The organism is Gordonia sihwensis NBRC 108236 (genome assembly GCF_000333035.1).
Classification (GTDB): Bacteria; Actinomycetota; Actinomycetes; order Mycobacteriales; family Mycobacteriaceae; genus Gordonia; species Gordonia sihwensis.
This window is the reverse complement of the sequence record NZ_BANU01000002.1, coordinates 57,164-113,083: the sequence shown is the minus strand read 5'-3', so window position 1 is coordinate 113,083 and position 55,920 is coordinate 57,164. Positions and strand designations below refer to the sequence as shown.

Sequence of the window (55,920 nt, the reverse complement as noted above, 5' to 3'; positions counted from 1 at the left end):
TGAGACCGTCGGCACGGGCGACGAGCTGGGTGTCGACGTCGTTGTACATCGCGCGCGACACCACGAAGTACGCGGCTCCGGCCATCAGCACCGCCGACAGCAGGACCACCGCGGCGGCCAGGAGCGCGACGCGGCGTCGCAGTGAGACCGCGCGCGTCAGGCGGAACGGACCACGCATCGGCTACGGTGTGCCCTCGCGCAGAACGTATCCGACGCCGCGCACGGTGTGGATCAGACGCGGCTCGCCGTCGGCCTCGGTCTTGCGGCGCAGGTAGCCGATGTAGACCTCCAGCGCGTTGCCGGAGGTCGGGAAGTCGTAGCCCCACACCTCCTCGAGGATGCGGCTGCGGGTCAGCACCCGCTTCGGGTTGCTCATCAGCATCTCCAACAGCGCGAACTCCGTGCGGGTGAGGCTGATCTGGCGCTCGCCGCGGGTCACCTCGCGGGTCACGGGGTCGAGGGTGAGGTCGGCGAAGGAGACCGCCTCGCTCTCCTCCTCGTCCCGGGTGGTGCGGCGCAGCAGCGACCGCAACCGGGCCAGCAGTTCCTCGAGTGCGAAGGGCTTGGGCAGGTAGTCGTCGGCGCCCGCGTCCAACCCGCTGACCCGCTCCGAGACCGAATCGCGGGCCGTGAGCACGAGGATCGGCAGGTCGTCGCCCGCCGACCGGAGTCGCCGGCACACCTCGAGACCGTCCAGACGCGGCATCATCACGTCCAGAATCATCAGGTCCGGGCGATCGGCGATCACCTTCTCCAGCGCCTCCAGCCCGTCGCCCGCGGTCTCGACCGAGTATCCGTTGAAGCTGAGCGACCGTCGGAGCGATTCGCGGACCGCACGATCGTCGTCCACCACCAGGATGCGCATGGTTACAGTCTTATATCCACAACTGAGATTCGACTGAGCGAACACGCCGTTCGGCGCGATTCGGTCGCGCTCAGCGACGCCGCCGTCCCGCCGCCGCCAGCATGTCGGCCACCTCGGTGAACTTCACCCGGGGACGCCCCTGACGGGCGCCCAGCTCGCGCTCGCGCCGGTCGATCGCCGCGATCCCCCGGTAGCCGATCGCCTGACGTCGCCTGCGCCGCAACAGTGCACTGAACTCCTCGGCGGTACCGCCTGCGCGACGCAGACCGGATGCGGCGTCCTCGATGAACGCCTCGACCGTGTCGATGGCGTGCAACTTGTTGGAGCCGATACCGCCGGTGGATCCGCGGGCGGCCCAGCCGACGGCGTACGCACCGGGAATCGGCATGCCCTCGGCGTCGACGATTCGGCCCTCGCGCACCGGGAACCGGCCCGCTTCGGTGTCGAACGGAAGCCCGCCGACCGGTACGGACCGGTAACCGATCGATCGGACCAGCAGATCTGCGGCGATGCGGTACGAGCGTCCGCCGGTGTTCACCGAGACCGACTGCAGCGCGCCGTCTCCGTGTGCGGCCTCGGGGACCGTGTTGAAGAGGAACACGATCCGGCGGCGGTCGGAGGACGCGGGTCCCGAGAGGTCGGGCAGCAGGTCGGGCAGCAGGTCGAGCGAGGCCGTGCCGTCGTGCACCACCACCTCCACGCCGGGAAGCACCGACAGCGCGCGGTGCTCGGCCGCGGTGTACGCCGCGGCGTCCTGACCTCGCCGGCCGAGCAGAACCACCTCATGGATGTCCTGCCTGCGCAGGAGGTCGAGCGCACGGTCGGCGATGTCGGTGACCGCCAGTGCCTCCGGCGGCGATACGAGGATGCGGGCGATGTCGAGCGCGACGTTGCCCGTCCCGACGATCACGGCCCGGCCGCTGCCGTCGACCGGGATGTTCGGACCCGAGGCGCCGGGCACGGCGTTGTACCAGGCCACCAGTTCGGTGGCCGACGTACTGCCCGGCAGATCCTCGCCGGCGATCCCGAGGCGGCGGGCCTGCGATGCACCGGTCGCGTAGAAGACGGCGTCGAAGTGGTGCGCCAGTTCGCCCGGCGTGATCTGACCGGCCCGTACATCGGGGCCGATCTCGACATTGGTGGCCATCGTGACCCGCGGGTCCCGGTACAGGATGTCGAAGGTCTTCATGACGTCCTTGGTGCTCGGATGGTCGGGCGCGACGCCCGCGCGGACCAATCCGCCCGGTGTGGGCAGCTTGTCGAACACCGTCACCTGCGCGTCCGTCCGGTTCAGCACCGTCCGCAGGGCGTATCCGCCCGACGGACCCGTGCCGACGATCGCGACCCGCAGATCGCGCGGCAAACGCGGGATCTCCGGGTACACCACATCGGTCCAGCCGGACGAGACATCGGGGTGGTCGCGATAGTAGGCGGCGTTGATGTCGGCGAAGATCTCGTCGCGCTCACCGAGCCGGTCGGCCGGGAAGATCGCATTGACCGGGCACGCGTCGGCGCATGCTCCGCAGTCGATGCACGCGTCGGGGTCGATGTGCAGGATGTCGGAGGTGCCGAAACCCCGTTCCTCCGGCGTCGGGTGGATGCAGTTCACCGGGCACACCGACACGCACGCGGCGTCGCTGCAGCAGGACTGGGTGATGACGAACGACAACGAGTGCCCCTTTACTTCGAGCGCGTCCGGGCTGGTCGGGAAGCGGGTCCGGCGATCGATCCGCCGCTAGATCATGTGCGCCTTGCGGTAGTAGTGCATGGCCGGCTTGGTCAGCAGGCCCACCTCGTCGAGGAACTCCATGAGGTGACCGCAGCTGCTGCGGATCATCGAGTGGAAGTGGCCGTTGTCGCGGCGCTCGGCCAGCGCACGCTTCACGTCGAGTCCCGCATCGGCGTAGGCCTTCGGCTGGATCAGACTGCTCACGATGAGGTACGCGCCCGCCGCCACCGACAGCGCGCTGAACTGCCTGCGGGCCCAGCCGATCCCGTCGACCGACTCACGCACCTGTTCGCGCGCGAACTTCATGTGCCGGGATTCCTCGAGAACGTGGATCTCGTTGACGGTCCGGATGAAGGGGAGCACCCGCTCGTCGCGCATGCATCCGCGCTGGAACACGTCGAGAACCTCCTCGGCGACGAGAATGCCCGCATAGGCGACCTCGTTGCGCGCAAGGAGCTTGAAAGACTTGCCCAACTGGGCGATCTTCGGGTGCGGATGATACGAAGTGCCGACCATCTTCTCCGACGCCTTGGCGAACATCAGCGAATGCCGGCACTCATCGGCGATCTCCACCAGCGCGAACTGGAACTCGGAGGAGTGGTAGTCGCCGACGTACTGATCGCGCAGAACCATCTCCTGCAGAATCATCTCGAACCAGATGCCGATGTTCATGATCGACGCGAACTCGTGACGCGTCAGATCGACTCGCTGCTCGTGGGTGAGCTCGTCCCAGTAGTCGGTGCCGTACAGCGACGACCACTCCGGGCTGCATCCGTACTTGTCGGGATCCATCGGCAACGACCAGTCGATCTCGGTCATCGCATTGCGCGAGAGCCGGGCGGCCGATCGCAGCAACCGTTCGGACACCTGCTCGGCACCCGAGTCCTGCAGGCTGATCAGGTTGTCGCCCGCGTTCTCCCGTTCGATCGCTGCCGTCATGTTGACCTCCGGTACATTATTCCATCGCATCTTGTAACAACAATCATTGTCACGGTAACACTCGCGTCCTGAGACGTAAACGGTCTAGAGTTCCTACCGGAGAGTAATATCAATGCGAGGGGCGTCCTCGCAGGTCACAGTGGGGAGAATCCAGAGTCATGCCTTCGATCTTCATTTCCGGCGGTGCCGCGGGCATCGGCCTCGCGACCGCCGAGCGATTCGCCCTCGAAGGCTGGACGGTCGGCGTCTACGACGTCAGCGACGAGGCGCTGGCCGCCGTCCGCGAGGAGCACCCCGACTTCATCACCGGTCACCTCGACGTCCGCGACCCGCAGCAGTGGTCGACGGCACTGGCCGAGTTCACCTCGCACACCGACGGCCGCCTCGACGTGCTCGACAACAACGCCGGGATCCTGGTGGCGGGCCCCCTCACCGAGATCTCGACCGACGCGATCAAGGCGCAGATCGACATCGACGCACTGGGAGTGACCCTGGGCGCCCAGGCGGCCCACCGGTATCTCAAGGCGACTCCGGGATCGCATCTGGTGAACATCGCCTCCGCATCCGCGATCTACGGCCAGCCGGGAATCGCCACCTACAGCGCGACCAAGTTCTACGTCGCAGGCCTCACCGAGGCGCTGGAGTTGGAGTGGGCGGCCGACGACATCCGCGTCGTGAGCATCTGGCCGCTGTGGGCCAAGACCGCGCTCGCCGACAACGATGCGAAATCAACCAGGACGCTCGGTGTCCGCATCACCCCCGAACAGGTCGCCGACAAGGTCTGGGAATCGGTTCATCCGACCATCGCGGACCGCGTGCTGAGCCGCACGAGCTACTCGGTGGGGCTGCAGACCACGGTTCTGGGCAACGCGGCCAAGTTCATTCCCAACGTCCTCAACCGCGGCGTGAACAAGATCCTCTCGCAGTAGCCTCCGACGAGACGGAGCCTCCGCAGGCCCCACGACGAAACGGCTGGGGCCGGCGATCTCTCGCCGGCCCCAGCCGTTGAAGTCTGTGTGTCAGCCGCGCTCAGCGACGGTCGAGATCGACCAGACCGAGCTTCGCTGCCTTGACCAGGCGGCGCGGGATGCGCTGCGAAACACCGTTGATCTTCTCTTCCTGCAGTGCGACGTTGTCCGCCTTCCACTGCGAACGACGGCTACGGGTGTTGGCCCGCGACATCCGGCGCTTGGGTACTGCCATGGTTCCAGCCCTTCTCTTACCTGGCGCGGGTGGGCTCGGGCTGTCTCCCGACCCGCCAGACCCGCTGAAGTCTTCTCACCACGGCACAGCGGCCGCGGCACACAACCAGACCAGGTTAGCCGCCGCGGGCTCCCGGATGCAAAACGCGGCGGCCCGGACGAGGTCGTGACCGGAGGGTTCGGGCGCCGCGGGCATAATGCGTCGGGTGTCTGGCGTCATCTCGGGGTTCACCGTCATCTTCATCGTCGTCGCCCTGGGTTACGTTCTCGGCCGGACGGGCAGTCTCGGCGAACACGCGGCGGCGGTGCTGGCGCGCACCGTCTTCTTCGTCTGCACACCCGCACTGCTCATCCACTCTCTGGCCACCAGCGATCTGTCGGCGATCTTCTCGTCCACGCTCGTGGTCGCCTCGGCATCGGCCGTCGCCGTGGGCGCGGTCTACGCGCTGATCGCGTGGTTCTGGCTGCGCCGCGCCGTACCGGAGATCGTGATCGGCGCGTTGTCCTCCTCGTACGTCAACAGCGTGAACCTGGGTCTGCCGATCGCGATCTTCGTGCTCGACGACGCGTCGTTCATCGCTCCCCTGCTGCTGTTCCAGATCGTCTTCTATTCCCCGGTCGCCCTCGCGACCCTCGATCTGACCGCGCTGTCGGCCGAGCGACGGACCTCGACGCTGCGCACGGTGACCACGCCGTTGAAGAACCCGATCCTGGTCGGCGGCGTGATCGGCCTGATCGTCTCGGTGGCCGGATGGCATCCGCCGCAGGCCGTGATGGAACCACTGGACATGCTGGGGCAGGCCTCAGTCCCGCTGGCGCTGCTCACCTTCGGTCTCACGCTCACCGGCGTCACCGTCTTCAAGAAGGGCCAGAGTCCGCGGCGAGACGTCGCGCTGGCCGCCGCGATGAAGGTGGTCGCGATGCCGCTCGTCGCCTACGCGCTCGCACGCTGGGGATTCGGGATGACCGGGCATCGGTTGTTCGCGCAGGTCGTGATCGCCGCCCTGCCGACCGCGCAGAACGTCCTGGTCTACGCGACCAGATACCGGCGCGGTGAGGTCCTCGCCCGCGACTCGGCCCTGATCACCACGCTCCTGTCGATCCCCGTCATCGCGCTGATCGCCGCCACGCTGGCCTGACCGGCCCGCCGTCAGCGGGCACGACGGGGGCCGAGCCGGTCGGCCCGGCCGCGCCGCTGCACACGGACCCCGCCCATCAACGAGAACCCGGTGATCACCACCCGCGGGGCGCCCTCGCCGCCGGGACCGGCGGCGCTGCCGTCGAAGCCGCCCATGACAGCCCTCCCGTGCACCTCCACGGTGACGTCCGGCGGGACCACGATGTCGACGCCGCCCATGATCGCCTTGCACTTCACCGTGAGCACAGGCGCCGTGTACTCGACGTTCCGCAGGTCGAGCACCACGCCGCCCATCACTGCGGTGGCCTTCAGTCGATCACCCACGACCGCGCCCCCGCCGACTTCGGTTCCGCCGAAGAAGCCGGACGCGGACGTGACGGGATCGGCACCGGAGGCACTGACGCGGGTCTGGCCGAATGCGGCGTCGGCGGCCACCGAGCGGAGCTGATCGAGGGGCAGGTCCCGAGTCAATGCGTCCAGATCGGCCCGCGTCCGCGCGACCGAGGCATCGCCGGCGCGCCGGCTGTACTCCTCCGGAGTGAGCACGCCCATCGTCATCGCGGCCGATAGATAGGAATGAGTGCGTTCGCGGTCGGCGTCGCTGACCAGCATCGCGGCGGCATCACCGGCGGATGGCTGCGGAGCACGGGAGGTGCGGGGCTCGATGTCGCTCATCTGCCCAAGCCTAGACAAGAATCGCCCGGCTCACCGGCGACGCAGATCGCGTACCCCGGCCGCGTCCGCCGCCCGCCGGTACGCAGCCGCCAGGGTCTCGACGGTCTCGTGCGCATTCAACCCGCTCGGGTTCGGCAGTACCCAGAGCTCGGCGCCGCCGATCGACTCCGGCTGCCGGCCCACCACGGCCGTGCGGCGCCCGAACGCCGCGCGATAGGCGGTGACCCCCAGGATCGCGAGGACGCGCGGCCGCACCCGGAGCACCGTCGCCTCCAGTTCCCGACCGCCGCGCAGCAGCTCGTCCCGAGTCAGGTCGGAGGCTTTCGCGGTGGCCCGCGCGACGACATTGGTGATGCCGATCCCGGCATCGGTGAGCGCCGCGGCGTCGTCGTCGGACATCCCCGCCGATGCGTCGATCACGTGATCGGTGATGCCCGCGGCGTGCAGTGCCGGATAGAAGCGATTGCCGGGCCGGGCGAAGTGGGCCCCGGTCGCCGCGGTCCACAGCCCGGGATTGATGCCCGCGATCAGCAGCCGGCAGTCGGAGCCGATCAGATCCGGAACGGTCGCACCGATCCGGTCGAGCAGTTCCTCTCGGGTGAACCCCACCGCCGGCTACCGGGCCCGTCGCGACCGGAGGTAATCCCCGACCACGGCCGCACCGAGACCGTCGAGGTCCGGCGCCACGACGCGGCCGCCGATCCGGCGCGCGATGCGGTCGATGAACCGCGCCAGGCCGGGATCCTCGCCCAGCCGGAAGAACGTGATCTGGGTGCCCATGCGCGAGAGATGATCCAACTCCGACACCGTAAGCCCGATAGTGCGCGGATGCGGCGGGTAGAAGAAGAAGTCCTCTCCGTCCGGCTCCAGATGCGCGGTCGGCTCACCGTCGGTGACGATCAGCACCACCGGCTGGGCATTCGGGAACCGCCGGAGGTGCCGCTGCGCCAGCAACAGCGCGTGGTGCAGGTTGGTGCCCTGCTCCATCCGCGGCTCGAGCGCGGTCAATACGTCGACGGTGGTGTCGCGGGCCACGCGGCCGAACTCGATCAAGTGCAGTTCGTCGGTGCGGAACCGGGTGCTGATGAGCTGATTGAGGGCCAATGCCGTCCGCTTCATCGGAGTCCAACGGCCCTCCATCACCATGGAGAACGAGGTGTCGACGAGGAGGACGACGGCGGCCTGGGTCCGCGCCTCGGTCTCGATCACTTCGATGTCACCGACGTCGAGGCGCACGCCGTCGCCCGATGCGAGACGAGCGGCCGCGGACGGGTCCTCGGCGACGGTGCGCAACACCGCGTTGGTGACGGTGCGGGTGACGTTCCACGGCTGGGTGTCGCCGAACTGCCACTCACGGCTGCTTCCGGTGGGCTCCCCGAGCCGGCCGGCGAGGTCGGACTGCCGGTCGCCGCCGCGTGCGGACAACTGCTGGGCGATGTCACGCAGGATCGCCTGCCCGAGTCGGCGCATCGCCTTCGGACTCAACCTCGTCTGACCGTCCGGGGCGCGGTCGAAGAAGCCCTCCTCGCGCATCGCCCGGTCGAGTTCGGCGAGCGTCCGCGCATCCGCCGCGGCTTCGTCGCCGAGTTGCCGCGCGAGGGCGTCGAGGTCCACGTCCTCGAGCTGCGCCCCCGCGTATCCCTGCGACAGCTGCTCTGCCAGGTTCTCGAGCTCGGCGATATCGCGCAGCGCCGCCGCGCCCTCGCCGAGTCCCATCGGCTGATCGCCGGAGAACTCCTGACCGCCGTTCCAGTCGAGGTCAGGCCGCGCCTGACGCAGCGCGTCGTCCATCTGCGCGAGCTGCGACATCAGCGCAGGCGAACCGAAGGCCTGCTGCGACAGTTCGGCGAGCTCCGCCTGCTGTTCGGGGGTCAGCGAGTTGAAGAACTGCTGCGCTGCGGCGGACCGGCGCGCCAGGGAGTCGATCAGCTCCTCGGTGCTGCGCGGATCCTCCGGGAAGAACTCGCCGTGCTTGTCCATGAACTCGGCGAACTGCTCGCTCGTGTCCTCGCCGCGATTGTGCGCGGCGAGCAGGTCGTTGAGATCGTCGAGCATCTCCGAGATGCGCCGACGATCGTCGTCGGTGGCGCCCTCCAGAGCCTGCTTCATTCCGGCGAACCGCTGGTCGAGCACTTCGCGCCCGAGCAGGTCGGAGATCTTCTCGTAGTCGGCGCGCGCCTGGGGACTGCGCCAGTCGTAGTCGGCGAGTTCGCGGACCGCCTGCGCCGTCGACGCCGGAAGGCTCTCGATCTGCATCTCGGCGAGCCGCGCGTCGTCGTCGAGGTCGCGCGCGAGTTGCTTGCGTTCGCTGAGCACCGCCGAATCGAGCAGTTCGCGGATCTCGTCGAACGTCCCGTCGAGGTTCCGGTTCCGTAGCAGTTCGCGCCGTCTGCGGTTCGCCATCTCCGCCAGCCGGTCCAGCCCGCGCATGTTCTCGCTCCCGCGACGGAGGAACTCGCGAAGCGCACGGTCGGGCGAGGATCCCGCCATCACGTCGTCACCGATCGCCTCCAGGGCGTCGCGGAGGTCGACGGGCGGCGCCAGCGGGTCGGGCCCGCCGGTGTAGCGCCGGTAGGACGAGCGGTGGAAGCGCCTTCTGCTCATGAGCTACGCCGTGTCGTCCTCGTCGACCTGTTCCACCAGGTAGGCGGTGCGGCCGTACTCGTCGGTGTCCTTGCCGATCCGGCGCGCGAGATACAACCCCTCCAGGGCCAGTTCGGCGGCGCTGGCGCGCTCGGCGGCGTCGGTGGAGTCCAGGCGCCGGCTGATCTCGTCGATCACCTCGGCCACCGCGCCGGTGTCGCCGAGCGCTGTCAGCACGTCGCCCGCGGGAACGCGGTCGCCGGTGAGCACCTCCTCGCCCGCCTCCAACGCCGCGACGAGCGGCGCCATGTCGACGCCGCCGAGGTGGGCCCGGACGGTGTCGGCGACGGATTTGCGGAGCAGGTAGTCAAGGATCTCGAGCTCACGCCCCTCCTCGCCGGACTCGAATTCCACTTTGCCGCGCAGCACCTCGATCACCGCGTGCAGGTCGACCGGTCGCGCGACCGGGAACTCCTCGCCGGCCACCACGGAACGATGCAGCGCGGCCGCGGCCACCGTCTCCGCACCGGCGATCGAGAACCGCGCGGACACACCCGAGCGCTGGTCGATCGACGGATGCTCGCGGGCGTAGCGGGTGAATCGCGCCAGCACCTCGATCAGATAGGACGGCACCGAGGCGACGAGGTCGGCCTCCTGCTCGATGACGTCCACCTCGTCCTGCAGGTCGAGCGGGTAGTGCGTGCGGATCTCGGCACCGAACCGGTCTTTGAGCGGAGTGATGATCCGCCCTCGATTGGTGTAGTCCTCGGGATTCGCGCTGGCCGTCACGAGGACGTCGAGGGGCAGTCGCAGGCTGTAGCCGCGGACCTGGATGTCTCGCTCCTCCATCACATTGAGCATCGACACCTGGATCCGTTCGGCGAGGTCGGGCAGCTCATTGATCGCGATGATGCCGCGATGAGCCCGCGGGATGAGACCGAATGCGATGGTCTCCGGATCGCCCAGACTCCGCCCCTGGGCCACCTTCATCGGGTCGATGTCGCCGACCAGGTCGGCCACCGAGGTGTCCGGGGTCGCGAGCTTCTCGCTGTACCGTTCGCTGCGGTGCCGCCATGCCACCGGCAGCGCGTCACCGAGCTCCGCGGCCCGCCGGATCGAGGCGGGCAGGATCGGGTTGTACGGATGCTCGTCGAGTTCGGAGCCGTCGATGACCGGCGTCCATTCGTCGAGCAGCCCGGCCAGCGTGCGCAGCAGCCTGGTCTTGCCCTGTCCGCGCTCACCGAGCATCACCACGTCGTGCCCCGCGATCAACGCGCGTTCGAGCTGCGGGATCACGGTGTCGTCGAATCCGACGATGCCGTCCCACGGGTCGTCGCCCGCGCGCAGCGCCGTCAGCAGATTGTTGCGGATCTCGTCCCGGACGTCACGTTCCACGTGCCCGGAGGCACGCAGTTCGCCGACGGTGGTGAGAGCCGGTGCAGGAGTGTCGATATCGGTGACAGCCACGTCATCCACGCTACCTCCCGATCCGGCCCGCCCGCTGAAGGCGGCGAATTCGTCCGTGGTCTGTCAGTGCTCGTCGATACGCTCTACTCACCTCTTCGGAAGGATTCGCATCATGTCCTCGAACACCGCTCCCTGGGATTCCCTCGACACCTACGACAACGGGCTGACCTTCTTCACCGGCGTGGTGGAGACCGTGCCCGCCGACTGCTGGACCGCTCCGTCTCCCTGCGACGGATGGACGGCACTGGACGTCCTCGGGCACGTGGGCGAGGCGGCACTGGTCGGCGCGCGCATACTCCGCGGGGGCGAGCGCGAGTTCAACAGACACGATCCGCCCTCGTCGGCGGTCGAGGGCGACCCGGCGGTGTGGTGGGCGGCCGCAGCGGCACAGGCCCGTCAGGCACTGGCCGAGGTGACCGATCTGGACCGCGAGGTCGACAGCCCCGTCGGACGCCGGACGGTCAGGGAGGGTCTGTCCTTCCCCGCGGTGGACTTGTACCTGCACGGTTGGGACCTCGCCGCGGCCACCGGCTCGCGCGTGCGGTTCCCGGCCGAAGCCGTCCAGTTCATCCGCGACGTCTTCGCCCACGTCCCCGACGAGGTGACCCGCAGGCCCGGCGTTTTCGGCGCCCCCGTCGAGGTCGGCGCGGATCGCGACGAGACGGACCACATCCTCGGATTCGCCGGCCGGGATCCGGACTGGTCTGCCTGAGGGCCCTGCTCCGGACGGCTATCGGGCGTCGGCGAAGTGCGGGTCGCGGCCGATGAACGCCGCCAGGCGCATCACTGGGTCGGCGCCGGCCGGTGCGGTCTTCGCGGGACCGTACTGACCGGACGAGCGCAGCACCTCTTCCATCCCCCGCAGTCCGTCCAGCAACTGCGCCGCGAACTCCGCGTCCAGGTCCGGGCGACGGCCGCTCGCCTGCGCGAGATCCCAGGTGTGCATGAACACGTCGGCTGTGTAGAAGCGGTCGACGGCATCAGCCAGCGGCATCGTGCCCACCCTCGGGTGCGAGAACTCGACGTCGTCGCGCATGAACAGCTCCTGGACACGCGCCGAGTGCGCCGACCAGACGGCGGCCGGATCGTCGGCCGACGGCGCCGCGTCGAACCGAACGCCGCCGTCGGCGAGAAACGCCGGAAACCACCCGGTGAGGTGGGCGACGACGTCCCGTGCCCGCCAGCCGTCGACGGGCGACGGCGCGTCCCAGTCGGCCGTGGCGGCCGCCTGCGAACCGAAGTCGGAGGCGACCACGCGGTGACGATCGGACGCCGTGAGACCGCTCAGTCGGCTCACGCCCGGACCTCGCCGTCGGCGAGCAATCGGTCGAGCTTCGCATAGCCCTCCCGCACGCCGACCTCCATACCCGACCGCAGCCAGGCGTCACGGACATCGATGGAGTCGCAGAGCGACTGCGCCTCCAATCGGGTGCGCCCGTCGCCCAGATCGATGAAGCGGAGGGTCTCCAACGACACCTCGTCGGGCATGCCCTCGAAGGTGAAAGTCTGAACGATGCGATCGTCGCCGACGGTGTGGAAGCAGCCCCGGAACCCGAACTCCTGCCCCTCGTGTTCGGAGACGTACCGCCATTCGCCGCCGCTGCGGGCATCCCAGATCACGACGCGCGAGGTGATGGCGTCGGGTCCCACCCACCGCATGAAAAGTTCCGGGTCGAGGTGCGCTTTGGCGAGTTGGGCCGGTGTGGCCCGGAAGTCGCGGGTGATCCGGATGATCGGCAGCGCCGGGTCGGCGTCGATCGCGGCTTCGGGATAGGTCTCGGTGTTCATGATGCGGCCCCTTCGGTGTCGGTGGAGTGCGCGGCATCGGCGCCCGTCATCTCTGCGAGGACTGCGTCGAGCCGCTGGTACCGCGCTTCCGCTCGGCGGCGATACCGTTCGATCCATTTGGCCATCAGGTCGAAGACCTCGGTCTCCAGGTGCACCGGACGTCGTTGCCCGTCCCGTGAGCGCGTCACCAGGCCGGCCTCTTCGAGCACCTTCAGATGCTTGGAGATCGCCTGCACGCTGACGTCGTAGGGTTCGGCGAGCTGCCCCACGGTCGCGTCCGCGGACGTGAGACGCGCGACCATGTCTCGACGCGTCGGATCTGCCAGTGCCGCGAATATGAGAGACAACTCGTCGGCCATCGCCGTCGACCTCCTTATTCAACCAAATGGTTGTCTACGAGTAGACGCCGCGTGAGGTGCGTTGTCAACCCCTTGGTTGAGTATCGACGACTGCCGCCTGTCGCAGGAGAACGCCGCGGCAGCCCGTTCACAGCGCGTGGCGGCCGCTTCACCCCGCGTGCACGCCGTCCACGTAGAGCCAGACACGGCCGACTCGGACGAATCTGCTGCGCTCGTGCAGTTCACCGCGGCCTCCGGAGTCGCGGAAGACGGCAGTGAAGGCGACGACACCCGTCTGATGAAAGGGCGACCCGTCCACGACCTCGTCGATATGGAGATGCAGCCAGCGCGTGCCGGGGTCGGGCGCACACTCGTCCGGCCTGGTGTCCGGATGCCAGGTCGCGAGCAGGTGCTCCTCGTCACCGAGCGCGAACGCCGTGAACCTGCTGCGCATCAACGCTTCGGCCGTCGGCGCCGGCCTCCCCACACCGAGGCCCGTGAGGTAGCGCCCGCAACACTCCGACAGCACCTCTCCCGAACCGCACGGGCATCGCCGATCGCTCATTCGGCCAACCTATCGCACCGCACCCCTTGACAACCTCCGACGACTGGTTGCATGGTTAGTTAGTCGAGTAATTAACCAAGAAACCGAGGCGGTCCAATGATTGACGACGGGAGGGCCATCTTCCAGCAGGTCGCCGACCACGTTGCCGATTCGATCATCGACGGCACCCTGCCCGAGGAGACTCGCGCGCCCTCCACCAACGAACTCGCCGCCTTCTACCGCATCAATCCCGCGACCGCAGCGAAGGGCATCAACCTGCTCGTCGACCAAGGCGTCCTCTACAAGAAGCGCGGCGTGGGAATGTTCGTCGCCGCCGGGGCCCGCGCCGCGTTGAGCGTGCGTCGCCGGGAGGCCTTCGCCGACCGGTTCGTAACTCCGCTGCTGGTGGAGTCACGCCGGCTGAACCTGACCACCGACGACGTCGTCGCCCTCATTCACGAACGTTCCACCACCATCGACCAGCCGTCGGAAGGAGTCCGGCCATGACCAGCCAGACCAGCGCACCCGCCATCAGCGCGCGAGGCCTCACCAAGCGATACGGATCGACGAACGCCCTCGACGACGTGAGCTTCGACCTTCCGGCGAACACCGTCTGCGGGCTGTTCGGCCGCAACGGCGCGGGCAAGACCACGCTGATGTCGATCCTCACCGCTCAGAACTTCGCGACGTCCGGTGAGCCCCGGATCTTCGGCGAAGACCCGTACGAGAACACGCACGTCCTGCCGCGCATCTGCTTCGTACGCGAGAGCCAGCGCTACCCCGAGGACTCCACTCCGGCCCAGGCTTTCCAGATGGCACGGTTGTTCTTCCCGAACTGGGACCAAGAACTCGCCGACCGCCTCGTGGAGGAGTTCCGGCTTCCCGACTGCCGGCGCATCAAGAAGCTCTCCCGGGGTCAGCTGTCCGCGGTCGGAGTCATCATCGGCCTCGCCTCCCGCGCCGACGTGACCTTCTTCGACGAGCCCTACCTCGGTCTCGACGCCGTCGCCCGACAACTGTTCTACGACCGTCTCCTCGAGGACTACAGCGACTTCCCCCGCACCATTCTGCTGTCGAGCCATCTCATCGACGAGGTCTCGAACCTCGTCGAGCAGGTGCTCGTGGTCGACGAGGGCAGGCTCGTCCTGAACGAGTCGGCCGACGACCTCCGCGGCATGGCGTTCACCGTGGTCGGCGCCGAATCCGCCGTCGACGCCTTCATCGGCGACCGCGAAGAACTGCACCGCGACCGACTCGGCTCCGTCGCCTCGGTGACCGTCCTGGGACGACTCGAGGACACCGACCTGGCCGAACTGTCCGCCCGCGGCATCGCCACCGCTCCGGTCTCGATGCAGGAACTGATCGTCCGTCTCACCACTCGCGCCGACCGGCGTGAGCGAACCTCTCGTCCGATGGGAGCCTCGCGATGAACCGCACAGCGAACGTCGTCCGCATGCAACTGATCAACAAGAAGATCTTCGTCTGGCTGCCGCTGACGATCTTCGGCGCCGCGTTCGCGATCTCGCTGATCATCTACGGCGCGATCTACGCCTCGGTCAGCGACCTCACCGACCCGATCTACGGCGGCGCATCACAGGCACCCCTCTGGTACTTCGCCGTGATCGGCATCCAGGCGATGTCGCTGACCTTCCCGTTCTCCCAGGCCATGAGCGTCACTCGTCGCGAGTTCTATCTCGGGACCACCCTCACCGCCCTCCTCGCGTCCATCGGCCTCGCCGTGCTGTACGTGATCGGCGGCCTGATCGAGAAGGCCACCGACGGTTGGGGGATCGACGGCTACTTCTTCGCGGTGCCGTGGATCTGGAACCAGGGACCCGCGGCCGCCGGCCTGCTGTACTTCATGGCGCCGATGCTCACGTTCACCATCGGTTTCTTCGCCGCCACCGTGTACAAGCGGTTCGGCATGCTGACACTGGTCCTCATCGGCATCGGTCTGGCCGCGGCGATCGCCCTCGCGATCTTGGGCATCAGTCTCGGCGGCGGCTGGCCGGCCGTCGGACGCTGGTTCACCGGTCTCACGCCGGTCGCGGTAGGCGGTTACGGGCTCGTCCTGGTGGCGGCGCTGTCGGGCGTCTCGTACGCGACTCTGCGGCGAGCGATTCCTTAGGACGCGTACGGCTCAGGTACGCGTACGGCTCAGCCGGCCGGACGGAGGCCCAGCCATACCGCGAGTCCGAGACCGCACAGACCGATCGCGATCCGCAGGGGCCGGGCAGGCAGCCGAGCGACCAGCGGCGGCCCCATCCAGCCGCCGAGCAGACAGCCGATGCCCATCGCCACCGCCGCCGGCCAGTGCACCGGACCGAAGACGATGAAGGCGACGGCCGCGACCGCATTGGCGACGCCCAGAAGCGCCGATTTCAGCAGCATGGAGTGCCACAGCGGCAGACTCGTCAGGAGCAGCGCGAGCGCGAGAAAGATCACGCCGGCTCCCGCACCGAAATAGCCGCCGTAGATCGACACCACGAACACCGCGACCGGCCAGGCCACCGGACGGTCGGAGCCGTGCTCGATCCACCGTCGAAGACCGGGCTGCGCCAGCAGCGCGACCGACGCCAGCGCCACCAGGTACGGAACGACGTATCCGAACGCCGCGGCGGGCGCCAGCAGCAGCAACGCCGCACCCACGATTCCGCCGGCCAGCGCCATCAGCGACGAGCGCAGCAGCGACCGGCCGCCGTCGTCGGCAGTGAGCGCCCGGCCCGACTTCGCGAAGCTCCCCACACCGACGGCGACCAGGGCCACCGTGTTGGTGACATTGGCGGACAGGGGCGTCAGGCCCGCCGCGAGCAGCGCCGGATAGCTCACGATAGAAGCCAGCCCGGTCACGTAGCCGACCACGCCCGCACCGAATCCCGCGGCCACGAGTGCGAGGAGCCCGATCACCGTCATGCGACCAGAGCGCTGTTCATGCGCGCCTCACGTGCCGTACGGCACTCAGTGTGCGAAGTGACGCGCCCCGGTCAGGTACATCGTGACGCCCGCAGCCTTGGCGGCCTCGATCACCTCGTTGTCGCGGACCGAACCGCCCGGCTGGACCACCGCGCGCACGCCGGCGTCGATCAGCACCTGAAGACCGTCGGGGAACGGGAAGAAGGCGTCGGACGCACCGACCGCGCCCGCCGCACGTTCGCCCGCCCGGTTCACCGCCAGATGCGCGGAGTCGACGCGGTTGACCTGACCCATTCCGACGCCGACCGACGCACCGTCGGAGGCGAGCAGAATGGCGTTCGACTTGACCGCACGGCAGGCACGCCAGGCGAAGACCAGATCGCGCAGCGTCTGCTCGTCGGCCGCGGTACCCGTGGCGAGCGTCCAGTTGGCCGGATCGTCGCCCTCGGCGTCGATCACGTCGCGCTCCTGCAGAAGCAACCCGCCCGAGACCGGACGCATCTCGATACCGCTCTCGGCCGGAGCCTGCGCGACGAGGATGCGGATGTTCTTCTTCCGCGAGAGGACGTCCACCGCGCCGTCGGCGTAGCTCGGCGCGATGATGACCTCGGTGAAGATCTCCGCCACCTGCTCGGCCATCTCGACCGACACCTCGCGGTTGGTAGCGATCACGCCACCGTACGCGCTGACCGGATCGCAGGCGTGCGCCTTGCGGTGCGCTTCGGCGATGTCGGCCCCCACCGCGATGCCGCAGGGGTTCGCGTGTTTGATGATCGCGACCGCCGGTTCGGTGTGGTCGTAGGCGGCACGCCAGGCGGCGTCGCCGTCGGTGTAGTTGTTGAACGACATCTCCTTGCCGTGCAGCTGCTCGGCCTGAGCCAGCCCCGGTGCTGCGTCGGTGTCGACGTAGAGCGCGGCCGCCTGATGCGGGTTCTCCCCGTAGCGCAGGGTGGCCGACCGCTTCCAGGTGGCGCCGGCCCACACGGGGAACTGCGCACCGGTGGTCGCACCCGGTTCGCCTGCGGTCTCCTCCGACGGCGCGACCACCGAGGTCATCCACGAGGCGACGGCGACGTCGTAATCGGCTGTATGGCGGAAGGCCTTGGCCGCCAGCTGCTTCCGCTGCGCCAGGGTGAACCCGCCACCGGCGACGGCGGCGGCTGCGTCCGGGTAGTCGGCGGGATCCACCACCACGCCCACCGACGGGTGGTTCTTGGCGGCGGCACGGACCATCGAAGGACCGCCGATGTCGATCTGCTCGACGCACTCGTCGGGGGCGGCACCGGAGGCGACGGTCTCGGTGAACGGGTACAGGTTCACGACCACCAACTCGAAGGGCGCCACGCCCAGCTCGTCGAGCTGCGCCAGATGATCGTCCTTGCGAGTGTCGGCCAGGATGCCCGCGTGCACCCGCGGATGCAGGGTCTTGACCCGCCCCTCGAGGCACTCCGGGAAGCCGGTCAGTTCGCTGACCTCGACCACCGGAACGCCCGCACCGGCGATGGTCTTGGCGGTGGAGCCGGTCGAGACGATCTCGACGCCCGCGCCGTGGAGGGCGGTCGCCAGTTCAGTGAGCCCGCTCTTGTCATAGACGCTGATCAGCGCGCGCTTCACCGCGCGAGCTCCGGAGTCTGCAGGTGCATTCACTTGATGTGTGCCTTTCGTCCATCTGTGACAACGCCACGGGTCACGACCGCATGCACCACTTCCGGCAGCAGCACACGTTCGACTTCTTTGATGCGTTCGTGAAGGGTCTCTTCGGAATCGTCGGGCAGCACCTCCACGATGCGCTGCGCGAGGATCGGTCCGGTGTCGACGCCGTCGTCGACGAGGTGCACCGTGGTGCCGGTGACCTTGACGCCGTACGCGAGGGCGTCGGCGACCCCGTGCGCGCCGGGGAACGCGGGCAGCAGCGCGGGATGCGAGTTGAGGATCCGGCCGCCGAAACGGTCGAGGAATGCGGGGCCGAGGATCTTCATGAAGCCTGCGGTGACCACCCACTCCGGGGCCAACTCCGCGACCGAGGCGGTGAGCGCCGCGTCCCACGCCTCACGGTCGGGGTACTCCCGCAACTCGCAGAGGATCACGGGCAGGTCGGCGTCGACGGCGCGGTCGGCGGCCCCGCAGTCGCGGTCGACCACTACGCCGACGACGCGGAAGGGTGCGTCGTCGGTTGCTGCGAGGTCGAGGACTGCGGCCATCAACGATCCGGCGCCGGATGCCATGACGACCACGGGCACACGGGCGTCCTGGGCTGATGTCACGACCTACAGCTTAGTTGTCCAACTCCCGCACTGAACCGGGAGGTCGGTCCCCCGCCGGGGGTCCGTGGTCTGCGCCACTCGCGACCGCCGGATCGACGTCGTCGAGCGCCTCGGTCCCGTCCTCGTCACCCGAGTCCGGGTCTTGGTCCGAATTCGAGTCCGAATCCGCGTCCGCTCCCGGGTTCGAGTCCGCATCCGCGTCCACCGGTTCCGGCTCGTCGAGCAGTTCGTCAAGATCCAGGTCGGGAGCCCCGGACGCCCGCCGACCGCCGAACCTGCGGTTGAGCCAGAGGATCCCGGCGGTCGCCGTCGCCGTCACCCCGAGCGCGGTCAGTGTGAAGACCCCGGCCAGCGGAACACTGACGCCGGCCTCCCCCATCTCGCCGAGCGTGCCGCCCGAGAACGCCACAGCCACCACCATCAGCAGTGAGGCCACCGCCGCCCCCACGCCGATCGCCCGCAGATGGGCGACGAGGTCGTCACTGCGGGTGTGCCAGCCGATCAGCACACCGGCCAGTGCGGGCACGGCGTAGAGCAACGCCCCCCAGGCGCCGAGATCGGAGCCGGGGACCACCGCCGCGATCGGCACCGGCGGCAGCGTCCCCGGGTGCGTGCTCAGCGCATCGATCGTCGTGCCGCCCAGCGTCGCGCTCGCGCCCGCGGTGACGGCTGCGGCGTTCACCACGAAGTTCGGCAGGTAGAGGATCGACAACGCCGACAGCCCGAGGTAGCCGTCGAAGGTGTTGCCTCGCGAGAGGAGATCGGAGACCGCGCCGAGATGCGCGAGGAAGCCCGCGAACACGGCGACCCCGCCCCCGGCGATCAAGGCGAAGAAGGCGGCGACCCCGGCTTCGGCGCCGATCCGGTCGGACGCCGCGACGGCGAACTCATCGAGGAACGGCCCGATCACGCGAGGGACCACGCCTGCCAGCGCCGCCACACCGTGGACCACGATCGTCATGCCGAACGCGGCGAGCGGACTCGGACTGCCCACCGGACCGGACGAACTGCCGTCGGCGACCACCGCGAGAGCGAGCGCGGTCGCGACCAGTGGCCCGACCACAGCCGTTCCAGCGATGCGCAGGAGCTCGTTGAACGAGGTCGCGTCGACCGTCGCCCGACGGACCACCCGGTACGTTCCGTATCCGATCAGGAGTGTCGGAACCAGCGGAAGCACCCCGATGGTGACGCCGCCGACGGTCAGCGCCGTCTGATTGGCCGCGAGCCATCCGGCCGCGGTCGCGGACCCGAAGCTGGAGAACCCCGCGCCCGCCGCGACCTTGGTGATCAGCACGATCACCGCCGACACCAGCCAGGCGACGGTCGGAACGGTGAGCCCGACCTTGATCACGTCCCAGGTGGCGGGCAGTTTCGGCTCCTGGTCGGCACGGCGGGCCAGACGGACCTGCCGAAGACGGGCCGCCAGATTCGAAGTTGAAGGCGCGGACATCGCTTACCAGGGTGTCACGGTCCGGCAGTCGAGCCCCGCCGACGCGCCGCACTCCCCTGCCCCGAACGAAAAACTGTCGAGTTCGTACCCCGTACGGGTACGAACTCGACAGTTTCTTGACTGAGCGAGCAGTGCTACTGCTTGTCGGCATCCTCCGGCTTCACGAAGGCGGTGGTCGCCCCGGCGTCCGAGGCCGGCGGGGTGTCGGCCTGACCGTACGACGGTGTCGCCGACGGCTGGCCGTAACTCGAACCGGGCTGGTAGGAGGCCTGCGCCTGCTGACCGTATCCGGCCGCCGGCTGCTGGGCCGCCTGCTGCTGGGCCTGCTGACCGTAGCCGTAGCCGTACGACGAAGCCGCGGGATCCGCCGCCGGCGCCGCGTGGGCGGCGGCGGGAGCCGCGGCCGCGGCCGACGCGTCGGCTGCGGCCGTCTTGATCTGACCCGCCTCGATGAGCAGCCACACCACCGCGGCCAGGAAGGCCAGGATGGAGGTGATCAGCAGGATGATCGCGCCGGCTCCCTTGCCCGCGTCAGCGGTCGCGAACTGGAACACCGTGATGAGGGCACCGACGGTCGACAGCGCGAACACCACGCCTGCGACCCACTTCTCAGTACCGAGCAGGAAGGTCGCGAGAGCCAGCACACCCGCGACGGCGATCAGACCGTACGGGGTCGCGAACTCGGTCTCGAACAGCTTCGCGCTGTACTGGGCACCGTACGGACCGGTCTCCTTGAAACCCGCCACGAAACCGCAGAACAGCGTGATGACGCCGAGCGCGCCGATGACGGCGGCGAGGATGGTCGTCGTGTTGGCGGGAAGGCCCTGACTCGCGGGCTGCTGCGGCTGCTGGTAGCCGTAGCCCTGCTGGCCGTACTGCTGCTGCGCCGCGTACTGCTGGCCGTAGCCGGCCTGCTGCCCGTACTGCTGCTGGCCGTACTGCTGCTGACCGTAGCCGGACTGCTGGCCGTACTGCTGACCGTAGGCCGACTGGGATCCGGCGTCGCCCTGGCCATAGCCAGACCCCGACTGCGGGTACGTCATCCGATCACTCCTCGTGAGACTAGGGCCACCGTGGGCGATGGCCGGCGAACTTCTGGTCCACGCTAATACACGTCCCTGTCTGTCCGCTGAACGCCGTCCATCGGTCGAATCACCAGCGATGGGCTCTTCCCTGCTCGGCGTACCACTCGATGAGGCCGTAGTCGTCGACCGACTTCGGATCCACGTTGACCTCGCTCCGGCCGGCGAGAATCGCCGTGACCGGCACTTCCAGCTTCTTCCCCGTCCGGGTGTGCGGGATGCCCGGCGCGAGGATCATCTCGTCGGGAACGTGCCGCGGCGACAACCGAGTCTTCACCTCGGCGGCGACACGCGCGGACAGTTCATCGGTGAGTTCGGCACCGGGGACCAGGGTCACGAACAGCGGCATCCAGTATTTGCCGTCCGGTCCGTCGACGCCGAGCACGAAGGCCTCGGCGATCTCCGGCATACCCTCGACCACCTCGTAGATGTCGGCCGAACCCATGCGGATGCCGTGCCGGTTCAGCGTCGCATCGCTGCGGCCGTGGATCACCAGCGATCCGCGCTCGGTGACGGTGACCCAGTCACCGTGCCGCCACACCGGCTTCGCCGGGCCCTCGCCCTCCCATTCGTGAGCGAAGTACGCCTTCCGGTAGCGCTCCCCGTCGGGGTCGTTCCAGAATCTGACCGGCATGGACGGCATCGGCGTGGTGACGACCATCTCGCCCACTTCGCCGATCAGCGGCCGACCGCTCGGCGACCAGCTCTCGAGTCCGACGCCGAGATAGCGTGCCGACAGTTCCCCGGCGACCACCTCCACTCCCGTGGTACCACCCGCGAATGCGCTCACGACGTCGGTGCCACCGCTGATCGAGGACACCGGCAGACCCGCCTTCACGTTCTCGTCGATCCATCCGAACAGATCCGCCGCGAGCGTCGAACCGGTGCTGCCCAGCAGCCGCAGCGCCGAGAGGTCGTGGTCCGCGCCGGGATGGAGTCCGGCCTTGCGCGAGGCCTGCAGCTGTCCCGGGCTGGTGCCGAAGAAGGTGACCCGTTCGTCGGCCACGATCTGCCAGAGGCGGTCCGCGTCCGGGTAGAGCGGCGAACCGCTGTACGTGATGATCCGGGCCCCCACCAGCAGCCCGGCGACCTGGTAGTTCCACATCATCCACGACAGGGCCGTCTGCCAGAAGAAGACCGACTCGGTGTCCAGATCCGACTGGATCGCCGCCGCCTTCAGGTGCTCGAGCACCACGCCGCCGTGCCCGTGGACGATGCCTTTGGGGCGGCCCGTGGTGCCCGAGGAGAACAGCACCCACAGCGGATGATCGAACGCGACCTTCACCGGCTCGGGACGGCGACTCTCGTCCGCGATCACCTCCGACCAGCGCACCACTGCGGCGCCGGGGTCGCCGACGTCACCGGCGCCGGGGTCGCCGACCATGATGTGCGTGACCTCGTCGCCGAGCAGTCCGGCGAGCGTGACCGAGTCGGCGCGCTTGTCGACCTCCTTGCCGTTGTATCGGTAGCCCGCGGCGGAGACGAGCACCGTGGGCTCCAACTGCGCGAGCCGGCCGGCCGCACCCTCCGGCGCATAGTCCTGACCGCAGCCCGACCAGATCGCGCCCAGTGACGCGGTGGCGAGGAACGCGATCACGGCCTCCGGGATGTCGGGCAGGTACGCCGCGACGACGTCGCCGCGGCCGACACCCGCCTCGCGGAGCGCGTGCGCGACGGCGCCGACCCGAACCGGGAGTTCGGCCCACGTGACCGACGTGCGGTTGCCGTCCTCGTCCAATCCGACGATCGCCTCGCCGGGCAGATCCGCATGTCTCAGCACCACGTCGACGTAATTCAGTGCCGTACCGGGGAACCACACGGCACCGGGCATGGTGTCGTCGGCGAGCACCGCGTCGTCACCTCTGTCCAACGGCGTCTCGGCGATCTCGTCGAGCTCGAAGAAATCCCACACGCACCGCCAGAAGCCCGGCAGATCGGTCACCGACCGTTGCCAGACGTCGTCGTATGAGGTCAGCGGCGCTCCGGCGCGCTCGGAGAACTTCTCGGCGAAACGATCGAAGACGGTCACGACCCCAGCCCCAGGACCTCGATCGCGCGTTCGCGCATCTCCACTTTGCGCACCTTGCCGGTGACGGTCATCGGGAACTCGTCGACGATCTGCACGTACTTGGGAATCTTGTGACGGGAGATGTGACCGGTGGCGAACTCACGGATCGAGTCCGCGGTCAGTTCGTCCGCGCCTTCGCGAACCCGGATCCAGGCCATCAGTTCCTCGCCGTACTTCTCGTCCGGGACACCGATCACCTGGGCGTCGATGATGTCCGGATGCGTGTAGAGGAACTCCTCGATCTCACGCGGGTAGATGTTCTCTCCGCCGCGGATCACCATGTCCTTGATGCGGCCGGTGATTCTGACGTATCCGTTGTCGGCCATGACCCCGAGGTCGCCGGTGGCCATCCAGCCGTCGGCGTCGAGCACCTCGGCGGTCTTCTCCGGATCGTTCCAGTAGCCCTTCATCACCGAGTACCCGCGGGTGCGGAACTCGCCGGTCTCACCGCGCGGCAGGGTCTCGCCGGTCAGCGGGTCGGCGATCTTGATCTCCAAGTGCGGCCCGACACGGCCGACCGTCCCCACGCGAAGGTCGAGGTCGTCGTCCATGCGTGTCTGCGTCGAGACCGGGCTGGTCTCAGTCATGCCGTAGCAGATCGACACCTGCGACATGTTCATCTCGTCGATCACCCGGCGCATCACCTGCTCCGGGCACGGCGAGCCCGCCATGATGCCGGTACGCAGGGAGGACAGGTCGAAGGTGGTGCCCTCGTCGGCGCTCGAGTCCAGGAGAGCCAACTCGGCGATGAACATCGTCGGCACGCCGTAGAGGCTGGTGCACCGATACTTCTCGACCGCCGCGAGTGTGGCCTTCGGGTCGAAGGCCGGGGCGGGGATCACCATGGCGCAGCCGAAGGCGATCGCCGCGAGGTTGCCCATCACCATGCCGAAGCAATGGTAGAAGGGCACCGGCAGGCAGATGCGGTCGTGCTGGGTGTACTCCAGCAGCGATCCGACCAGGTAACCGTTGTTGCCGATGTTGAGATGAGTGAGCGTGACGCCCTTCGGCGCTCCGGTGGTACCGGACGTGTACTGGATGTTGATCGGATCGTCCGGGTTCAGTCCAGCCGCGATCTCGGCGATCTCGGCCACCTCCGCCGCCGACGGCGGGGTCAGCATCTCGGCGAAGGCATCCGACTCGAACAGCACCACCTCGCGCAGGTCCGGCGTCTGGTCGCGCACGTCCTCGAGCATGACGGCGTACTCCGAGTCGCGGAAGCTCGTGGCCGCCAGCACCAGCGAGGTGCCCGACTGCTTGAGTGCGTACGCGAGCTCGTGGCGCCGGTACGACGGATTGATTACGACCAGGATCGCGCCGATCTCGGCGGCCGCGAACTGCGTCAGCACCCACTCGAACCGGTTCGGGGCCCAGAGCCCCACGCGATCGCCCGGCGTCACCCCGTGCCGGAGAAGTCCGGCCGCCAACGCCACGACGTCGCGGCGGAACTCGGCGTACGTCCAGGTCCGGTCGACGGCGGCGTCGATCAGGGCGTCGGAGTCCGGATAGCTGCCCGCGGTGGCGGCGAGGGTCGCACCGATCGTCTGGGTGAGAAGTGGGGGCTCGGTCTCCCCGATCGCGTACGAGGGGGCGGCGGCTGTGCCGGTCATGGTGTCCTCCGTGAGGGTTGAGGTGTCACGTGGGGGTCGGGTGGGTCGGTCGGATGCCGGGGGCGAGTGCCGGCTCAGCCGGCGGGAGGCTGCATCACCCGGGCGAGAATCGCTCGGGCTTGGGCGATCACCGGGCCGTCGATCATCTGGCCGTCGACGGCGAACACGCCGCCGTCGTGCGCGAGGGCGCCGTCGCACACCTTGCGGGCCCATTCGACGCGCTCGGCCGACGGTGCGTAGCCGGCGCGGATGTGCTCCACCTGACTCGGATGGATGCAGGCGGTGGCCGTGTAACCCTGGGCGACGGCGTCGCGGACCTCCGCCACGAGTCCGTCCACGTCCGCGATGTCGATGTGGACCGCGTCTATCGCCGCCACACCGAAGGCCGCGGCCGCGAGCCGGACCCGTGCCCGGACGTGCCTGGCGATGTCGCGGTAGCCGCCGGTGCCCGGCTCGTCCGCACCGAATCTGCTCGACGTGCCGCCCATCCCGGCCGCGAGATCCTCGGCACCCCACATCAGGCCGACGCAGTTGGGCGCCGCCGCGATCTCCTCGACACGAACCGCGCCGAGAGGTGTCTCGATGAGCGCGATGGTGGGCAGTCCGTGCGCGGTGATCTGCGCCGCGGATTCGACCTTCGCCTGCATCACGACCCGATACGGCGTGCACTGCACCGCGTCCAGATCCCGCTGATGCTCCACGCTGCCCGCGGGGTTGATCCGCACGATCACCCGGTCGGCCGCGATCGGATCGGCGATCAGCGCCTCCCGGGCGTCGGCCTTGTTGACCTCGGCGACGGCGTCCTCGAGATCGAGGATCACCATGTCGGCGCGGTCGAGCGCCTTGGCGTACCGCTCGGGGCGGTCGGCCGGGCAGAACAGCAGAGCCGGTCCGGCCGGCGTCCAGGATTGCGCTGTGGACCCTGTCATTCCCGACCCTCTCACTCCGGACACTGTCATTCCCCTTCGGGTCGAACGCGCACGAGGGTCGAGCGCGAGGCACGGGCCACGATCACTCCGTCCTGATTGCGGCCGATGTGCGTCAGGTCGACGATCCCCTCGCCCGGGCGCGACTTGGACAGCCGCTTGCCGGTGCACTCGGTCTCGCCGTACAGGGTGTCGCCGGCGAACATCGGTGCCGGGAAGGCGATGTCGTGGAAGCCGAGATTCGCGACCAGCGTCCCCTGAGTCAGCTGTGCCACCGACAGCCCGACGATCGTCGACAGCGTGAGCATCGAGTTCACCAGCCGCTGACCGCCGAAGCCCGGCTGCGTGGCCGACCACGCCGCGTCCAAGTGCAGGGCCTGGGTGTTCATCGTCAGCGTGGTGAAGAACGTGTTGTCCGCCTCGGTGATGGTGCGCCCGGGACGGTGTTCGTAGACGGTGCCGATCTCGAACTCCTCGAACCAGAGCCCACGCTGCGTGACGTGCTTGGCGCCGCCGTCGGCCGCGGTCATGCCGGCAGTCCCAGCGATCGCGCGATCAGCATGAGCTGCACCTCGGTGGTGCCCTCGCCGATCTCGAGGATCTTGGAGTCGCGGTAGTGCCGGGCCACCGGGTACTCGTTCATGAAGCCGTAGCCGCCGTGGATCTGCGTCGCCGTCCGGGCGTTGTCCATCGCGGCCTCCGAGGAGATCATCTTGGCGATCGCGGCCTCCTTCTTGAAGGGCTTGCCCGCGAGCATCTTGGCGGCGGCGTCGTAGTACGCCATCCGCGCGACGTGCGCCCGGGCCTCCATGCGGGCGATCGCGAACGACACCGACTGGAACTCGGCGATCGCCTTGCCGAACGACTTGCGCTCGCGGGCGTACTTGACCGATTCGTCGACGCAGCCCTGGGCGACGCCGGTCGCGAGACCGGCGATGGCGATCCGGCCCTCGTCGAGGATCGACAGGAAGTTCGCATAGCCGCGGCCTCGTTCGCCGAGCAGGTTCTCCCGTGGCACGCGCGCGTCGTCGAAGCTCAGCGGGTGGGTGTCGGAGGCGTTCCAGCCGACCTTGTTGTACGCGGGTTCAGCGGTGAAACCCGGTGTTCGGGCGGGCACGATGATCGTCGAGATCTCCTTCTTGCCGTTGTCGCGCTGCCCGGTGACCGCCGTGACGGTCACGAGCGAGGTGATGTCGGTGCCGGAGTTGGTGATGAACTGCTTGCCACCGTTGATCACCCACTCGTCGCCGTCCTCGCGTGCCGTGGTCGCGGTGGCGCCGGCGTCCGAACCGGCGCCGGGCTCGGTGAGACCGAAGCCCGCGAGACGGCGGCCCGCGAGCAGATCCGGCAGCCAGGTCTCCTTCTGCTCCTGGGTGCCGAACTTGTAGATCGGCATCGCGCCGAGACCGACCCCGGCCTCGAGCGTGATCGCGACCGATTGGTCGACCTTCCCGAGTTCCTCGAGTGCGAGGGCGAGCGCGAAGTAGTCGCCGCCCATCCCGCCGAACTCCTCGCTGAACGGCAGGCCGAACAGGCCCATCTCGCCCATCTGCGCGACGACCTCGTACGGGAAGGTCTTCTTCTCATCGTGTTCGGCGGAGACGGGCGCCACCACCTGCTGTGCGAAGTCGCGCACCGTGCTCACCAGGTCGGTGTATTCCTGCGTCAGTTCCATGGAGTGAGATTCCTCGTCGTATGTGGGGCCGGGTCCATCGGTCCGGCGCTGTCTGTGGATCGCTGTCTGGGGTTGAAAGTCTCTAGCTGTGGAGCCGTGTGTCGTTGACGTGGTTCGCGTCGAAGCGGCTCAGTCGTCGACCTGGACGTGCGCGAGCAGTTGCTGCGCGTCCACCTTGTCCCCGACCCGGACCTTGATGGACGCGGTTCCGTCGATCGGAGCGCGAAGGGTGTGCTCCATCTTCATCGCCTCGACCACCACCAGCGGGTCGCCGGCCGCGACCTGCTCGCCGTCGACCCCGGGCACCGCGACCACGGTGCCCGGCATCGGACTGACGATGTGGCCCGCGGCATCGCCTTCATCGTGCTCCGACAGCGCACGGACCGTGTGCAGAATCCAGGTTCCCGGCCGGCCCGACACCCAGCGGCGACCGCCGCGGGCGTCGACCGCCACCTCCCAGCGGTGCGAACGTCCGTCGACGATCAGGTCGAAGGCGTCGCCGGGCACCTGGCGCAGCCGCACCGGGGCCTGCCACGGTTCGCGGTCGAGATCCTCGAAGGAGATCGTCACGTGTGCGTCGAGGGTCCCCGGCCGCGGCGTGCGGTTCTGATCGATCTGCGCCGACACCGTGTAGACGTGCCCGGACTCGGCCAGCCGCGCGAGGACCGGTGACGGTGCGCCGATGCGGAAGCCGATCGCGGACGACCAGAGATCGTCCGGGTCGCCGAGGTCCAGAGCGCCGAGCGCACCCGCGACCAGCGCGTGCGGATCGGGCATCGGGGCGGCGTAGTCGGCGGCGATCCGGTCGAGCAGTTCGGTGTCGAGCACACCGTCGCGCACATCGCGCTGCGCGAGCGCGTAACGGCAGAAGCCGATGTTGGTCACGACGCCGAGCAGCCGGGTCTCCGACAAGGCCTCGTCGAGACGGTCGAGCGCCTCGGCGCGATCGGTGCCGTAAGCGATCACCTTGGCCAGCATCGGGTCGTAATCACTGCCGATCACCGACCCCTCCTCGATGCCGCTGTCGACGCGGACACCGGGCCGCTGAGCCCCGGTGGCGAGCCGAGCCGGCTCCATCGAGGCCGCACGCGGCCACGACAGCCGCGTCACCTCGCCACCGGTCGGCAGGAATCCCTGCGCCGGATCCTCGGCGTAGACGCGTGCCTCCACCGCGTGACCGGTCATCACGATGTCGTCCTGCGTCAAGGCCAGCTTCTCGCCGCGGGCGATCCGCACCTGCTGCTCCACCAGGTCGACACCGGTCACCATCTCGGTCACCGGATGCTCCACCTGCAGCCGGGTGTTCATCTCCATGAAGAAGAAGTCCTCGGGCGCGGTGGCCGAGACGATGAACTCGACGGTTCCCGCCCCGGTGTAGCCGACGCTGCGGGCCGCATCGCAGGCCGCCTCGCCGATCCGCTGCCGGGTGGCCTCGTCGAGCAGCGCCGACGGCGCCTCCTCGATGACCTTCTGGTGGCGGCGCTGCAGGGAGCACTCGCGCTCACCGAGATGGATCACGTTGCCGTGCTCGTCGGCCAGGATCTGCACTTCGATGTGCCGCGGCGTGAGCACGAAGTGTTCGAGGAACAGGGTGTCGTCGCCGAACGCCGACGCCGCTTCGCGACGCGCGGTGGCCAGCGCCTCGGGAAGTCCGGACGGGTCCTCCACGCGGTGCATGCCTTTGCCGCCGCCGCCCGCACTCGGCTTGATGAGTACGGGGAAGCCGACGCCGCCCGCGGCGTCGATCAGTTCCTGATCCGTCAGGCCCGGACGGGAGATGCCCGGGACAACGGGCACGCTGCGTTTGGTGACCGCGTCGCGCGCGGTGATCTTGTCGCCCATCGTGGCGATCGCCGATGCGGGCGGTCCGATGAAGATGATGCCCGCTTCGGCCAGTGCCTCGGCGAACTGCTGGTTCTCCGACAGGAAGCCGTAGCCGGGGTGCACGGCGTCGGCACCGGTGAGCCGGGCCGCCTCGATGACGGCGTCGATCCGCAGATAGCTCTGCGTCGCCGGTGCCGGGCCGAGCCGGACGGCCTCGTCCGCGGCCTTGACGTGCGGGGCGTCCGCATCCGCGTCCGAGTACACGGCCACCGATTTGATGCCCATGTCGTGGAGCGTGGCGATCACACGGCAGGCGATCTCGCCGCGGTTGGCGACGAGGACCTTGCGAATGCTGCGAGTGTCAGTAGTGGTGTTCACGTGCATGTCCCTCACATCCGGAAGACGCCGTAGGCGGGATCGTCGAGCGGCGCGTACCGGCAGGCCTCCAGGGCCAGCCCCAGCACGGTTCGGGTATCGGCGGGATCGATGATCCCGTCGTCCCACAGTCTCGCCGTGGAGTAGTACGCGTCGGATTGACGCTCGAACTGATCGCGGATCGGCGCCTTGAAGGCCTCTTCCTCCTCCGCCGACCAAGTGCCGCCGGAACGTTCGATACCGCCCCGACGGACCGTGGCCAGGGTGTCTGCGGCCTGCGGTCCGCCCATGACGGAGATCCGGGCGTTGGGCCACATCCACAGGAAGCGCGGCGAGTATGCGCGGCCGCACATGGAGTAGTTGCCCGCGCCGAACGAGCCGCCGATCATCACGGTCAGCTTGGGCACGCGTGCGCAGGCCACGGCGTTGACCATCTTGGCGCCGTTCTTGGCGATGCCGCCCTCCTCGTACTGGCGACCCACCATGAAACCGGTGATGTTCTGGAGGAAGATCAGCGGGATGCGGCGCTGGTCGCACAGTTCGATGAAGTGCGCTCCCTTGAGCGCCGACTCGCTGAACAGCACGCCGTTGTTGGCCACGAACCCGACCGGGTGACCGTGGATCTTCGCGAACGCCGTCACCAGCGAGGTGCCGTAGCCGGCTTTGAACTCGGTGTACTCGCCGCCGTCGGACAGGATCTCGATGACCTCGCGCACGTCGTACGGGATCCGCGAATCGGTCGGCACCACGTCGTAGATGTCGGTCTGCGGGCGCTGCGGCGCGCGGGTGGGCACCGTCTCCCACTGCGCGGGCTCGCGCGGGCCGAGGGTGGCGATGATCTCGCGCACCTTGGCCAGTGCCTGCTCGTCGTTGTCGACGAGGTGATCGGTGACGCCGGAGACGGTGGAGTGCATGCTTCCGCCGCCGAGTTCCTCCGCGGTCACGTCCTCGCCCGTCGCCGCCTTCACCAGCGGCGGGCCCGCCAGGAAGATGGTGCCCTGGTTCCGCACGATGACGTTCTCGTCGCTCATCGCCGGGACGTAGGCGCCGCCCGCAGTCGAGGAACCGAGGACTGCCGAGATCTGCGGAATCCCGGCCGCGCTCATGGTGGCCTGGTTGTAGAAGATGCGGCCGAAGTGCTCCCGATCCGGGAAGACGTCGTCCTGGTTGAGGAGCATCGCACCGCCGGAGTCGACCAGGTAGATGCACGGCAGCCGGTTCTGCGACGCGATCTCCTGCGCGCGCAAATGCTTCTTGACGGTCACCGGGTAGTACGTGCCGCCCGACACCGTGGCGTCGTTGGCGACGATCATGCATTCGCGGCCGTGGATCCGGCCGATGCCGGCCACCACGCCGGCCGCCGGAGCCTTGCCGTCGTACATGTCGTAGGCCGCGAGCGGAGCCACCTCCAGGAACGGCGAACCCGGATCGATCAGGGCGTCGATCCGGTCACGTGGGAGGAGCTTGCCGCGCGAGAGATGTCGCTCTCGCGCCTTCTCGCCGCCGCCCTGCGCCGCGGCGAGCAGCCGGGTCCGCAACACGGCCACGTTGGCGTGATGCGCGTCTGAAGAGGATGTCGCCGTCATGCCGCCCTTTCAGTTAGCTTCGATTAACTGAAATACAGGATAGGTGACGGCGCCCACATTCGCCAGTCCCTGGCCGGGTCTCACAGCGGAATGAGTGAATTGTGCAGCTGAGGCGCCCTCGCACGGACCCGAAACGGTCTCGTGGGAGCCTGGCCGGCGTGCCGTCAGCCCTGCAACGCGCCCATCGCCATTCCGGTCAGCAATCCGCGCAGCCGGTCCCGGGGAAACTCCGGAAGCCGCGGTGAGGAGTTGAGCAGACCGAACATGGCGTGGATGCGCACCCGCGCCTCTACCGCTTCGAGTTCGACGCCGCGGTCGATGGCGTGGTCCATCAGCACTCGCACCCACACCTCGACGTAACGGCGCTGCAACGAACGCACGCGGTGCCGCGCCTGCGGCGACAGCGACCACAGATCGCGGTCCTGCACACTGATCAGGTCCGGCCGGGTCACCAGCACGTCGATGTGGAACTCGATGAGTCGTTCGAGCACCTCGACCGGTGTTCCGCCCTCGGCCGCCGCGGCCACGCCGCCGTCGTGCAGCCGCTCGCTGATGTCGATCAGAATCGTGTCGAGCAACTCGGATTTGGACTGGAAGTGCCGGTACATGGCCGGGCCGCTGATCCCGACCTCGGCGCCGATGTCCTCCAGCCGCACTCCGTTGTAGCCGCGCTGGGCCATCTGCCTGGCCGCCGCCGACAGGATCTCCACGCGCCGCGCCGCCTTCGCCTGTTCACGGCGAGTGGCCGGTCGCGGCGTCGGGACGGGTTGCGAAGACATGACGCTGCCGACTCTACCGCCCGACCCGCACCCGCCCCGAGCGATCGGCGACGGGGTCGGTGGCGATCCAGCGGTCGATGGCCGCCACCGTCTCGTCGAGTGTCGTCACGACCTCGTCGACGATTCCCAGCCGGCGCAGCTCGCGCACCCAGACGTGCTGAGCCCGGGCCATCTCAGCCGCATGGCCGACGTCTCCGTGCATGATGACGCTCGCCCCCTCGGGCGGAAGCGGTGCGAGCCAGCCGTCAGCGGCACCGATCACCCGATCGGCCGGGAACATCGCGAGCGCCGCGCCGCCCGTGCCCTGCCCGAGCAGAACCGACGCCGTGGGAGTCGCGGCCGACAGCAGCTCCATCGTGCACGCGGCGATCTGCCGAGCCAGGCCCGATTCCTCGGCCGCCCGCGACAGTTCGCCGCCGCTGGTGTCGACGACGGTCACCAGCGGCAGTCCCCACCGGACGGCGAGCGCGATACCCCGGCGAGCGACGCGAAGGGCGTCGGCCGAGATCGACCGGCCCTCCGATTGGATTCGGCGATCCTGCCCCGCCAGCACCACTGGACGGCCGCCGAACCTCGCGAGCGCGATACGGATCGGCCCGTCGCCCGCCAGCCGCACCGCCCCGAGGTGAGTCTCGAGTTCGGTCAGCCCGGGGCGCATCCGGTCACGTGTGGCGGCCACCGCCGACCACGCGTCGTCGACCTTCGCGGCGAGCGGTCCCGCCGCCTCGTGCCGGACGGCCGCCGCAGCGGGATCGAGCGCCGCGAGGACGCTCGCGACCCGAGCGCCGAGGCGGCGGTGGTCGACGACGTCGTCGACGAATCCCAGGCGGTGCAGGTTCTCGGCGGTCTGCACGCCCGCCGGGAACTGGCGGCCGTAGATGCCCGCGTACACCTTGGGTCCGAGGAATCCGGTCAGCGCTCCGGGTTGAGCCCAGGTGACGTCGCCGAGCGACCCCCAGGAGGCGAAGACCCCGCCCGTGGTCGGATGTCGCAGATACACCAGGTAGAGCAGCCCGGCGTCGCGGTGCTCGGCTACGGCAGCGGTGATGGCGGCCATCTGAAGGAACGCGGGCGTGCCCTCCTGCATGCGCGTTCCGCCGGACGCCGGGAGCGCCAGGAGAGGCAGCCGCTCCGCCGTGGCGCGGCGCACCGCCTCGACGATCCGCGCACCGGCCGTCGCGCCGATCGACCCGCCCGATACGCCGAATTCGCTGACCACCAGGGCGATGGGACGACCGCCGACGCGCCCCGAGCCGGTACAGACCGACTCCGGCTCGGTGGACCGATCCCAGCTGCACCACGTCCCGTCGTCGAGCACGGCGTCGATCATCGCCGCGGCGTCTGGCCGCTCATTACCCGGCCGCCCATTACCCGGCCGCTCAGTACCCATATGCCCGATGATGCCTGACGCCGGGCGTTCGGGCAGTCAACTCATGTTCGGCGTCCACAACGGGTAGCACCAGCGCTGCGGGACCGGCGAGATCGCGTCGATGGCCGCGCAGATCAGAAGCAGACCGTACCCGTGCAGTACATCCGCGGAGGGGGCGCGTGGGTCGGTGCGGCCGACGCGGCCGGTGCCCCGGCGAAGGCGACGGTGAGTCCGACCGCCGCCACGGCGGCGAGGAGCGTGATTCTGCGGATCATGGCGAGCCTCCAATCCCCTGTGGACTGCCTCCGGCGAACGCTCTGTCCTCGACGCTACGACGAGCGACGAGCCTCGTCCAGGGCGCAGCACGATTCGGCCGAACGATCACCGCTCGCGTCCGACCGAGCTCAGAATCGGGGCGGCGGCCCCTGGTCGGCGGGAGCACGACCGTCGATCACCGCGGCGATCGCCAACAACGCCGCTTGGATGAAACCGACCGTCAGCGCCACATAGGCACCGGCCCCGAGACTCAGGAACGGCGGAAGACCCAGTGCGCAGACGAGCAGACCCAGCCAGCCGAAGATCGCGAGGAAGGCCAGCAACGGCAGGTAGCGCCGCCACCTCGGTGCGGCCAGCCCCGCTGCCGCGACACCGACTGTCCCCAGCAGCAGAAAGAACCAGCCGGGACTGAGAATCAGCGACGGGCTGAGGTAAGCGGGCACATCGAAGGTTCCGTTCATGCCAGTGGCCCAGACCTCGGCCTTGTGGTCGATCTCGTCGGAGACCGTCACCCAGCCGAGGAATCCCATGAAGAACGTGACCAGTCCGGCCGCCGTGGACCCGACAGCCATCAGGACCGGCGTCGGAGTGCGCGAGAGGAGCGGGGGCCTGACGGGAGGCGGCGGGTAACCGGGCGCGCCGTACATCATCGGCGGCGGTCCCGGCTGCGCACTCGGTCCCGGACCGTATCCGGGCATCGGGTTGGCGGAAGTCCAGGAATTCGTCTCTTGGCCGAGGGCCTGCTGCGAGTCCGGCTTCGGGTCCGGCTTCGGGTCCGGCTGATTCGGATGCGGCGGGTTGGTCATGTCCGTATCTAACCACCCGGATCCGACACTGCGGGCCCGGTCGACGGCGGCGGTCCGCCCCTCTCTCATCCGTCGGTGTAGATCACCTTGGTCCGCAGCACCGCGTCCTGCAACGACATCCGCCGCGGAGACAGCACAACCCAGAACAGTCCGACCGGGAACACCACGCAGGTCAACGCCCGGAGCAGGATCTGCGCAAAGTGCATCGGCCGTCCGCTGACGCGCACCACACGCAGTCCCATCAACACGTTCCCCACCGTCCGGCCGGTCACCGACCACCCGGCGACCAGATAGACGAACGCGATGCCGAGGAATCCGCTGGTGGTGAACCACCACCCGACCTGCGGGAAGGCGAAGTTGGTGATATCCATCGTGAACAGGACGAAGGCCGTCCCCAGATAACCGAGACCGAGAAGCGCGACCACCAGCACCACGTCGATGACGGCGGCGATCAGCCTGGTCACGATCCCCGCGGTCCGCGGCCGCGCGTCGCGCGGCTCAGTCATCGTCGGACTTCCGGCGGAAGACCCGGTTCACGAAGCCCTCCACGGCGTCGTCGGCGCGTTCGCTGCTGGTCCGGACGTCGGAGATCATCTCGGTCGTCACGGTGGAACTGGCGTCGCGCACGATCGACGAGAGATCCACGCCGTTGATCACCCGGTTGCCGACCACGACCAGATCGACGCCCGCGAGGACGGCGTCGAGATCGATGCGCCGGACCGCCTTGTCGAGGTCGACTCCGTCGACCACCGCGTCGATGTCGAGTCTGGCCAGAACCGGGTTGAGATCGAGCCGGTCGAGGATCGGCGTCAGGTCGATGCCGTCGAGCACCTTCTGCAGATCGATGGTGTCGATCACCGCGTTGAGGTCCAGTCGTTCCACGACGGCCTGCAGATTCACTTCGCCGAGCACCCGGTCGAGGTCGACGGCCGCGAGCAGCACCTCGGTCAGGTCGATCTCTTCGGTGAGGAATGCGATCGCCTCGGACAGCACGCCGCGGATCACTGCACGCGGAACATCGAGCACGCGGTTCACGGCACCCGAGACCAGATCGGTTATCACTCGACGATTATGGCTGAATGCGAAACGTCCCGGTGCGGCAATGCAGCCGTACCGGGACGTTTCGTCGTCCGACTCTCAGGTCCGTCCGGACCGGAGTCCGATCAGAGTGCGTCGAAGAGCTCGCGCGCCAGTGCGGCGGTCTCGCTCGGGGTCTTGCCGACCTTGACGCCGGCGGCCTCGAGGGCCTCCTTCTTGGCCTGCGCGGTGCCGGAACTGCCAGAGACGATGGCGCCTGCGTGGCCCATGGTCTTGCCCTCCGGCGCGGTGAAGCCCGCGACGTAGCCGACGACCGGCTTGGTGACGTTGGCCTTGATGTAGTCGGCCGCACGCTCCTCGGCGTCGCCGCCGATCTCGCCGATCATGACGATGAGCTTGGTCTCCGGATCCTTCTCGAAGGCCTCGATCGCGTCGATGTGGGTGGTGCCGATGACCGGGTCTCCGCCGATGCCGATGGCGGTCGAGAAGCCGAGGTCGCGCAGCTCGTACATCATCTGGTAGGTCAGGGTGCCCGACTTCGACACGAGGCCGATCGGGCCCTTGCCGGTGATGTTGTTCGGGGTGATGCCGACCAGCGCCTCGCCCGGCGTGATGATGCCGGGGCAGTTCGGGCCGATGATGCGGGTCTTGGCGCCCTTGTCGACGTTGTACGCCCAGGCGTAGGCCGAATCCTGGACCGGGATGCCCTCGGTGATGACCACGAGCAGCGGGATCTCGGCATCGATGGCCTCGATGATGGCGTCCTTCGAGAAGGCGGGCGGCACGAAGGCGATCGAGGTGTCGGCCCCGGTCTTCTCCATGGCCTCGGCGACCGATGCGAACACCGGCAGTTCGACGGTGTTACCGTCGGCGTCCACGTGCGAGACGGTGGTGCCTGCCTTGCGGGCATTGACACCGCCGACGACGTTGGTGCCGGCCTTCAGCATCAGCGCGGTGTGCTTGGTGCCCTCGCCGCCGGTGATGCCCTGGACGATGACCTTGTTGTTCTTGTTCAGGTAGATCGACATGAGTCTTCTTCGTCTCCTACTGGTTCGCCAGCTCAGCGGCCTTGTCGGCACCCGAGTCCATGGTGTCCGCCAGGGTCACCAGCGGGTGGTTGGCCTCGGCCAGGATCTTGCGACCCTCCTCGACCTTGTTGCCGTCGAGACGGACCACCAGCGGCTTGCTGGCGGCGTCGCCCAGCTTGGCGAGCGCGCCGACGATGCCGTTGGCGACCGCGTCACAGGCGGTGATGCCGCCGAAGACGTTCACGAAGACGCTCTTGACCTGCTCGTCGCCGAGAATGACGTCCAGACCGGCCGCCATCACCTCGGCGGACGCACCGCCGCCGATGTCGAGGAAGTTGGCCGGCTTCACGCCGCCGTGGTTCTCACCGGCGTAGGCGACCACGTCGAGGGTCGACATGACCAGACCCGCACCGTTGCCGATGACGCCGACCTGACCGTCGAGCTTGACGTAGTTGAGGTCGTTCTCCTTGGCCTTGAGCTCGAGCGGATCGGTGGCGTCCTTGTCCGCGAACTCGGCGTGGCCCGGCTGCCGGAACTCGGCGTTGCCGTCCAGCGTCACCTTGCCGTCGAGCGCCAGGATCTGATCGTCCGGCGTGCGCACCAACGGGTTGACCTCGACGAGCAGTGCGTCTTCGGCGACGAAGACCTCCCACAGCTTCTGAATGGTCACGGCGGCCGCGTCGAGGACCTCGGCGGGCAGATGGCCCTTCTCGGCGATCTCGCGCGCGAACGCCAGGTCGACGCCCTTGACCGCGTCGACGGCGATGCGAGCCAGCCGGTCCGGCTTGGTTGCGGCGACCTCTTCGATCTCCATGCCGCCCTCGACCGAGCACATGGCCAGGTAGGTGCGGTTGGCGCGATCGAGCAGGAAGGAGATGTAGTACTCCTCGGCGATGTCACTGGCCTCGGCAACGAGGAGCTTCTTGACAACGTGGCCCTTGATATCGAGCCCGAGGATGTTTTCAGCGTGCGTCTGTGCGTCATCAGGGGTTGCGGCGTACTTGACGCCACCGGCCTTACCGCGGCCGCCGACCTTGACCTGCGCCTTGATCATCACGGGCTTGCCGATTTCCTCGGCGATCGCCCGCGCATCGGCGGCAGTGTCAGTCACCCGACCTGGTGTGGTGGGTACCCCATGCTTGGCGAACAGTTCCTTCGCCTGGTATTCGAAGAGATCCATTCAGCTCACCATCTGAAGTAATGTTTCGCCCGCTCCGGTGTAACGCGGGCCATAGGCGACTCTAAACCCCCGGCGCCGTCGCATTCGAACGCGACCCCAACCTTGTGCCGCATCTCACGCGCTACTGACCAGTAACCCCTTATGCACCGCAATTGTGGCCGCTGAGCAGCCAGAATGAGGACGTCATAGAGAGAGGCGGTGGACTTAGCGCCGACCGTTCGTTACCGTCGTCAGGGTTGGTAACAACTAGGTCACGACATGCGAGCCGCTGCCTCGAGCGGCAGCGCTGAGGATTTGAGGTGAACGACTTGGCAGCACGGAGCCTTCTCGACCGTGACGGCGCAACAGCCGGCCAAGCCGACCCCACTCCTCTCGACACCCCCAGCACTCACGACTTCCCGCTCCCTTCGCGCTCGCTGCGCATCGGCCTCGGCGGGTCCGCGCTGAACCAGGACACCGTCAGCACCACCGAGATCCTTCTCACCGACGGCGCAGCGGTCGACGACACCGCTGCCGACACCACCGCCACTGCGGTGGCCGCGCAGCCCGAGACAGGCAAGCCGAAGCACCGCCTCCGCGCCCCCTCGTCGGCCCTGCGTGCTCGTACCGCCCTATTCGCCATCGCCGCGGGCGCCACCGCGATCGCCGTCACCGGCTCCGGATCCGACGGCCAGGCGAGCCCACTCGCCCAGGCCCCCGCCGACCCCGCGCCGGTCGACGGCTCGAACGTCGTCCCGGTGGCGAACACCTCCGCGAGCGACACCGGCCCCGGAGCCGTTCCGGCCGCCTCGCAGGCCGATATGAGCGATTTCGGCGATCAGCTCTCGCAGGGCGTGAAGATCGCCAAGGAGCAGGCGGCCGCCATCGCCGCGAAGCAGAAGCCCCTCGTGGTCTCCCCGATCCCGATGGGCGTCTACAACCTCACGTCGGCCTTCGCGCCCCGCTGGGGCACCTTCCACGGCGGCATCGACATGGCCGCACCGCTCGGTACGCCCATCCATGCCGCCACCGACGGCGTGGTGATCGACGCCGGACCGGCCTCCGGGTTCGGCAACTGGGTGCGGCTCAAGGCGCCGGACGGCACCATCACCGTCTACGGCCATATGGCCTCCTCCGGTGTGCTGGTCCACAAGGGCCAGCAGGTCACCGCCGGCGACACCATCGCGCTGGTGGGCTCCGAGGGTTTCTCCACCGGACCGCACTGCCACTTCGAGGTGTGGATCAAGGGCCCGAGCGGCGCCTACGTGAAGATCGATCCCGCCATCTGGCTCGCCAAGAAGGGCGTCCGCCTCTCCGCACTCACCGGCTAGTCAGACACCGACGGGTTCAGTTCGCCGAGCCGCACCGGCCCACCGACCTTGCCGAGCAGCACCAGCTCCCCAGGCCGGTCGAGTAGCACCAGCCCCCCCAGGCTTGCCGAGCAGCACCAGCCCCCCCAGGCTGGTCGAGTAGCACGCGAACGTAGTGAGCGAGCGTATCGAGACGTCTGCTCTGCCCACCACCCCTGCCCTACAGCTTCTCCCCCGGCAGTCCGCCGACGGTCATCAGCGTCACGCGGCCCACTTTCCCGCCGAAGTCGAACGTGATGCGCTCGGTGACACCGCTCCCCTCCTTCGCCACGGCCTTCCCCATCCCGTACTGCGGATGGTTCATCCGGTCGCCGATCTCGTAGTGGACGTTCTTGTTCCGCCCACGGGTCGGGTCGGACGAGTACGACGACCGTCCGCGCAGCCCCGAGCCGAAACCCGACTCGGAACCGTTGGACGATCCTCCGCCGGCCGAACCGAATCCGAAGCTGCCGCCGCGGGAGCCGAACTCTCGCATGCCACGCTTCGGCTCGCTACGCCGCCAGTCGATCAAGTGCTGCGGAACCTCTTGCAGGAACCGCGATCCCGGGTTCGACACCGGCTGTCCCCACGATGCGCGCGACATCGCACGGGTCAGATAGAGACGCTGGCGGGCTCGAGTGATCCCGACATACGCCAGCCGTCGCTCCTCGCTGAGTTCGGCCGGATCGCCGAGAGCCCTCATATGCGGGAAGTGCCCGTCCTCCCAGCCGGTGACGAAGACGACGGGGAATTCCAGCCCCTTGGCGGTGTGCAGCGTCATCAGGGTGACGACGCCCTCTCCCTCGTCGGGCACCTGGTCGGCATCGGCCACGAGGGACACCTTCTCCAGGAACGCCGCGAGCGAGCCGGGCTCGGGTTCACCGTCGCCGACGACCTCGCCGGCCGCGTCCGCGTCGGGGTCGGTCGGCTCATCGGCCCGCTGCGCGGCTTCCATGCTGAAATCTCGGGCGACGGCGATCAGTTCGTTGAGGTTGTCCATCCGTGCGGCGTCCTGCGGGTCGTTGGACGCCTCCAACTCGGCACGGTAGCCGCTGCGATCGACGATCGCGTCGACCAGTTCGCCGATGTCGCCGCCCTCCGTGGTCGCGTCGGCGACGGCGTCGTCGACCGATTCGCCGCCGACGGCGCCGAAGGCCATCAGGAAGTCGCTGCGCAGTCCTTCGATGAGGTCGACGAACAGGGTGATCTGCTTGACCGCGCGTGTATTGAGCAATGGGACGCGGTTCTCGGTCGCCTCCACCAGCGCCTGGTAGAAGCTGATGCCGAGATTCTCCGCATGGACGGCGACGCACGCCTCGGCACGATCGCCGATCCCGCGCCGCGGTGTGTTGAGGATCCGGCGCAGGCTGACCGAGTCGTCGGGGTTCGCCACCACGCGCAGGTAAGCGATCACGTCGCGCACTTCCTTGCGCTCGTAGAACTTGGTGCCGCCGACCACCTTGTAGGGGATTCCGTGGCGGACGAAGACCTCCTCCAGCGACCGCGACCCGGTGTTGGTGCGATAGAACACCGCGACGTCGGCGTACGTGTGGCTCGCCGAACCCCCGATCGAGTAATCGACGAGTTCCTCTATCTCCTTCGCGATGAACGCGGCCTCGTCGCGGTCGGAGTCGGCGACGTAACCGACGATCAGGTCGCCGTCGCCCGAATCGGTCCACAACTTCTTCTCACGGCGTCCCGCGTTGCGTGAGATGACGGCGTTGGCCGCCGACAGGATGGTCTGGGTGGAGCGATAGTTCTGTTCGAGCAGAATCGTCTCGGCGTCCGGGTAGTCGCGCTCGAACTCCTCGATGTTGCGGATCGTCGCGCCGCGGAAGGCGTAGATCGACTGGTCGGCGTCGCCGACCACGCACAGCTCCGACGGCTCCAGGCCGCTCGGGGTCGTCTGCTCGCCGACGAGCTCCCGCACCAGCACGTACTGTGCGTGGTTGGTGTCCTGGTACTCGTCGATCAGCACGTGCCGGAAGCGGCGCCGGTAGTACTCGGCGACATTCGGGTGCCGCTGCAGCAACGACACCGTCTCGCCGATCAGATCGTCGAAGTCGAAGGCGTTCGCCGCCGCCAGCCGACGCTGGTACTCGGCGTAGATCTGGGCGACGGTGCCCGCCGCCAGATCACTCTGGCCGTCGGCCGCCGCCTCCGCCGCGGCGTCGTCGGGATCCTTCAGTTCGTTCTTGAAGTTGGAGATCAACGTGCCCACACCGCGCGGGCTGAACTTCTTGGGATCCAGGTCGAGGTCGCGGACCACCATGCCGAGCAGTCTGCGCGAGTCGTCGGCGTCGTAGATGGAGAAGTTCGAGTTGCGATCACCGAGCAGGCTCGACTGCGCCCGCAGAATCCGAACGCAGGTGGAGTGGAAGGTCGAGACCCACATGTAGGCCGCGCGCGGTCCGACCAGGTCGATCACCCGCTCGCGCATCTCGGCTGCGGCCTTGTTCGTGAACGTGATCGCGAGGATCTGTCCCGGCGTCACGTTCCGTTCGGCGAGCAGGAAGGCGATGCGCCGGGTCAGCACGGCCGTCTTACCCGATCCCGCTCCCGCGACGATCAGCAGCGGCGACCCGGTGTGCAGCACCGCATCTCGCTGCTGGGGGTTCAGTCCGTCGAGGAGTTCGCGTCCCCGGTCGCTCAGCTGGGTCTCGTCGATGGCGGCAGGTGAAGAGTTCATGGCCTCTTCAGGCTACCTTCGGCCCCCGACAGTCCTCGCCGTCACGCCTGTCCCCCGACCATCGGTCACGGCGCCGCCTCGGCCATCACCGGCGCCCCCACCCTGCCGTCCCCGGTGTGCAGGCGCAGCCCCGGCGTCACCGGCCGGATCCGGAGTTCGGTGCCGTGCCCGTCGAGCTGGACGTAGGCCGCGTGCAGTCCCGACCGCACCGGGACCTCGACGGGGTCGCCTCCTTCGAGACGGAGTTCCACGGTGCCGGCTCGGTCGGCGCAGTAGCTGAAACCGACGGTCCACTGCCAGTCGATCAGCGGGCCGCTCAGCGGCAGCCTGGTGAGGTCGTCGATGCCGGGCTTGGCGCAGCTGCCCCGGCTCGGCTCGAAGGTTCGCACCGGCGACACCGCTCCCGCGACCAGGCGACCCTCCGGATTGAGGACCTTCAACTCATCGGTGACCTTCCCGAAGCCGGGACGCTCGCGCAGGCGGCCGAAGACATGGCTGATCATGTTGTTCGGATAAGCGACCGGCAGCAGCACCTCGAGCGGCACCGGCTGATCGAACATCGTCTTGCCGTCCATCGACGCCAGCGACGCACGCGCGGTGCGCAGATAGTCGCCGGTCGGATCGTCACGCCAGGACTGCCCGAAGGACATCGTGGCCGTGACCGCCGAGACCAGGAAGGCCACACCCGCCACCGCGGCCGCGACCGCCATCCGCCGGTCGGGCTGTGAGGGTCCCGCGGTGTGGGCACCGATCGACGGCGCCGCGGCGATCAGGGCCAACGCGATCGCCAGCACCAGCGCGGTGTCGGGCAGGTACCGCATGGTCTGCGCCAGCTCGAGCGCGGTGTTGCCGCTCGACCGGTTCCACATCACCGGAATCTGGGCCGCCACCGCGTACAGCAGTGCGAAGAACCAGATCAGCGCCACGCCGCGTCTGCGGCGCACGGTGATCGCGATCGCCGCCGCCAGCACCACCCACCCGAGGACGATCATCCACACGCTCGGGAATCCCATCGGCGGCGACGGCGTCCACCGCTCCCACACCCACGGACCGCCGGTGAACGAGGGCACGATCGCGTTGTTGATGCTGCGCCACACCAGATGGGCCGTCTGCCCGATGGAGTGGACGCCGGCCGTGGCCGTCGACGTCGCGAGAAAGACCGCGGCCCACACCACGAACACGCCGCCGAGGATCAGCCACAGCGGACGAGCCCGAAGAAAGGCCTGGCTCAGCGGTGACGATCGGTAGTCGGCCTCATCGTCCCAGCGGGCCGATGAGCGACTGCGGAGCGCGAGAACCGCCGCGACGAAGGCGACGGGCAGGATGAACAGTGACTTCTCGAAGAACAGCAGACCGACCACGAAGGCGGCCACCGCGCCGATCAGCAGACGCCGGCTGCGCACCGGGTCCGGGCGGTCGCGGACCAGCGCTACCGCGTTGCCGACCACGACTGCCATCGCGGCCTGCATCGGCAGGGTGTTCAGACCGGCCGCCCACCAGACGTAGGCACTGACGGTCATCGGAACGAACAGATAGAAGCACAGGGCGGCCAGCGCCCAGCCCCCCGCCCGCGGCGCGAGGATGCGGATCATCCGCCACACCGCCAGTGAGGCGACCGCCTGCAGGACCACCAGCGTCAGCGCGGGCAGCCACCACTGCACGGGGGCCAGTGCCGTGGTGAGCCCGGCGACCAGGAACGCGGCGGGCATGAAGTGGCCGTCGTGGCTGTAACCCAGGAAATCCCACGACGGAATCGGGTACGTGGACGCCCGCCCCATGAGGATGAGGTCGTCCCAGTAGAAGTTTCCCCAGATCACCAGCACCGCGCGCACGACGAGCTGCACCATGATCAGCGCCAGTGCCAGTGCTCCGACTCTTCTCGCGGCGGTCGTTCTCGCGGTGGTCATCGCGGCGGTGGTCATCACTGCATTGTTCACTACGCGCCGCCACGCCTGCGAACCCTGCGTGGCAAAATCGGAAGACGTGAGTGACCAGGATGATCAGCAGACCAATGACGGCGCGGCCCACGGAAACGACGGCGGCGGACGGTTCGCGCTGGATCTGGAAGCGCTGGGGCTGAGCGACGATGTCACCGCCCTGCCCGACGACATCGAGGAACTCCGAGTCGAGATCGACCGCATGGACGCCGTCATCCTCGCCGCCATTCAGCGGCGCAGCGCCGTGTCGAAGAAGATCGGCGCGCACCGCATGGCTACGGGTGGACCGCGCCTGGTGCACAGCCGCGAGATGAAGGTCCTCGACCGCTTCTCCGCGCTGGGGTCCGAGGGACACACCCTCGCGATGCTGCTCCTGAGACTGGGCCGTGGACCGCTGGGGCGTTAGCGACCTCCCTGCCTCCCGGCGGCCTCAGGACGGCCGGCCGCGTTCGGTGCGGTACCAGCGCACCAGTGCGTCGGTCGACGAGTCCGGCAGCGGCGCAGGCGCGGCGTCGTCGCTGATCACGCCGAGCAGATCGACGGCCTGCTTCTTCCCGAGTTCCACACCCCACTGGTCGAAGGGGTTGATCCCCCAGATCATCGCCTTCACGAAGGTCTCGTGCTCGTAGAGTGCGATCAGTTGTCCGAGGACCGAGGGCGTGAGCTTGGGCGCCAGAATCGACGTCGACGGGCGGTTTCCGGGCATCACCTTGTGCGGCACCAGCTTCGGCGGCACCCCCTCGGCGGCGATGTCGTCGGCGGTCTTGCCGAAGGCGAGCACCTGCGTCTGTGCGAAGAAGTTGCTCATCAGGATGTCGTGCATCGAACGTCCGTCGGCCGCGGGCAGGTCGTCGAGCGGTTGCGCGAACCCGATGAAATCGGCCGGGATCAGCCAGGTCCCCTGATGCAGGAGCTGGTAGAAGGCGTGCTGCCCGTTGGTCCCCGGCTCACCCCAGTAGATCGAGCCGGTCGGCGAGGTGACGTGATGTCCGGCGGCGGTGACCGACTTCCCGTTCGACTCCATCGTCAGCTGCTGCAGGTATGCCGGAAACCGAGCCATGTCGTCGGAGTACGGCAGCACGGCCTGCGACTGCGCATCCCAGAAGTTGGAGTACCACAGACCCACCAGCGCGAGGATCGCCGGCGCGTTCCGCTCCAGCGGCGCGGTCCGGAAGTGCTCGTCCATCGCGTGGAAACCGGCGAGGAATTCGCCGAACAGCTCACGGCCGATGGCGATCATCAACGACAGCCCGATCGCCGAGTCGATCGAGTAGCGGCCGCCCACCCAGTTCCAAAATCCGAACATGTTGGCGGTGTCGATACCGAACTTCGCGACCTCGTCGGTGTTGGTGCTGACGGCGACGAAATGCTTGGCGACCGCGTCCGAGTCGGCCCCGTCGACCCCGAGCTCGCGCAGCAGCCACCGTTTCGCCGCGGTCGCGTTGGTGATGGTCTCGAGGGTGGTGAAGGTCTTCGACGAGACGACGAACAGCGTGGTCTGGGGGTCGAGTCCCTCGAGCACCGACACCAGATCGGACGGGTCGCTGTTGGAGACGAAGTGCCCGGTGATCCCCGGATGACGGTAGTGGCGAAGCGCCTCGTACGCCATGACCGGACCGAGGTCGCTGCCCCCGATACCGATGTTGACCACGTCGGTTATCGGCTTGCCCGTGTAGCCGGTCCACTCGCCGTTGCGCACCCGGTCGGTGAACTCGCCCATCGCATCGAGGACCGCGTGCACGTCGGCCACCACGTCCTGGCCGTCGACCACGAGTTCGGCGTCGCGCGGGAGCCGCAACGCGATGTGCAGCGCGGCACGGTCTTCCGAGGTGTTCAGATGCGCCCCGGCGAACATGGCATCGCGCTGCTCTTCCACACCGGCCTCACGGGCGAGTGCCGCGAGCAGTTCCACGGTCTCCCGGGTGATCAGGTTCTTGGAGAAGTCGATGTGCAGATCGGCGGCGTCGACCGTCAGATCACGTCCGCGATCAGGATCCATCACGAAGAGTTCACGCAGGTGCAGCGAGTACACATGCTGCTGGTGAGCAGCCAGAGCGTGCCACGAGACAGTCGATGTGATGTCGAAATCGTCCGTCCCGTCGAGCCGTCCACGCAGATTCGTCATCATTGTCCCCACATTATTCGGTCGAACGAGTTCCTCGCGAGGTGTGGCTCAGATCAGCTTCGCCGAGAGCGACTCCGGCAGGTAGCGCAGCGCCCACGAGATCGGCGTCCACGGCCACGCCGGAACCGCCGCGCGGGCGCGTTCGGATTCGATCGCCGCGACCATCGCCTTCACCCCGCGCTCGGTGTCGGTCATCATCGAGGTCTTCACTCCGCGGTTGATGTCCGTCTCGATGTAACCCGGAAGCAGCACTGTCACCGTGATCGGGCTTCCCGCGAGTTCGGCTCTGAGCCCCTGTCCGAGGGCCGAGACTCCTGCCTTCGAGGCCGAGTACGCGGTCTGAGCCTTCGGCAGGCCCCGGACCGCACTCATCGAACTCACCAGGACGAGGTGTCCTGCGTTCTGCCTGCGGAAGATCTCCATCGCCGCTTCGGCTTGCGCGAGCGCACCGACGAGATTGGTCTGAACGGTCTCCATGTTGGCCGCGGCGTGTCCGGTTCCGATCGGAGCACCCTTGCCGAGCCCGGCGTTCACGATCACCCGGTCGACACCGCCGAGGTCCTCCGACAGCGCCTCGAAGGCCACTGGGACCGCATCCGCGTCGGTCACGTCGAGTTGCCTGACTGCCACCCGGCGCGCGGATGATTCGAGTTGCCCGGCAAGCGATTCCAGCCGATCGATCCGTCGCGCCGCGAGTCCCAAACTGCGGCCGCGGGCCGCGAACTCGCGGGCCATCCCCTCTCCGAGACCTGAACTCGCACCGGTGATGATGATCTTCTCGCGAACCATGCAGCCGAATCTACCGGCCGTGACGAGGGTCGGCACCGCGGCGTGATCGGCCCGACGCGCCGTTGCGCGGCGAACCGACGAGATGAGACGATCAACGTCACTCTAGTAACTTCGATCACAATTTCACCTTGCGTAACAGGAGTGAGCCCATGCCTCCCTTCCGCCGCCTCCTTCCCTTCCGCAGCCTCCTCCGCTTCCGCAGCCTCACTGTGTCGGCTGCGACGATCACTGCGGCCGTCCTCGTGACGGTTCCGGGAGCCGGAGACGCCGCCGCGGCACCCTGCGGCACCCAGGGCAACGGGTCGAGCCTGCCCTTCTTCGACACCGGATCGCTGGGCTCATCGGGATCGCCGGGCTCATCTGGCTCGCTGGGTTCGTCGGGATCCGGTTCGGGTGCCGCGCAAGGACCACAGGGCCCACTCCCGCACTTCGACAACGGAGTCACCCGCACCGTCGCGTGGACCACCGGACCCCGCAGCGCGAATCGGACCTTCACCCGCTTCGGCATCTCGGGCACCGATCTGGGCATCGCCTGGGACAACGGCGCGGGCCAGACCCTCCTGGCCTTCGGCGACACATTCGGTGACTGCACGGCACCGGGCAGGCAGTGGCGGCACAACGTTCTGCTCCGCACCACCGACGACGACCTGACGAACGGACTCACCGTGCCGGACGGCGTTCCGGGCGACGTCCACTCCGGCGCGTCGGTGGCCGCGGACGCGCCGGCCTTCGCCCGTCAGATGATCGGCGCGATCGGCTGGAGCGGCGTCGAGGTCACCACCATCCCCACATCTGCGATCGCCATCGACGGCAAGCAGTACCTGAACTACATGTCGGTCCGGAAGTGGGGACTCCCCGGCCAGTGGGACACCAATTTCTCCGCGACCGCGGTCTCCTCCGACAATGGACAGACCTGGACCACGCCGCCTGCGACCATCCGCGTGAACGCCGGCGTCTCGCTGCCCATCCCGGAGGGATGGCCGTCTGTTCACGCCAACGACAGCAAGTTCCAGCAGGCCGCCTACGTGAAGGGGCACGGCGACGATGACGGCTGGGTGTACCAGTTCGGCACCCCGAACGGCCGGTTCGGTGGCGCCTACCTCGCCCGATTCCGGCCGTCGGACGTCCTCGACCTGAGCCGCTATCACTACTGGACCGGCAGTGGCTGGTCCGACTCCATCGACGACATCCCCGGCGGCTCCGCCGGGAGGGTCCTTCCCGCACCGGTCACCGAACTGTCGGTGGCGTGGAGTCCGTTCCTGAACAAGTACGTGATGCTGCACAGTCCCACCACCGGGGTCCAGATGCGGACCGCCGACCATCCCGAAGGACCGTGGAGCGCACCCAGGCTGCTCGTCCCCGGGACGCTGGGCCTCTACGCTCCGATGATGCTCCCCCAATCGCCCGCGCTCACCGGCACCGGCCCCGACCTCTACTTCCACGGCAGCCGATGGGACGACTACAACGTCGCGTTGGTGCGAACTCGCCTGTCACGGTGATATCGCCCATTTCCCTCGAGTCGGCGACACCGGTGCCGTATCGCTGTACGAGCACCGAACCCGCCTGTTACCAAAGAGAGGCACGGTAAGCACTCCAGCCACAGATGAGGAACCATGCGCCGTCTGAGACTCCGAACGCTCCAGATGCTCACCGCCTGTGTCATCACGGCCGCGTCCGCGGCGGCGGCACTGTCGGTGACCGCACCCGCCGACGCTCGCGCCTGCAGCAACAGCGGCCCGGTGGTCCCGATTCCGGTGATCGGCAAGTTCCTGCCCCGCGGCGGCGCCCCGGCCGGTCCGCAGAAGGCCATGCCCGCCTACGACGACGGGACCACCGCGACCGTCGCGTGGGTCACCGGTCCCCGCAGCCCCAATAGGACCTTCGGACGGTTCGGCGTCTCCGGCACCGATGTCGGAGTCGCCTGGGACAACGGCCGCGGGCAGACGCTCCTCGCTTTCGGCGACACCTTCGGCAACTGCCTCACCGGCGATCAGCAGTGGCGCCACAACGCGCTGTTGCGGTCGTCCGACCGGAACCTGTCCGACGGGCTGCGCCTCGACGGCAGCGGCTACGCCGGCCAGATGTTCGGCGCGCTCGGGTTCGACGGCATCGAGAAGACCACGATTCCGACCGCCGGCATCTCGGTCGGCGGCCGGCAGTACGTCAACTACATGTCGGTCCGAGCCTGGGGCCCGCCCAGTGTCTGGTACACGAACTACTCGGCGACGGCGGTCTCGAACGACAACGGCCGCACCTGGTCCACCCCGCAGAACACCATCCGCGTCAATGCCGGAGTCACGGTGCCCACCGGAGCGGGCTCGCCGTCGATCCGGGCCGGTGACGCGCACTTCCAGCAGAGCGCCTACGTGAAGGGGCGCGGCGCCGACGCCGGCTGGATCTACCAGTACGGCACCCCGAACGGCCGCTTCGGTTCCGCGTACGTCGCTCGCTTCCGGCCCGCCGACATCCTCGACCTCGGCAGGTATCAGTACTGGACCGGGCGCGGCTGGGCGCCGTCGCCCGACGCCGCGCGACCGGTGGTGCGCGGACCGGTCACCGAACTGTCGGTGGCCTGGAGTCCCTTCCTGAACAAGTACGTGATGCTCGACAGCCCGCGCGGCGTGCTGATGCGCACGGCACCGTCTCCGCAGGGCCCGTGGAGCGGCCCGCGCCGGATCGCTCCGGCGAGCCTGGATCTGTACGCGCCGATGATGCTCCCGAACTCACCCGCCCTGCGCGGCACCGGTCCCGATCTCTACTTCAACGCGAGCCGCTGGGACGACTACAACGTGCTCCTAGTGCGTACGCGGGTGTAGGAGCGGCGGTCGACGACCGGAGCGCAGCGGCCACGCGCGTCGATCCCCTACTTCAGCAGCCGCGACATCCGGCGGTCGGCCAGCACCTTGCCGCCCGTCTGACACGTCGGGCAGTACTGGAACGAGCGGTCGGCGAAGGACACCTCACGGACGGTGTCGCCGCACACCGGACAGGGCAGGCCGGTGCGCGCGTGGACCCGAAGCCCGGTGCGCTTCTCCGACTTGAGGCGGGCCACCTCCTGTCCTTCGAGCCGTTCGATCGCATCGTGCAGCACCGAGCGGACGGCCCGGTACAGGTCGTCGATCTGCTTGTCCGAGAGGCTCTTCGACGTGGCGAAGGGCGACAGCCGAGCGGTGTGCAGGATCTCGTCCGAGTAGGCGTTGCCCACCCCGGCGACGACCCGCTGATCGGTCAGCAGGTTCTTGATCCGCGCGCTGCTGCCGGCGAGGAGCGCAGCGAACTGGTCGCGGTCCAGCGCCAGAACGTCGGGCCCGAGGCCGGCGATCCGTTCCACTTCTGCGGTGTCGCGCACGATCCAGGCCGCCAGCCGCTTCTGTGTCCCGGCCTCGGTGACGTCGAAGCCCTCACCGGGCAGCCCGCAGTGAACGCGCAGCGCGATGGGGCCCTTGCCTCCCGGTTTCGGCGGAGTCTGCGAGAGCGAGTCGCTCCAACGCACCCACCCGGCACGGGACAGGTGGATCACCAGGTCGATCTCGTCGTCGACCGCGGCATCGCCGGCCGCGGGCCCGGGCGCGGTCCGGATCACCAGGTACTTCCCGATACGGTCGACGCTCGACACGATGCGGCCCGTCAGCGCCGTGTACGGCGGATCGGCGGTCTTGAGCACGGCGAGCGAGGCGACGTCGACCCGCCGGATCGGCAGGCCGGCGGCCCGCGAGTCGAGGTACGTCGCGATGGCGGTCACTTCGGGAAGCTCCGGCATGCCCCCAGTGTGCGCCACGGGTCGGACTTTCTCACGTGCGCCGGACCGACCCGACCGGAAATCCGCCGGTGCTCCAGCCTGCGCCGGTGTGTTCTAGTTAGAGGATGCGCCCGTCCCCTCCCGCGATGTCCGACGCCGAACTCGCCGCCGCGATCGCCGAAGGCGCGGGCGAGATCCTCCTGGGCATCCGCCACCGGGATCTGCTCACCGGTCCCCTGGTCGGCGATGTGGGAGACGCACTGGCGCAAGCGTGGATCTCCACCGTCCTGCGCAGGCACCGAGGACGGGACGCCGTGCTCTCGGAGGAGGCCGAGGACGTCGGCGACCGCTCGCGCGCCGAGCGGGTGTGGATCATCGATCCGCTCGACGGCACGAGCGAGTTCGCGATGGGTACATCGGACTGGGCGGTGCACGTCGCGCTCACGGTGGACGGCACGCCGACCGCGGCCGCGGTGTCGCTCCCGGCGAAGAACGAGGTGTTCCGCAGCGACGACGTACCGGCCACTCACGGGCCGCTCACGGGCCGACTCGCGGTGTCGCGGTACGGACACTCGTATCATTCCGCGGCGGTCGCCGATCGGCTCGGCATGGACGCGATCCGCATCGGTTCGGCGGGCGCCAAGGCGATGGCCGTGGTCCGCGGCGATGTCGACGCCTACGTGCACTCCGGCGGCCAGTACGAGTGGGACAACTGCGCGCCGGTCGGCGTCGCGCTGGCGGCGGGACTGCATTGCAGCCGGCTCGACGGACGGCCGATCGTCTACAACAACCCGCAGCCGTACATGCCCGACTTCGTCATCTGCCGCACGGAGATCGCCGACGCCGTTCTCGAGGCGGTCGCGACACCCTGGTGAAGGGGCCGCTCAGCGAGCCTTCTGCAGCAGGTAGATGTCCATGATCCAGCCGAGCCGTTCACGCGCTCGCGCCCGCTTCTCCTCGATCTCCGCGGTCACGTCCGCCACCCGGCCGCTCACCAGGATCTCGTGTTCGGTGCCCAGGTAGGCGCCCCAGTACACCAGGTCGTCGGGCGCGGCCGTCTCCCGGAAGGCGAGGTCGGAATCGAGCATGACGATCTGATTGGCGTCGGCACCCGCGGGCGTGGCCGAGAGCCGGCGGCCCGTGGTGGTCAGGATCGGTTCGCCGATGCCGTGCGCGACGATCCCGTGCGCGGCGGTCAGCGCCGACGCGCTCGTCACACCGGCGATCACCTCGACCTCGACGGAGACGTCGTCGCGCGCGGCGAGCTGGTCCAGGATGCGGAGTGTGGAGTCGTACAGAGCGGGATCGCCCCACACCAGGAAACCGCCGGTCTCGCCGGGACGCAGATGCTCGGAGACCGCGGCCCGCACCGCGTCGACGCGCGCGGCGTGCCAGCGCCGGACCTCGGCCTCGTAATCGTCGGGACGACGATCGCGCGGCGGGTCGGCGATCGCCACCACGCGATGTCCGGGCGCACCGTACTCGGTCAGGAACTTCTCCCGGAGGGCGGTCAGTTCGCTTGTGCGAGAGCCCTTGTCGAGCAGGAAGAAGACGTCCGTGGCGCCGATAGCGTCCACCGCCTCCAGTGTGATCTGGCGCGGCGACCCCGGTCCGATCCCGATGACGCGCAGCAACACGGCGTTCAGAGCCGCACCTTCTTCAAGCCGTGGATGCGCGCGGTGAGGTCGAGCACCGTTTGACGCGGAACCAGACGCCGCAGTGCGAAGACGATCGGCGCCCGATTGCCGCGGGCGTACAGCGGTCGCGGGTGCTCCGCGAGCGCGGCTTCGACGATCTCCTGCGCCATCGACGCCGCCGAGATCCCCTTCGCCTCATTGCGGCGCGTCGCCGCCGCGAGGGTCTCGTACTCCTCCCGGTACACCGAGTCGGGTTTGATGTGGATGGTGCGCCGCTCGCCGATCCCCGTCGCGATGGTGCCGGGTTCGACGGTGGTGACGCGGATTCCGTACGGCGCCACCTCGCGGCGCAGCGCCATCGCGTAGCCCTTGAGCGCCGACTTGGTGGCCGCGTAGTTGGTGCGGAACGCGACCGGGAAGCTCGAGAGCATCGACCCCACCATCACGATGGTCCCGGTACGACGATGGCGCATACGCGGCAGCACCGCCTTCGTCAGCGCGACCGGCCCGAAGACGTTGACCTTGAACAGGTGCTCGACGGCGTCCATCGGCGTGTCCTCGAAGGCACCCGCGGCACTCTCTCCCGCGTTGTTGATGAGGATGTCGAGATCGCCGACAGCCTCGGCGCACTCGGTGGCCGACGCGTAGTCCTCGTTGTCGAGGCGCAGGTACGTGACACCCGGGATCGGGTTGCGCACCGAGTCCGGGTTGCGACTGGTGCCGTACACCTTGTGTCCGAGCGCCACGAACTGTCGCGCCACGGCCTCCCCGATTCCGCTGCTCGCTCCGGTGACCAGCACAGTCCGCTGCCCGGTGATCGATTTGGTCATGGCACCTACGGTAGCCGGGACAGCGGGCCGCGGGGCGAACGACCGGTCCGGACACCGGCGATGTGGAGTGAGCGTCGCGGGTGCGGAGGAGCAGAGGCGCTCGGCGTCGCAGCCGAGCCGGTGACGTAGACTTCTCCTCGTCGGCGACCGCGTCCCCATCTCGGCCGCCGACCGGGCCGGCGGCGAACCGATGACGCTCACCGCGGTCCCCGCTCTCGTAGCTCAGGGGATAGAGCACCGCTCTCCTAAAGCGGGTGTCGTAGGTTCGAATCCTACCGGGAGCACGCAGTGTCCAGAGTGCTGTGTCTAGAGTCGTGAGCGAAGCACCCGCAGTGCTGCTCAGCTCAGGAGGATCTCTCAGTGATGACGTCGCGAATCCGCGCACTCACCCTCGGACTGGCCGTCGCGGTCACCGCCGCGCTGTCGGTTCCGACCCCCGCTCACGCCGACACGCGCGACGACGCACGGCAGGCGATCAACCAACTCTCGGTCACCATGGAGGATTCCCTCGGTGAGCAGCAGGGCGATCTGACCCAATCAGGCGACGGTTACCGGCAGCTGTATGAGAACGGCGTCATCGTGTGGACCGCGGAGTCGGGCGCGCAGGAAGTCGTGTTCGAAGATGCAGGCGCGAAGAACGAGCAGACGAACAGAGTTCGGACGCCGTCCAACGGGTCCCACATCGTTCTTTTCTCCACGAATGCTGCCGCGAGTGAGGCCGAAGCCTCAGACGACGGCATCTCCGCCTGGTGGTGGATGCTCCTGCTGCTGATCCCGCTCGTCGGCCTGATGCTGGCGTGGCTGCGCGGACTGAACTCCTACAACTACAAGACATATTCCCCGGCGACCGGCCCGGGATTCCCTCCGGTCACCGACGAGCGCGCGGACCGGCTGCGGGCCTTGGCGGACGGCCGGGAGACGAGCGCCGCGGACGCGATCGCAAGGGCCGAGGCGGCCGCCGCAGCGGCGAAGGCCGCCGAGGTGCCCGTGCGGCCGGGCGCGCGAGTCCCTTCCCAGGGCGGAGAGGTGCCGCTGCCGATCGGGGCGTCGCGCCCGCTGCCGAACGATCCGATGCAAGCACCCGACGGGTACCCGATCAAGGCGATCGTCGAATCGGGCCTGTACTACCGACCGGCCGACGCCGAGTATGCGTCAGTGACACCCGACCTCTGGTTCGCCACGGCTCCGACCGCAGATAAAGGCGGCTTCGCGCCGGCTGGGGACTGACACCGTCGATCCGGGCCGCGCCCCCCTGAGGACGCACCACCACACGACGGCTCCACACGACGGCTCTCCACACGACGGCGGAACCGCTGATTTGTGCCACCGGCCGGCACTGCGGCACAGGAACTGTCCGACGATCACACGAAGTGCGGCCCGACCCCGCTTCATAGTCGGCACATCGCGTTATGTTTCGCGCGCTGACACCCGTCGGCGCGCCCGCCTGTCGGGCACACCTCGCCGTCTACCCGATCAGGTCGCCGAGGTTCCTCCCACCCGATCGGCCACATCACCAGAGAGCCCCGAAACATGCGCAAACTCCCACTCGTCGCGGCGGTGGCCGCCGCTGCCGCCGCCGGAATCCTCGTCCCCTCCGGCGCTGCCGAGGCCGCACCATCGGCCGACACCCAGGTGACCTTCGTCGTGGCCGGCCAGGGCGGCGATCTGTCGATCACCGCGGGGCCGCTCGGCGCCATCGTCCCGAACGCGAACGGCACCCTGGCGACCGGGGGCCTCCCGACGGCCTCGGTGACCGACAATCGCAATGGCTCTCCCCGCTCCTGGGAGACCACGGCATCCTCCACCGACTTCACCGGTCAGGGCGTCACGATTCCCGCCTCCGACGTGAAGTACGAGGCGAACGCGATCATCGGCAAGGTCGGCGGCGGCGACGTCACCGGGCAGGGAGAGAAGAGCCTCGGATCCCCCGCTACCGTCGTCACCCGGACCGGCCTCACCTGGCCGCTCGAGATCATCACCTGGAGTCCGGCTCTGACGGTCGACTTCCCCACCGGCGGTCTGCCGATTGGGAGCTATTCCGGCACCGTGACCGTCTCCGTCGCCTGACCCCGACAGGCTAGAACCTCGTGGCCGGGACACGCACCGCGCGTGTCCCGGCCACCGCACTCGAAAGCCCAGCATGCGCCCCACCTCCTCCCTCCGTGCACTTCTCGCGACGCTGACAGCGGCCCTCCTGACCGGTGTCGTCCTCCTCACCGGTCCCGCCGTCGCCGGTGCCGCGCCCGGATCGTCGACGGCACCGGCCGACCGCGGAACGCCGGACGGTTCCATCGGTATCCGACTGCTCGACGTCCCCGCGAAGTCGAAGGACGATCCTCGGGCGCAGCTCTACATCATCGACAACCTGAACCCCGGCACCACGATCACACGCCATGTCCAGGTGACGAACGGCACCGACACCGCGATGAAGATCGCCGTCTACCCGGGACCGGCCGGCATCGTCGACGGCAGCTTCGTCCCGGGCGAGCCGGGAACGAAGAACCTCCTGACGTCGTGGACGAGCGTCGACAAGCCGAATCTGAACCTCGCGCCGGGACAGAAGGCCAGAGTCGCGGTGACGATCGCCGTACCCAAGGACGCGCCGGAGATGGAGCAGTACGGCGTCATTTGGGCGTCCACGGTGCCGAACCAGAACAAGGAGACCGGCATCGGCCTCGCATCCCGTGTCGGCGTCCGCATGTACCTCTCCACCGGACCCGGCAACGGCCCGCCGTCGGACTTCGCGATCGAGAAGCTCGAGGGACGTCGCGGTGCGGACAACGGCGCCGAAGTGACCGCCCACGTCACGAATACCGGAGGGCGCGCCGTCGACGTCACCGGCACCCTGAAGCTGAGTGAGGGACCCGGAGGGCTCTCCGCCAAGGCGGTCTCGTCGAAGGGCATGACCATCGCTCCGGGTGAGTCGGCCGACGTCGTGTTCGCAGTCCCGAACAGCGCACAGCTCCCGGACGGCCCGTGGAAGGCCGAGGTGCAGTTGGAGAGCGGGGTGCACACGCACGACTCGACCGCATCGATCACCTTCGACCAGTCGGATCAGACCGAAGGATCGTCGAACACCGCGCTGATCGTCACGATCGTCGTCATCGCCGCCGCAGCACTGGCGGGCATCGCCGCGTGGCTGCTCCGACGACGCCGGGGATCGTCGTCCGGGCCGGGAGAGTCCGTGTGAACAGCGCACTGAGGGCCGCGCTCGGCACCGTCGCCCTCGCGACTGCCGGAGTGTTGGCTGTCGGCGTCTGCCCCGCCTCGGCCACACCCTCTGAATCGACCACGTCGACGACGTCGCCGGCCGATTCCGCGGATGCGCA

Annotated in this window: 55 protein-coding genes and 1 tRNA gene (2 of these 56 only partly in view); 16 read left to right on the top strand and 40 right to left on the bottom strand. The window is 68.6% G+C overall.

Going from position 1 to position 55,920, the window contains the following annotated elements:
- From GSI01S_RS02175 to GSI01S_RS02160, 4 genes are all read right to left on the bottom strand, one after another.
- On the bottom strand, positions 1–178 hold the start of the coding sequence (locus tag GSI01S_RS02175) for a HAMP domain-containing sensor histidine kinase (RefSeq protein ID WP_006894696.1). Its footprint begins 1,241 nt before the window's first position; only the first 178 of its 1,419 coding nucleotides appear in the window; the start codon lies at positions 176–178; the stop codon falls past the left edge of the window.
- Positions 179–181: 3 nt separating this feature from the next.
- A complete protein-coding gene (locus tag GSI01S_RS02170) occupies positions 182–865 on the bottom strand; it encodes a response regulator transcription factor (protein WP_006894695.1) in 684 nt (227 codons plus the stop codon).
- Positions 866–935: 70 nt separating this feature from the next.
- Positions 936–2,534 (bottom strand): FAD-dependent oxidoreductase, encoded by a 1,599-nt coding sequence (locus tag GSI01S_RS02165; protein ID WP_006894694.1) that lies wholly within the window; start codon positions 2,532–2,534, stop codon positions 936–938.
- 66 nt (positions 2,535–2,600) lie between these two features.
- The gene (locus GSI01S_RS02160; protein ID WP_006894693.1) at positions 2,601–3,533 is read right to left on the bottom strand and encodes an AurF N-oxygenase family protein; all 933 of its coding nucleotides are present in this window, start codon (positions 3,531–3,533) and stop codon (positions 2,601–2,603) included.
- 158 nt (positions 3,534–3,691) lie between these two features.
- Between GSI01S_RS02160 and GSI01S_RS02155 the strand changes: the two genes are divergently transcribed.
- On the top strand, positions 3,692–4,462 hold the full coding sequence (locus tag GSI01S_RS02155; RefSeq protein ID WP_006894692.1) for an SDR family oxidoreductase: 771 nt from the start codon (positions 3,692–3,694) through the stop codon (positions 4,460–4,462).
- Between the two features lie 100 nt (positions 4,463–4,562).
- Here GSI01S_RS02155 and rpmF read toward each other — a convergent pair whose 3' ends face one another.
- Positions 4,563–4,736 carry a 50S ribosomal protein L32 gene (rpmF, locus tag GSI01S_RS02150; RefSeq protein ID WP_006894691.1) on the bottom strand — a complete coding sequence of 58 codons (174 nt, stop codon included), beginning with the start codon at positions 4,734–4,736 and terminating at the stop codon, positions 4,563–4,565.
- A 205-nt stretch (positions 4,737–4,941) separates the two neighbouring features.
- Between rpmF and GSI01S_RS02145 the strand changes: the two genes are divergently transcribed.
- Positions 4,942–5,874, top strand: coding sequence for an AEC family transporter (locus GSI01S_RS02145; RefSeq protein WP_006894690.1), 933 nt, complete (start codon positions 4,942–4,944; stop codon positions 5,872–5,874).
- A gap of 11 nt (positions 5,875–5,885) precedes the next feature.
- On the opposite strand, the gene GSI01S_RS02140 is transcribed toward GSI01S_RS02145, so the two are convergent.
- The 4 genes from GSI01S_RS02140 to GSI01S_RS02125 are packed head-to-tail and all read right to left on the bottom strand — an operon-like array spanning position 5,886 to position 10,607.
- Positions 5,886–6,548, bottom strand: a complete 663-nt coding sequence (locus tag GSI01S_RS02140) for a DUF1707 SHOCT-like domain-containing protein (protein ID WP_006894689.1) — start codon at positions 6,546–6,548, stop codon at positions 5,886–5,888.
- Positions 6,549–6,578: 30 nt separating this feature from the next.
- Positions 6,579–7,157, bottom strand: coding sequence for a G/U mismatch-specific DNA glycosylase (gene mug, locus GSI01S_RS02135; protein WP_006894688.1), 579 nt, complete (start codon positions 7,155–7,157; stop codon positions 6,579–6,581).
- A 6-nt stretch (positions 7,158–7,163) separates the two neighbouring features.
- Positions 7,164–9,152, bottom strand: a complete 1,989-nt coding sequence (locus tag GSI01S_RS02130; protein WP_006894687.1) for a VWA domain-containing protein — start codon at positions 9,150–9,152, stop codon at positions 7,164–7,166.
- A gap of 3 nt (positions 9,153–9,155) precedes the next feature.
- Positions 9,156–10,607: a sigma 54-interacting transcriptional regulator gene (locus tag GSI01S_RS02125; RefSeq protein ID WP_006894686.1), complete on the bottom strand. Its 1,452-nt coding sequence runs from the start codon at positions 10,605–10,607 to the stop codon at positions 9,156–9,158.
- Positions 10,608–10,710: 103 nt separating this feature from the next.
- Between GSI01S_RS02125 and GSI01S_RS02120 the strand changes: the two genes are divergently transcribed.
- Positions 10,711–11,310: a TIGR03086 family metal-binding protein gene (locus tag GSI01S_RS02120; protein WP_006894685.1), complete on the top strand. Its 600-nt coding sequence runs from the start codon at positions 10,711–10,713 to the stop codon at positions 11,308–11,310.
- 18 nt (positions 11,311–11,328) lie between these two features.
- Here GSI01S_RS02120 and GSI01S_RS02115 read toward each other — a convergent pair whose 3' ends face one another.
- The 4 genes from GSI01S_RS02115 to GSI01S_RS02100 form a co-directional block, all read right to left on the bottom strand.
- Positions 11,329–11,895: a maleylpyruvate isomerase family mycothiol-dependent enzyme gene (locus GSI01S_RS02115; RefSeq protein ID WP_006894684.1), complete on the bottom strand. Its 567-nt coding sequence runs from the start codon at positions 11,893–11,895 to the stop codon at positions 11,329–11,331.
- Positions 11,892–12,386: an SRPBCC family protein gene (locus GSI01S_RS02110; protein WP_006894683.1), complete on the bottom strand. Its 495-nt coding sequence runs from the start codon at positions 12,384–12,386 to the stop codon at positions 11,892–11,894. The genes GSI01S_RS02115 and GSI01S_RS02110 overlap by 4 nt, the downstream gene beginning before the upstream one ends.
- A complete protein-coding gene (locus tag GSI01S_RS02105; protein ID WP_006894682.1) occupies positions 12,383–12,745 on the bottom strand; it encodes an ArsR/SmtB family transcription factor in 363 nt (120 codons plus the stop codon). Before GSI01S_RS02105 ends, GSI01S_RS02110 begins: the two co-directional genes overlap by 4 nt.
- Before the next feature lie 148 nt (positions 12,746–12,893).
- Positions 12,894–13,289: a YchJ family protein gene (locus tag GSI01S_RS02100; RefSeq protein WP_006894681.1), complete on the bottom strand. Its 396-nt coding sequence runs from the start codon at positions 13,287–13,289 to the stop codon at positions 12,894–12,896.
- A 96-nt stretch (positions 13,290–13,385) separates the two neighbouring features.
- Between GSI01S_RS02100 and GSI01S_RS02095 the strand changes: the two genes are divergently transcribed.
- Genes GSI01S_RS02095 through GSI01S_RS02085 form a run of 3 tightly spaced genes read left to right on the top strand, consistent with a single transcriptional unit; the run spans position 13,386 to position 15,396 of the window.
- Positions 13,386–13,775, top strand: coding sequence for a GntR family transcriptional regulator (locus GSI01S_RS02095; RefSeq protein WP_006894680.1), 390 nt, complete (start codon positions 13,386–13,388; stop codon positions 13,773–13,775).
- Complete coding sequence (locus tag GSI01S_RS02090; protein WP_006894679.1) at positions 13,772–14,698, top strand: ABC transporter ATP-binding protein; 927 nt, start codon at positions 13,772–13,774, stop codon at positions 14,696–14,698. The genes GSI01S_RS02095 and GSI01S_RS02090 overlap by 4 nt, the downstream gene beginning before the upstream one ends.
- Positions 14,695–15,396 carry a hypothetical protein gene (locus GSI01S_RS02085; protein ID WP_006894677.1) on the top strand — a complete coding sequence of 234 codons (702 nt, stop codon included), beginning with the start codon at positions 14,695–14,697 and terminating at the stop codon, positions 15,394–15,396. The genes GSI01S_RS02090 and GSI01S_RS02085 overlap by 4 nt, the downstream gene beginning before the upstream one ends.
- 29 nt (positions 15,397–15,425) lie before the next feature.
- Here the strand turns inward: GSI01S_RS02085 and GSI01S_RS02080 are convergent, their stop codons facing one another.
- From GSI01S_RS02080 to sucC, 20 genes are all read right to left on the bottom strand, one after another.
- Positions 15,426–16,181 (bottom strand): sulfite exporter TauE/SafE family protein, encoded by a 756-nt coding sequence (locus tag GSI01S_RS02080; protein WP_006894676.1) that lies wholly within the window; start codon positions 16,179–16,181, stop codon positions 15,426–15,428.
- Between the two features lie 45 nt (positions 16,182–16,226).
- The gene (gene purH, locus GSI01S_RS02075; protein WP_006894675.1) at positions 16,227–17,828 is read right to left on the bottom strand and encodes a bifunctional phosphoribosylaminoimidazolecarboxamide formyltransferase/IMP cyclohydrolase; all 1,602 of its coding nucleotides are present in this window, start codon (positions 17,826–17,828) and stop codon (positions 16,227–16,229) included.
- On the bottom strand, positions 17,825–18,406 hold the full coding sequence (gene purN, locus GSI01S_RS02070) for a phosphoribosylglycinamide formyltransferase (protein ID WP_051999588.1): 582 nt from the start codon (positions 18,404–18,406) through the stop codon (positions 17,825–17,827). The genes purH and purN overlap by 4 nt, the downstream gene beginning before the upstream one ends.
- Positions 18,407–18,455: 49 nt before the next feature.
- Positions 18,456–19,895: a cell division protein PerM gene (locus GSI01S_RS02065; RefSeq protein ID WP_006894673.1), complete on the bottom strand. Its 1,440-nt coding sequence runs from the start codon at positions 19,893–19,895 to the stop codon at positions 18,456–18,458.
- Positions 19,896–20,029: 134 nt separating this feature from the next.
- Positions 20,030–20,938 (bottom strand): DUF5336 domain-containing protein, encoded by a 909-nt coding sequence (locus tag GSI01S_RS02060; protein ID WP_006894672.1) that lies wholly within the window; start codon positions 20,936–20,938, stop codon positions 20,030–20,032.
- A 109-nt stretch (positions 20,939–21,047) separates the two neighbouring features.
- On the bottom strand, positions 21,048–23,006 hold the full coding sequence (locus GSI01S_RS02055; RefSeq protein WP_006894671.1) for an acetoacetate--CoA ligase: 1,959 nt from the start codon (positions 23,004–23,006) through the stop codon (positions 21,048–21,050).
- The gene (locus GSI01S_RS02050) at positions 23,003–24,655 is read right to left on the bottom strand and encodes an AMP-binding protein (RefSeq protein ID WP_006894670.1); all 1,653 of its coding nucleotides are present in this window, start codon (positions 24,653–24,655) and stop codon (positions 23,003–23,005) included. The genes GSI01S_RS02055 and GSI01S_RS02050 overlap by 4 nt, the downstream gene beginning before the upstream one ends.
- 74 nt (positions 24,656–24,729) lie before the next feature.
- Positions 24,730–25,584, bottom strand: a complete 855-nt coding sequence (locus GSI01S_RS02045; protein WP_101841611.1) for an HpcH/HpaI aldolase/citrate lyase family protein — start codon at positions 25,582–25,584, stop codon at positions 24,730–24,732.
- 26 nt (positions 25,585–25,610) lie between these two features.
- A complete protein-coding gene (locus GSI01S_RS02040; protein WP_006894664.1) occupies positions 25,611–26,111 on the bottom strand; it encodes a MaoC family dehydratase in 501 nt (166 codons plus the stop codon).
- A complete protein-coding gene (locus GSI01S_RS02035) occupies positions 26,108–27,256 on the bottom strand; it encodes an acyl-CoA dehydrogenase family protein (protein ID WP_006894662.1) in 1,149 nt (382 codons plus the stop codon). The genes GSI01S_RS02040 and GSI01S_RS02035 overlap by 4 nt, the downstream gene beginning before the upstream one ends.
- A gap of 129 nt (positions 27,257–27,385) precedes the next feature.
- On the bottom strand, positions 27,386–29,464 hold the full coding sequence (locus GSI01S_RS02030) for an acetyl/propionyl/methylcrotonyl-CoA carboxylase subunit alpha (RefSeq protein ID WP_006894661.1): 2,079 nt from the start codon (positions 29,462–29,464) through the stop codon (positions 27,386–27,388).
- A 5-nt stretch (positions 29,465–29,469) separates the two neighbouring features.
- Positions 29,470–31,041 (bottom strand): carboxyl transferase domain-containing protein, encoded by a 1,572-nt coding sequence (locus GSI01S_RS02025; protein WP_006894660.1) that lies wholly within the window; start codon positions 31,039–31,041, stop codon positions 29,470–29,472.
- Positions 31,042–31,205: 164 nt separating this feature from the next.
- Positions 31,206–31,820, bottom strand: coding sequence for a TetR/AcrR family transcriptional regulator (locus GSI01S_RS02020; protein WP_006894659.1), 615 nt, complete (start codon positions 31,818–31,820; stop codon positions 31,206–31,208).
- A 13-nt stretch (positions 31,821–31,833) separates the two neighbouring features.
- Positions 31,834–33,210, bottom strand: a complete 1,377-nt coding sequence (locus GSI01S_RS02015) for a carboxyl transferase domain-containing protein (RefSeq protein ID WP_174302272.1) — start codon at positions 33,208–33,210, stop codon at positions 31,834–31,836.
- 113 nt (positions 33,211–33,323) lie between these two features.
- Positions 33,324–33,464, bottom strand: a complete 141-nt coding sequence (locus GSI01S_RS20015; protein ID WP_157225298.1) for a hypothetical protein — start codon at positions 33,462–33,464, stop codon at positions 33,324–33,326.
- Between the two features lie 129 nt (positions 33,465–33,593).
- The gene (locus GSI01S_RS02010; protein WP_039866715.1) at positions 33,594–34,271 is read right to left on the bottom strand and encodes a DUF5336 domain-containing protein; all 678 of its coding nucleotides are present in this window, start codon (positions 34,269–34,271) and stop codon (positions 33,594–33,596) included.
- A 65-nt stretch (positions 34,272–34,336) separates the two neighbouring features.
- A complete protein-coding gene (locus GSI01S_RS02005; protein WP_006894656.1) occupies positions 34,337–34,777 on the bottom strand; it encodes an RDD family protein in 441 nt (146 codons plus the stop codon).
- Positions 34,770–35,333: a hypothetical protein gene (locus GSI01S_RS02000; protein ID WP_006894655.1), complete on the bottom strand. Its 564-nt coding sequence runs from the start codon at positions 35,331–35,333 to the stop codon at positions 34,770–34,772. The genes GSI01S_RS02005 and GSI01S_RS02000 overlap by 8 nt, the downstream gene beginning before the upstream one ends.
- Positions 35,334–35,434: 101 nt before the next feature.
- Positions 35,435–36,337: a succinate--CoA ligase subunit alpha gene (gene sucD / locus GSI01S_RS01995; RefSeq protein ID WP_006894654.1), complete on the bottom strand. Its 903-nt coding sequence runs from the start codon at positions 36,335–36,337 to the stop codon at positions 35,435–35,437.
- 16 nt (positions 36,338–36,353) lie between these two features.
- Positions 36,354–37,517 carry an ADP-forming succinate--CoA ligase subunit beta gene (gene sucC / locus GSI01S_RS01990; protein ID WP_006894653.1) on the bottom strand — a complete coding sequence of 388 codons (1,164 nt, stop codon included), beginning with the start codon at positions 37,515–37,517 and terminating at the stop codon, positions 36,354–36,356.
- Positions 37,518–37,816: 299 nt separating this feature from the next.
- Between sucC and GSI01S_RS01985 the strand changes: the two genes are divergently transcribed.
- Positions 37,817–38,827, top strand: a complete 1,011-nt coding sequence (locus tag GSI01S_RS01985; protein WP_006894652.1) for a M23 family metallopeptidase — start codon at positions 37,817–37,819, stop codon at positions 38,825–38,827.
- Between the two features lie 199 nt (positions 38,828–39,026).
- On the opposite strand, the gene GSI01S_RS01980 is transcribed toward GSI01S_RS01985, so the two are convergent.
- Both GSI01S_RS01980 and GSI01S_RS01975 read right to left on the bottom strand, forming a co-directional pair.
- The gene (locus GSI01S_RS01980) at positions 39,027–41,534 is read right to left on the bottom strand and encodes a UvrD-helicase domain-containing protein (protein ID WP_006894651.1); all 2,508 of its coding nucleotides are present in this window, start codon (positions 41,532–41,534) and stop codon (positions 39,027–39,029) included.
- Positions 41,535–41,599: 65 nt separating this feature from the next.
- The gene (locus tag GSI01S_RS01975; protein ID WP_006894650.1) at positions 41,600–43,456 is read right to left on the bottom strand and encodes a TgpA N-terminal domain-containing protein; all 1,857 of its coding nucleotides are present in this window, start codon (positions 43,454–43,456) and stop codon (positions 41,600–41,602) included.
- A gap of 133 nt (positions 43,457–43,589) precedes the next feature.
- Here GSI01S_RS01975 and GSI01S_RS01970 point away from each other — a divergent pair, with 133 nt between their 5' ends.
- Positions 43,590–43,877 (top strand): chorismate mutase, encoded by a 288-nt coding sequence (locus GSI01S_RS01970; RefSeq protein ID WP_231650238.1) that lies wholly within the window; start codon positions 43,590–43,592, stop codon positions 43,875–43,877.
- Positions 43,878–43,901: 24 nt separating this feature from the next.
- On the opposite strand, the gene pgi is transcribed toward GSI01S_RS01970, so the two are convergent.
- A complete protein-coding gene (gene pgi, locus GSI01S_RS01965; protein ID WP_081598048.1) occupies positions 43,902–45,599 on the bottom strand; it encodes a glucose-6-phosphate isomerase in 1,698 nt (565 codons plus the stop codon).
- Between the two features lie 45 nt (positions 45,600–45,644).
- Entirely contained in the window at positions 45,645–46,385 is a 741-nt protein-coding gene (locus GSI01S_RS01960) for an SDR family oxidoreductase (protein ID WP_006894647.1), read from the bottom strand.
- A gap of 149 nt (positions 46,386–46,534) precedes the next feature.
- Here GSI01S_RS01960 and GSI01S_RS01955 point away from each other — a divergent pair, with 149 nt between their 5' ends.
- The gene (locus tag GSI01S_RS01955; protein WP_006894646.1) at positions 46,535–47,884 is read left to right on the top strand and encodes a glycoside hydrolase family 183 protein; all 1,350 of its coding nucleotides are present in this window, start codon (positions 46,535–46,537) and stop codon (positions 47,882–47,884) included.
- 114 nt (positions 47,885–47,998) lie between these two features.
- Positions 47,999–49,201 carry a glycoside hydrolase family 183 protein gene (locus GSI01S_RS01950; RefSeq protein WP_006894645.1) on the top strand — a complete coding sequence of 401 codons (1,203 nt, stop codon included), beginning with the start codon at positions 47,999–48,001 and terminating at the stop codon, positions 49,199–49,201.
- A 47-nt stretch (positions 49,202–49,248) separates the two neighbouring features.
- On the opposite strand, the gene GSI01S_RS01945 is transcribed toward GSI01S_RS01950, so the two are convergent.
- On the bottom strand, positions 49,249–50,145 hold the full coding sequence (locus GSI01S_RS01945) for an Fpg/Nei family DNA glycosylase (RefSeq protein WP_006894644.1): 897 nt from the start codon (positions 50,143–50,145) through the stop codon (positions 49,249–49,251).
- Positions 50,146–50,249: 104 nt separating this feature from the next.
- Between GSI01S_RS01945 and GSI01S_RS01940 the strand changes: the two genes are divergently transcribed.
- The gene (locus tag GSI01S_RS01940) at positions 50,250–50,999 is read left to right on the top strand and encodes a 3'(2'),5'-bisphosphate nucleotidase CysQ (protein ID WP_006894643.1); all 750 of its coding nucleotides are present in this window, start codon (positions 50,250–50,252) and stop codon (positions 50,997–50,999) included.
- 9 nt (positions 51,000–51,008) lie between these two features.
- On the opposite strand, the gene cobF is transcribed toward GSI01S_RS01940, so the two are convergent.
- Positions 51,009–51,761: a precorrin-6A synthase (deacetylating) gene (gene cobF / locus GSI01S_RS01935; RefSeq protein WP_006894642.1), complete on the bottom strand. Its 753-nt coding sequence runs from the start codon at positions 51,759–51,761 to the stop codon at positions 51,009–51,011.
- 5 nt (positions 51,762–51,766) lie between these two features.
- Complete coding sequence (locus GSI01S_RS01930; protein WP_006894638.1) at positions 51,767–52,591, bottom strand: SDR family oxidoreductase; 825 nt, start codon at positions 52,589–52,591, stop codon at positions 51,767–51,769.
- A 211-nt stretch (positions 52,592–52,802) separates the two neighbouring features.
- Here GSI01S_RS01930 and GSI01S_RS01925 point away from each other — a divergent pair.
- The 5 genes from GSI01S_RS01925 to GSI01S_RS19435 all read left to right on the top strand — a co-directional run.
- Positions 52,803–52,875 (top strand) — tRNA-Arg (locus GSI01S_RS01925).
- Between the two features lie 79 nt (positions 52,876–52,954).
- Positions 52,955–53,818 (top strand): sunset domain-containing protein, encoded by an 864-nt coding sequence (locus GSI01S_RS20370; protein ID WP_006894636.1) that lies wholly within the window; start codon positions 52,955–52,957, stop codon positions 53,816–53,818.
- 303 nt (positions 53,819–54,121) lie between these two features.
- The gene (locus tag GSI01S_RS01915; protein WP_006894635.1) at positions 54,122–54,658 is read left to right on the top strand and encodes a hypothetical protein; all 537 of its coding nucleotides are present in this window, start codon (positions 54,122–54,124) and stop codon (positions 54,656–54,658) included.
- Positions 54,659–54,731: 73 nt separating this feature from the next.
- Positions 54,732–55,781 (top strand): COG1361 family protein, encoded by a 1,050-nt coding sequence (locus tag GSI01S_RS01910; RefSeq protein ID WP_006894633.1) that lies wholly within the window; start codon positions 54,732–54,734, stop codon positions 55,779–55,781.
- Positions 55,778–55,920 carry the start of a hypothetical protein gene (locus tag GSI01S_RS19435; protein WP_006894631.1) on the top strand. 610 nt of this gene lie beyond the right edge of the window, so the window shows 143 of its 753 coding nt (coding positions 1–143); it begins with the start codon at positions 55,778–55,780; its stop codon lies off the right edge, out of view. The genes GSI01S_RS01910 and GSI01S_RS19435 overlap by 4 nt, the downstream gene beginning before the upstream one ends.

What these genes read in the sequence shown, in the direction of transcription:
- GSI01S_RS02170 (WP_006894695.1), bottom strand. Translation starts at nt 865, where the DNA reads ATGCGCATCCTGGTGGTGGACGACGATCGTGCGGTCCGCGAATCGCTC.
- GSI01S_RS02160 (WP_006894693.1), bottom strand. Translation starts at nt 3,533, where the DNA reads ATGACGGCAGCGATCGAACGGGAGAACGCGGGCGACAACCTGATCAGC.
- GSI01S_RS02155 (WP_006894692.1), top strand. Translation starts at nt 3,692, where the DNA reads ATGCCTTCGATCTTCATTTCCGGCGGTGCCGCGGGCATCGGCCTCGCG.
- rpmF (WP_006894691.1), bottom strand. Translation starts at nt 4,736, where the DNA reads ATGGCAGTACCCAAGCGCCGGATGTCGCGGGCCAACACCCGTAGCCGT.
- GSI01S_RS02140 (WP_006894689.1), bottom strand. Translation starts at nt 6,548, where the DNA reads ATGAGCGACATCGAGCCCCGCACCTCCCGTGCTCCGCAGCCATCCGCC.
- GSI01S_RS02130 (WP_006894687.1), bottom strand. Translation starts at nt 9,152, where the DNA reads ATGAGCAGAAGGCGCTTCCACCGCTCGTCCTACCGGCGCTACACCGGC.
- GSI01S_RS02120 (WP_006894685.1), top strand. Translation starts at nt 10,711, where the DNA reads ATGTCCTCGAACACCGCTCCCTGGGATTCCCTCGACACCTACGACAAC.
- GSI01S_RS02110 (WP_006894683.1), bottom strand. Translation starts at nt 12,386, where the DNA reads ATGAACACCGAGACCTATCCCGAAGCCGCGATCGACGCCGACCCGGCG.
- GSI01S_RS02105 (WP_006894682.1), bottom strand. Translation starts at nt 12,745, where the DNA reads ATGGCCGACGAGTTGTCTCTCATATTCGCGGCACTGGCAGATCCGACG.
- GSI01S_RS02100 (WP_006894681.1), bottom strand. Translation starts at nt 13,289, where the DNA reads ATGAGCGATCGGCGATGCCCGTGCGGTTCGGGAGAGGTGCTGTCGGAG.
- GSI01S_RS02095 (WP_006894680.1), top strand. Translation starts at nt 13,386, where the DNA reads ATGATTGACGACGGGAGGGCCATCTTCCAGCAGGTCGCCGACCACGTT.
- GSI01S_RS02090 (WP_006894679.1), top strand. Translation starts at nt 13,772, where the DNA reads ATGACCAGCCAGACCAGCGCACCCGCCATCAGCGCGCGAGGCCTCACC.
- GSI01S_RS02085 (WP_006894677.1), top strand. Translation starts at nt 14,695, where the DNA reads ATGAACCGCACAGCGAACGTCGTCCGCATGCAACTGATCAACAAGAAG.
- GSI01S_RS02080 (WP_006894676.1), bottom strand. Translation starts at nt 16,181, where the DNA reads ATGACGGTGATCGGGCTCCTCGCACTCGTGGCCGCGGGATTCGGTGCG.
- purN (WP_051999588.1), bottom strand. Translation starts at nt 18,406, where the DNA reads ATGGCATCCGGCGCCGGATCGTTGATGGCCGCAGTCCTCGACCTCGCA.
- GSI01S_RS02065 (WP_006894673.1), bottom strand. Translation starts at nt 19,895, where the DNA reads ATGTCCGCGCCTTCAACTTCGAATCTGGCGGCCCGTCTTCGGCAGGTC.
- GSI01S_RS02060 (WP_006894672.1), bottom strand. Translation starts at nt 20,938, where the DNA reads ATGACGTACCCGCAGTCGGGGTCTGGCTATGGCCAGGGCGACGCCGGA.
- GSI01S_RS02050 (WP_006894670.1), bottom strand. Translation starts at nt 24,655, where the DNA reads ATGACCGGCACAGCCGCCGCCCCCTCGTACGCGATCGGGGAGACCGAG.
- GSI01S_RS02045 (WP_101841611.1), bottom strand. Translation starts at nt 25,584, where the DNA reads ATGACAGGGTCCACAGCGCAATCCTGGACGCCGGCCGGACCGGCTCTG.
- GSI01S_RS02040 (WP_006894664.1), bottom strand. Translation starts at nt 26,111, where the DNA reads ATGACCGCGGCCGACGGCGGCGCCAAGCACGTCACGCAGCGTGGGCTC.
- GSI01S_RS02035 (WP_006894662.1), bottom strand. Translation starts at nt 27,256, where the DNA reads ATGGAACTGACGCAGGAATACACCGACCTGGTGAGCACGGTGCGCGAC.
- GSI01S_RS02030 (WP_006894661.1), bottom strand. Translation starts at nt 29,464, where the DNA reads ATGCACGTGAACACCACTACTGACACTCGCAGCATTCGCAAGGTCCTC.
- GSI01S_RS02025 (WP_006894660.1), bottom strand. Translation starts at nt 31,041, where the DNA reads ATGACGGCGACATCCTCTTCAGACGCGCATCACGCCAACGTGGCCGTG.
- GSI01S_RS02020 (WP_006894659.1), bottom strand. Translation starts at nt 31,820, where the DNA reads ATGTCTTCGCAACCCGTCCCGACGCCGCGACCGGCCACTCGCCGTGAA.
- GSI01S_RS02015 (WP_174302272.1), bottom strand. Translation starts at nt 33,210, where the DNA reads ATGGGTACTGAGCGGCCGGGTAATGGGCGGCCGGGTAATGAGCGGCCA.
- GSI01S_RS20015 (WP_157225298.1), bottom strand. Translation starts at nt 33,464, where the DNA reads ATGATCCGCAGAATCACGCTCCTCGCCGCCGTGGCGGCGGTCGGACTC.
- GSI01S_RS02010 (WP_039866715.1), bottom strand. Translation starts at nt 34,271, where the DNA reads ATGACCAACCCGCCGCATCCGAATCAGCCGGACCCGAAGCCGGACCCG.
- GSI01S_RS02005 (WP_006894656.1), bottom strand. Translation starts at nt 34,777, where the DNA reads ATGACTGAGCCGCGCGACGCGCGGCCGCGGACCGCGGGGATCGTGACC.
- sucD (WP_006894654.1), bottom strand. Translation starts at nt 36,337, where the DNA reads ATGTCGATCTACCTGAACAAGAACAACAAGGTCATCGTCCAGGGCATC.
- sucC (WP_006894653.1), bottom strand. Translation starts at nt 37,517, where the DNA reads ATGGATCTCTTCGAATACCAGGCGAAGGAACTGTTCGCCAAGCATGGG.
- GSI01S_RS01980 (WP_006894651.1), bottom strand. Translation starts at nt 41,534, where the DNA reads ATGAACTCTTCACCTGCCGCCATCGACGAGACCCAGCTGAGCGACCGG.
- GSI01S_RS01975 (WP_006894650.1), bottom strand. Translation starts at nt 43,456, where the DNA reads ATGACCACCGCCGCGATGACCACCGCGAGAACGACCGCCGCGAGAAGA.
- pgi (WP_081598048.1), bottom strand. Translation starts at nt 45,599, where the DNA reads ATGATGACGAATCTGCGTGGACGGCTCGACGGGACGGACGATTTCGAC.
- GSI01S_RS01960 (WP_006894647.1), bottom strand. Translation starts at nt 46,385, where the DNA reads ATGGTTCGCGAGAAGATCATCATCACCGGTGCGAGTTCAGGTCTCGGA.
- GSI01S_RS01955 (WP_006894646.1), top strand. Translation starts at nt 46,535, where the DNA reads ATGCCTCCCTTCCGCCGCCTCCTTCCCTTCCGCAGCCTCCTCCGCTTC.
- GSI01S_RS01950 (WP_006894645.1), top strand. Translation starts at nt 47,999, where the DNA reads ATGCGCCGTCTGAGACTCCGAACGCTCCAGATGCTCACCGCCTGTGTC.
- GSI01S_RS01945 (WP_006894644.1), bottom strand. Translation starts at nt 50,145, where the DNA reads ATGCCGGAGCTTCCCGAAGTGACCGCCATCGCGACGTACCTCGACTCG.
- GSI01S_RS01940 (WP_006894643.1), top strand. Translation starts at nt 50,250, where the DNA reads ATGCGCCCGTCCCCTCCCGCGATGTCCGACGCCGAACTCGCCGCCGCG.
- GSI01S_RS01930 (WP_006894638.1), bottom strand. Translation starts at nt 52,591, where the DNA reads ATGACCAAATCGATCACCGGGCAGCGGACTGTGCTGGTCACCGGAGCG.
- GSI01S_RS20370 (WP_006894636.1), top strand. Translation starts at nt 52,955, where the DNA reads ATGACGTCGCGAATCCGCGCACTCACCCTCGGACTGGCCGTCGCGGTC.
- GSI01S_RS01915 (WP_006894635.1), top strand. Translation starts at nt 54,122, where the DNA reads ATGCGCAAACTCCCACTCGTCGCGGCGGTGGCCGCCGCTGCCGCCGCC.
- GSI01S_RS01910 (WP_006894633.1), top strand. Translation starts at nt 54,732, where the DNA reads ATGCGCCCCACCTCCTCCCTCCGTGCACTTCTCGCGACGCTGACAGCG.